Below are 56,672 nucleotides of genomic sequence, written 5' to 3'. Positions count from 1 at the left end.
CGTCGATCGTGCGGATGAAGAACGACGTGACAGCGGTCATCGTGACGCCGACGAGGGCGATCGCGACCAGCACCTCGATCAGCGTCACCCCGTCGTCGTGGGAACGGCGGCCGGGCATGGTCAGTTCGCGCTGGGCGCGGTCGTGGCCGGCGCGGTGGATCCGGACGCCGTGTGCAGCGCGACGAAGATCTGGGCGCTGACCGTCAGCTGGGAGGTGGCTCCGGTCAGCGACCCGCCGGAGTCGTTCGGCGCGAACGTGACGGTGTACACGAGCATCGCCCGGGGCTGGATCCGCTGGATCTGGTCGAGGAAGCGTTGCAGCTTCTGCATCTGGCCGACGGCGGCGATCGTGATCGTCACGGAGGCCACGCCGGCGTTTTCCTTGAGCTCGACGGGGCTGCCGGCCGACAGGCTGGGCACCGTGACCCCGGCCGCCTCACCGGCGTTCTGGAGCTCGCGGAGCAGGTCACCGGTCGCGGCCACGAGCGGCAGCGCCTGCCGGTTGGCCGCCAGCTCGGCGGCGAACCGCTGGCTGTCGGCGAACTCGGTGTTGAGGCGGGCCAGCTTGCGCTGCTCGACGACCACCTGCCCCTCCGCCGCGACGGTCTCGTCCTCGACGCCGACGGTAGCGTCGCGTTGCGGACCGATCAGCAGGAACCAGGCCAGCGCGGACAGCGCGACCGCGCCGGCCAACGCACCGAACATCCACAGACGATCGGGCCGCAGGAGCCACGTCACTGGCCACCACCCGCGCTGGGGCTCGCCGACGGCTTGTAGCGGTTGTCCAGCGCCGCGGAGGTGATGTCGACCCGCACCGTGAACTCGTAGCCCCGCTCGCTCTGCGTCGCGTTCGTGAGGAACGAGTTCGCCAGCCCCGGCACCGTGTCCAGCGCGTCGACGTAGAGCGCCACGACGTCCTTACGCGGTCCCACGCCGTTGATCGACAGGGTTCCGAGGACCTTCACGGTCGGCGGACCGATGAGGTTGCGTGTCGTCGCCGTGTCCGTGCCGACCGCGGGGACGTTCGCCGAGATGCCGCTGATGTCGACGTCGTCGGGGGCCACGGCGAGCAGCGCGGCGGTCAGCCGCGACCACAGCATGTCGTTGGACATGAGCGCGGCCAGCTGTGCGTTGATGGCCTTCGCCTGCGCCTGCGTCTTCACCAGCTGGTCGAACTTCGCCTGCTGGCGCTTGAGGCTCTGCACGCTGTCGAGCATCTGGTCGCGGTCGGTCTCGGCCGACGTGGTGCGGATGACCTCCAGTCCGTACCAGAGCGTCAACAGCACGGTGACCAGCACCAGCGCGAACGTGGCGTAGCGGCCGATGCGCTGGGTGCGCCGCGAGACGAAGACCTCCATCGGCAGGAGGTCGGCATGGATCCCGGGCGTGCGCAGCGGGTTCATGAGCGTCGTGGTGTGCTGGTCGGACGGGTCGTGCTTCTGGTCCGGATGCGACATCACCGTGGCCATCAGGCTGCTCCCATCGTGAGGCCGATACAGACGGCGGCGGCGACCCGGCTCGGAGTCAACGCCTCCGGGACGGTGCGCCGGCCGATGTTGAAGCGGATGAGCGGGTCCGCGAACGTGACGTCCAGGTTCAGGTGGGCGGCCAGCTTCGCGGGGAGACCGGCCAGCAGCGCACCGCCGCCGGCGAGCATCACCCGGGCCACCCGCATCTGCCGGTCGCCCGTGTTGAGGTAGGCGAACGAGCTGCGGACCTCGTTGATCAGCGGGCGGACCGCCTCGTCGATCAGCGCGGTCACCGCGGTGTCCGGTCCGATGAGTCCGTTCTGGCGTTTGCGGTTCTCCGCCTCGGCGAGGTCGATGCTCATGCGGGCCGCGATGGCCTCGGTGATCTCGGCACCGCCGCGGGGAACCGTGCGCACGATCAGCGGAACGGCGTCGACGTGCGCGATCACCGTGGTCATCTGGGCGCCGATCTCGACGATCGCCTCCACGTTGGAGTCGAGGAACGCCGCGGAGCGCAGCAGCGCGAACGAACCCAGGTCGACCTTCGCCACCTGGAGACCGGCCTTCTGGATCGCCCGGATCGCGGCGACCACCGGCTCCTTGGGAGAGGCGACCAGCAGGCCCTCGACGGTCTCGCCGTCGCTGTGGTCGAGCGGGTAGAAGTCCAGCAGCGAACGCTCGACCGGAAGCGGGAGCGAGTCGCGTACCTGGAACGGAAGCGACCGGCGCAGTTCCGCGCGGGGCAGGTTGGCCAGGTCCATCTTGCGCACCACGACCTGCGGGTTGCTCACTCCCAGCGCCACCTTGCGGCCGCGCAGCCGGGCCGTCGACCACAGGTGCTTCAGCGCGGCGGTCACCGCCGCCTCGTCCTGGATGACGCCCGCCTGCACCGCACCGGGCGGCAGGGGCACCGCGCCGAACGCGTTGACGGCCAGCCCGTCGCGCCGCTTACCGGTCTCGGCGGCACGGATCGACGCCGAACCGATGTCGAGACCGACGAGCGAGCTGGCCATGGATGCTCCTTTGTGTACGGTCAGGCCGGGGTGAGGAACGTGGTCGTGTACCAGGACGCGATCGGGTCGGCGAGGAACACCGCGAGCAGCGCGCCGGCGAGCATGAACGGGCCGAACGGGATCGGCGTCTTCCGGGACGCCCTACGGGCCGCCATGAGCGCCGCGCCGACGATCCCGCCGAGCAGGAACCCGCTGAACGCGCCGACGACGACCGAGCTCCAGCCGAGCCACCCGAGGTAGAGCCCGAGCACGCCGGCGAGCTTCACGTCGCCGAGACCCATGCCGCCGCGGTACAGCGACGCGATCCCGAGGAACAGGGCGAACAGCACGGCCATCGCGAGCAGCGCGCGACCGGCGGCGTGCCAGTCCGGGCCGAGCACGGCCGGCAGCGCGAGGAGCGCGGCACCGACCACATAGGACGGTAGGACGATCGCGTTGGGCAGCCGTCGCACGTCGAGGTCGATGAGGGCCAGCGCGAGAGACACCGCGCCGAGGTACAGGTACGCCGGAAGCTCCGGGCTCACACCGAACCGGAGCGTGATGGCGACGAACAGCGCGGCGGTGGCCGCCTCGACCAGGGGGTAACGGACGCTGATGCGCACCTTGCAGCCGGCGCACCGCCCGCGCAGGGCGAGCCAGCTGAGCACCGGCACGTTCTCCCAGGGCCGCACCGGCCGGTCGCAGGCCGGGCAGTGCGACGCCGGTCGCAGCAAGGACTCCCCCCGCGGAACGCGGTGGACCACCACGTTCAGGAACGAACCGACCGCGAGCCCGAGCACGCCGGCCAGTACGAGTAGGGGAGTCATCGCGTCCTCTCGGGTCTTCGCGGAACGGCTCGGGGCCGGCGGCAGCGGCGCCATTCGGCAGCCGCCACCGCCGGCGATCACTGAACTACGCGCTGGCGGTCGTGGCGCACGTCGCCGCGTTGCTGCCGGTGAACTTGATGACCGATCCGCCGACACCGCTGTCGTAGCGGTACATCTGGCCGCCGTCGGTGTTGATCGCGCAGAGGCGGTACGACGCGGCCGTGCCGTCCTTCAGGTAGTTCTGGTACGCCAGCACGTTGCCGGGCGACACGGTGATCGTCTGCTCGGAACCGCCGGTGAGCTTGAGCACGCCGTCGGCCGACACCAGCGGCGCGGGGGCGGCCGGGTAGGCGTTGCCGTTGTCGGTGTAGTACTGCTCGACCGCCGTGATCGCGCTGCGGACGTCGGCGGCGGCCGACTTGTTGGCCGCGCCCTTTCGGTAGTTGAGGTACACCGGGACGGCGATCGCGACCAGCACACCGATGATGACGACCACCACGAGCAGCTCGATCATGGTGAAGCCGCGGTCTTCGTTGCCGCGATTGCGCATCCCGTTGAGGGTCTTACGCATGTGAGCCTCCTGCGACTCAAGTGGGGGTGGGACGGGTGGTGTTGTTCCGGCCCGGCTGGCTGCCGGTCGGGCGGGATGCGCGGAGACTCACTCCACGCCTTGGATGTTCTGGTAGACCGAGAACATCGGCAGGTACAGGCAGACGACCATTCCGCCGATCAGGGCGCCCATGAAAAGCACCATGATGGGTTCAAGTGCCGCGGTCAGTGACTCGGCCGCGTCGTCGACCTCCCGGTCGTAGAAGTCGGCAATCTTGCCGAGCATCTGACTTATTTGGCCGCTCTCTTCGCCAACTTCCATCATCTGGGTCACCATGCGCGGAAAGACCGGGTACTGACCGAGGGGCGCCGACATCGTGCGTCCCTCGCGTACCGAGTTCTGCATGGCCGTGGCCACCGCCGCGATCACCGAGTTGCCGGTGGTCGCACCCACCACACTCAACGCCTGCATCACGGGGATGCCGACGCTCAACAGGGTTCCGAGGTTCCGGGAGAACCGGCTGATCGCGATCTTCGTGAACAGCGGACCGAACACCGGCAGCTTCAGCTTCACCTTGTCGGTGAACATCCGTAGCCCGGGACTGCGGCGCAGCTGGGCGCGGAAGATGGCCGTGAGCACCACGACGACCACCACGGTGAGCGGACCCGACCACGCGATGGTGTTGCTCGCCGACACGATGATCTGCGTCGGCAGCGGAAGCTCGCCGCCGAGGTCGCGGAACATCTTCTCGAAGATGGGCACGATGAAGATGAGCACCGCGGCGATCATCACCACGCTGAACGCCAGCACCATCACCGGGTACGTCAGCGCACTCTTGATCTTCCCGCGCAGCGCGGAGTCCTTCTCGAAGCTGCCCGCGATGCGCTCCAACGCGTCGTCGAGGAAACCACCGGTCTCACCCGACTTCACCATCGCGACCATCAGCGACGGGAACACCCGGTCGTGGCGGGCCATCGCCGCCGACAACGGCATGCCGCCCTCGACGTCGAGCCGCACCTCGCCGATCGCCTTCTTCAGCGAGGCCTTCTCGGTCTGGTCCTCCATGACCGCGAGCGTGCGCAGCAGCGACATGCCGGCCGCGCTCATCGTCGCGAACTGACGGGAGAACACCGACAGGTCCTTGAGCGTGGTGCGCCCGGACAGGCCGGGAATCTTCAGGTCCTTCTGCAGCACCGAGTTGTTCTCGGAGATCGACAGGGGCACCAGCCCCTGCGCGCGCAGCTGGACCGCGGCGGCCGTCTCGTTGGAGGCCTCGATCTTGCCCTTCTCGCGCTTGCCGCCGGCGCCGACGGTCTCGTAGGTGAACTCCTTGGTGATCGGCACCGGCTCACATCCTTCCGGACAGCCGCTGGAAGTCCTCGGCGGAGTGGCACAGGCTGAGCCCCTGCTCGAACGTGATCAGCCGCTGCTGCACGCGTTCGGCGAGGTGCTGGTCGAACGAGAGCATCCCCTCGCGCCCACCGGCCTGCATGAACGAGGGGATCTGGTGGTTCTTGCCCTCGCGGATGAGGTTCCGGATCGCCGCCGTGGCGAACATGATCTCGGTGATGATCGTGCGACCCTGCCCGTCGGCGCGCGGCGCGAGCGCCTGCGTCACCACGCCCTGCAGCGCCGCGGAGAGCTGGGCGCGCACCTGGTGCTGCTGGTGCGGCGGGAAGATGTCGATGACGCGGTCGACGGTCTGCGCCGCGCTCTGCGTGTGCAGCGTCGCCAGCACGAGGTGACCGGTCTCGGCCGCCGTCAACGCCGTCGACGTGGTCTCCAGGTCGCGGAGCTCACCGACGAGGATGATGTCGGGGTCCTGCCGCAGCGCGTGCTTGAGCGCGGTGGCGAACGAGTCGGTGTCGGCGCCGACCTCGCGCTGGTTCACCAGACACTGCTTGTGGTGATGGAGGAACTCGATGGGGTCCTCGATGGTGATGATGTGCGAGGACCGCGTGCGGTTGGCGAGGTCGAGCAGCGCGGCGAGCGTCGTGGTCTTTCCCGAACCGGTGGGACCGGTCACGAGCACCAGCCCGCGGTGCAGTTCGGCGAACCGCGCCACGCTGGCGGGAACGCCCAGCTCCTCGAGCGGCTTGATGGTGTGCGGGATGCCCCGGAACGCCGCGCCGCACGAGCCGCGCTGGATGTAGAGGTTCACCCGGAACCGCGACAGGCCGTCGACGCTGTACGCGAAGTCGAGCTCGTGCTTCTCCTCGAAGAACGCCCACTGCTCGTCGGAGGTGGCCGCCCGCACGAGCATCGCCGTGTCGTGCGGCTCCAGCGGCGGGTACTCCGGCAGGTACCGCATCTGGCCGTTGACCCGCACGGTCGGCGGCGCACCGACGGTGAGGTGCAGGTCGGACCCGCCCGCGTTGACCATCGCGAAGAGCATCGTGTCCAGCGCGGCGCGCTCGTCACCGCGAGGCGGCAACAGCGTCTGAAGTCCCTCCATGCCCTTCATGTCGGCCGGAGTGCTCCCCGGTTTAGCTTGTCCCGCTCCTAGATGGCTACCCGCAGGACCTCGGTGATGGAGGTCTGCCCCTCCATCGCCTTGAACAGGCCGTCGACGCGGAGGTCGTGCATGCCCTCCTCGATCGCCACGGTGTGGATCTCGCCGGCCGAGGAGCGCTTGATCGCCAGCCGCTCGATCTCCTCCGTCACCGGCATCACCTCGTGCAACGCCATGCGTCCCCGGTAACCGGTGTTGGAGCACGTCTTGCAGCCGACCGGCTTCCACAGCGAGTGCGGCACACCGAGCTCCTGCTCCGGCCAGCGGGCGGCGACCAGCTCCTCCTCGGTGGGCAGGTACTGCTCCTTGCACCAGTCGCACAGGCGCCGGGCGAGCCGCTGCGCCAGCACCGCGTCGAGCGAGGAGCCGACGAGGAACGGCTCGATGCCCATCTCGATGAGCCGGGTGACGGCGCTGGGCGCGTCGTTGGTGTGCAATGTGGACAGTACGAGGTGACCGGTGAGCGAGGCCTCGACGGCGAGCTGGGCGGTGACCCGGTCCCGGATCTCACCGATGAGCACGACGTCGGGGTCCGATCGCAGGATGGCCGGGAGCACGGCCGCGAACGTCATGCCGGCCTTCGCGTCCACCTGCACCTGGTTGATGCCCGCGAGCCGGTACTCGACCGGGTCCTCGACGGTGATGATGTTGATGGTGGGCTTGCTGATCTCGGCGAGCGTCGCGTAGAGCGTGGTGCTCTTTCCCGATCCGGTGGGACCGGTGACCAGCACCATCCCGTGCGGCTTGTTGAACGACTTCGAGAACCGCACGTGGTTGCGCTCGGTGAAGCCGAGCTTGCGCAGCTGCAGGTCGATGCCGCCGGTGTCGAGCACCCGCAGCACGACCTTCTCGCCCCACACCGTGGGCAGCGTCGCCAACCGCAGGTCGACCTTGCGCTGGCGCAGCTCCACCGTGATGCGGCCGTTCTGCGGCACGCGGCGCTCGGTGATGTCCACATTGGACATGATCTTGAGGCGCGAGACGAGCGCGCCCTGCACGTCGCGGGGCACGCGGTCGATCTCGTGGAGCACGCCGTCGATCCGGTACCGCATGCGCAGGTCGTGCTCGGTGGGTTCCAGGTGCAGGTCCGACGCGCGGTTCTGGATCGCCTGCTCCAGCAGGGAGTTGATGTACCGCACGATCGGCGCGTCGTCGTCGCTGGCCAGCAGGTTAGAGACGGTGGTGGTCTCCTCGGTGCGCAGGCTCGACGCGAGGTCGGCGAGGTCGTTCTCCTCGCGGCGCAGCCGCTCGATGACCTTCCGCATCTCGGTGCGGGCGACCACGACCGGGCGCACCATGAGACCGGTGGCCGCGCGGACGTCGTCGAGCGCGACGATGTCGTCGGGGTCGGTGATGCCGACGACGATCTCGTGGTCGCTGATCGTCAGGCCGACCACGCGGTGGCGGAGCACCATCGGCAGCGGGATCGCGTTCGTCGCGGCCGCGTCGATACGGAACGTCGACAGGTCGACGAACGTGAACCCGTTGGCCTCCGCCGACGCGGCGGTCAGCTCGTCCTCGGTGACGATGTTGTCGTTGATGAGGACGGCCCGGATCGACCGTCCGGTCGCCTCGGCCTCAGCGGCGGCGCGTTCGAGCGCGGCCGGATCGGCACCGCGCTGCTTGAGCGCTTCGAGCAACGGATGGACGGTCTGGTACATGGGTCTCCCGGCTGGGCCTCCCGAAGGGAGGACGGACGTTCCGTCGTTCCCATCGGCAGACCCGCTGGCTACCTGAGCGACAAGACCGGGGTGGTGACGCGGATGTGACGGGAGACACCGGCCGGCTCGGGACGAGCGGACACGTTCCGGGCGGCGACCGCCGCCTCCCGGTCGAGGCTCCGCTGGGCCGCCCGTGCGAGGTCGGCCTCCCGCCACGCGGCGCGCTCGGCCTCCGCCGCTTCCTGGTAGACGCGCAGCAGCCGGTCGCGGGTGCGCCGGCGCAGCAGGGCGTCCTGCTCGAACGGGTGCAGCCGCGGGTCGAAGCCGTTGCGGTGCGACAGCGCGTCGATGAGCTGGTCGGTGTCGAGCTCGCCGCGGGCGTGCGCGGCCTGCGCGGCGCGGTGCAGGTACTTCTCGCGGTCGGCGTACTCGGCCGGCGTCAGCGGCGTCTCCGGCGAGGGGAACGCGGCCGCCCGGATCGCGCGCTTGGCCGCGTTCTCCGCGGCCTCGTAGGCGTCCCACGCCGCGTCGACGGCCCGTTGGGCGTTCTCCCACTCGGCCTGGCGCCTGTCGGCGGTGACCCCGGCCCGCGCGGCCGCGATGGCCAACTCGTCGGCGAACCGCTGCTCGTCGGACCGCGGCGCGTCCGGAACCTCGGACGTCTGCAGGGTTTCGGCGGCCTCGGGCGCCTGCAGGGTTTCGGCGGCCTCGGGCGTTCCGCGGGTCTCGACGGCCTCGGGAACCTCGACCGCCCGGATCACCTCGGTGACCGCGTCGGCCGCGGCGGTAGCAGGGGGCGCGGTGTTCTCGGGCGTGGCGGCGACCTCGGGGGCCGTCGCCGCGGCTTCCGGCTCACGGGGTGCCGGCACGCGGACCTCCGGGCGGGTGGTCTCCGACCGGGCGGTCCGGGGCCGCGCGAACGTCGGGCGGCTCAGCCTCGGCCGGGCGAGCCGCTGCTTCGACCGCGGCGCTGCGCTGCGCGTGGGCTCGTCGGCGGTGGCCGCCTTGGCGGCCGCCAGCGCGCGCAGCACCGCCTCGTTGCGGCGGACCGGCGCGGCGGCCGGCTCCGCGGCAGCCACGTCGCCGGTGTGCGGCGACAATGCGAAGGCCGGCCCGGACACGTAGGCCGGCGCGGTGTCGCCGCGGCGGCGGGCGCGGCCGGCGATCGCGGCGAGGATGGCGAACGCCGCCGCGCTCACACCGATCAGCGTCAGCCAGATCACCAACGCGGCGGGGATTCCGGACATCATGCTCGTGTAGGTCTGGTCCATGAGGGAAAGCGCCTTCCGAAGGAAGCGTGAATCGCAGTCTGGGTCCGCGGGTGGTGCGTCGAGAGCGCGCTGCTGACGGGTCAGCTGTGCGGCGGGGCCCGCGGACCGGCGACCGCCGGCGCGATGGCGACCTGAACGGCGGCGAGCGGCCCGGTGACGGGCGCGGCGGCCTCGACCGCTCCGGCGGCAGGGACGGCCGGTGGCGGCTCCTCGGCCGGCGCCGGCTCGTCGGCGTGTGCGGCCTCCGCCGCGGCGACGCGGGCCTCGGCCGCGTGGAGCCTGGGCGCGGGCACCGGTGCGGAGGCGGCTCCGGCGAACCAGAGGCCGGCGGCCATCACCAGCAGCGCGAGCGCGGTGAGCAGCGGCACCCGGCGACGCGCAGACCGGCGTACCGGCCGGGGACGCGAATCGAATGCCACGGGTTCAACCTACCCGAACCGGACTCACACCTCTTCCGCTGGTGACCGATCGCACTAACCCGGTGGTGGCGCGTTGTTGTCGGTCCAAAAGCCTTGATCCGGCGACCGACCGGCCGATTCGACAGTCGGACGTTCGCTGGCCGGGCACATCGGGAGGAGCAGCGGTGACCAGTATCGGCGTGGACCGGGACCGTAGCGAGGCGTCCGTCGCCGAGGCGACCCGCTATCTCACCTTCACGTTGCAGGGCGACGCATACGCCCTGGACATCTTCCACGTCACCGAGATCCTCGAACAGCGCCCGCTGACGGCCGTGCCGATGACGCCCGATTTCATCCGCGGTGTCATCAACCTGCGCGGACGCGCGGTTCCGGTCATCGACCTGTCGCTGCGGTTCGGGCACGCGGAGACCGTGATCGGCCGGCGCACCAGCATCATCATCGTCACCATCAGCGAGGCCGTCGGCGCCGAGGAACTGGTGAGCCAGCAGATCGGCGTCCTGGTCGACGCCGTCAACAAGGTCGTGACGTTCACCCCGGACGACATCGAGCCGGCGCCCGCGTTCGGCGCGGGCATCCGGGCCGACTACATCAGCGGCATGGCCAAACGGGACAACGACTTCATCGTCGTGCTCGACATCGGACGCGTGCTGTCGCTGCGCGACATCGCCGCGCTGAACAACGCCATGGCCGAGGCGGCCGGCGCGGGTGAGCCGTGACGGTCGCGACCGGAGCCCCCCGCCAGATCACCCGCGACGAGTTCCGCGGCATCGCCGAACTGCTCCACCAACGCACCGGCATCCTCCTCGCCCCCGGCAAGGAGACGCTGGTCATGGGGCGCCTCGACAAGCGCCTGCGCCAGCTCGGGCTCGCCTCGTACGGGGAGTACCTGCGGCTGCTGCACACGGCCGGCGACGAGGTGCGGGTCGCGATCGACGCGTTGACCACCAACGAGACCTACTTCTTCCGCGAGCCGCAGCACTTCGACTTCCTGCGCACCGTCGTCGTACCGGCACCCCGCGGCAGCCGTCCGCTGCGGCTGTGGAGCGCAGCCGGCTCGACCGGCGAGGAGGCGTACACCGCGGCGATGGTGCTCGCCGACGCGATGCCGGGCCGGCAGTGGGAGATCGTGGCCACCGACATCTCGACCGCGGTGCTGCGCAAGGCGCAGCGCGGCGTCTACCCGATCGCGGCGGCCGAACGCATCCCGGACGCGCTGCTGCGCCGGTACTGCCGCCGCGGCCGCGACGAGTACGAGGGCCTCATGGCCGTCTCGCGCGAACTGCGCGACCGGGTGCGTTTCATGCGCGCGAACCTGCTCGACAACCTGCAGGACCTGGGCCGGTTCGACGTCATCATGCTGCGCAACGTGATGATCTACTTCGACTCCGACACGAAGGTGGCGCTCGTCAGGCGGCTCACCGACATGCTGCACCCGCGCGGGTACGTCATCGTCAGCCACTCCGAGAGCCTGCACGGCATCGCGCCGGCGGACCTGAAGATGACGCAGCCGTCCATCTACCAGCGCCAGCCCGGAGCCGGCGATGGGTGAGGTCACGTTGCACCCGGGCGACTTCTACTTCTCGCGACCGGGCGAGCAGGTCACGGTGGTCCGTACGCTGCTCGGCTCGTGCGTGGCGATCACGGTGTGGCACCCCACGAGGCAGGTCGGTGGGATGTGCCACTACGTGGTCCCGAAACGCGGCCGCGCCGACCGCTCGCGTGCCCTCGACGGCCGCTATGCCGAAGAGGCGGTGCGCATGTTCCTCGACGCGGTCCACCGGCACGGCACCCGCCCGGACGAGTACGAGGTGGGACTGTTCGGTGGCGGGTCGCAGTTCCCGTCGCAGCGCAGCCGGGCCTTCGACGTACCCGGACAGAACGTGGAGGCCGGGCGGATCCTGTTGCGGGTGGCCGGGTTCCGGGTCGGAGCGGAGCACGTCGGCGGCACCGGCCCGCGGGTGGTCGACCTCGACCTGACCAGCGGCGCGATCCGCCTGCGGCACAACGAGGACTGCGTGGGGAGGGGCATGCAGTGAGCCGGCGCCCGATCAGTGTCCTCATCGTCGACGACTCCGCGGTCGTCCGACAGGTGCTGTCGACCCGGCTCAGCGGCTGCCCGGACATCGACCAGGTGCGCGTGGCGGCCGATCCCATCTTCGCGATGAGCGCGATGAACCAGTCGTGGCCCGACGTGGTGGTGCTGGACATCGAGATGCCGCGGATGGACGGGCTCACGTTCCTGCGCCGCATCATGGAGGTCCGCCCCACTCCGGTGATCATCTGTTCGACGCTGACCCAGCACGGCATGCGCACCACGATGGATGCGCTCGCCGCGGGCGCGGTGAGCGTCGTGCCGAAGCCGTCGTCCGGTCTGAAGAAGTTCATGGAGGACGACTCCGGCGACATCGTCGCTGCGGTCCGGGCCGCGGCCGCCGGCAACGTCCGCAGGTTGGTTCCGGCGGCGCGCGTCGCGGCGGTGCCGGCGGTTCCGGCCGTCGCGGTGTCGGCGCCGACACGCGCCGCGGTACCGGTGAGAGCGCCGTCGTACGGCGTCGGCACCGACCGCGTGGTGGCGATCGGGACCTCGACCGGCGGCACCAACGCGCTGGAGAAGGTGCTGCCCGCACTCCCGAAGAACTGCACGGGAATCGTCGTCGTGCAGCACATGCCGGAGCAGTTCACCGCCGCGTTCGCCGGCCGGCTCGACACGATGTGCGCGATCGACGTGATGGAGGCCGCCGACGGTGACCGCGTACTTCCCGGCCGGGCGCTCATCGCTCCGGGCGGGAAGCACACCGAGGTCGTCCGCGACGGTGCCCAGTACCGGGTGCGGGTGCTCGACGGGCCGCCGGTCAACCGGCACCGCCCGTCGGTCGACGTGCTGTTCCGGTCGGTGGCGCGGGCGGCCGGCGCGAACGCGCTGGGCGTCATCATGACCGGAATGGGCGACGACGGCGCCCGCGGACTGCTGGAGATGCGCCGCGCCGGCGCCGCGACGGTGGCGCAGGACGAGGCGACCTGCGTGGTGTACGGGATGCCCAAGGAAGCGGTGCAGCTCGGCGCGGTCGAGCAGCAGGCACCCCTGGACTCGATCGCCGAGGTGATCCGTCGGCATGGCTGAGACCCTGATGATCCTGCTCGCGCTCGCCGCCGGCGGCGCCGGTGGTTACGCGTTGGGCCGCCGCGGCCGGCGCGGTGGCCCGTCATCGTCCACAGTGGAGGCGGCGACGCCGGTGGCGGCCTACGCGCAGAGCGTGGCCGAGTTCGCCGGCGCGGTCGCCCCCGTATGGACGGCGCAGATCGACTCGTGCCGGAGCCAGATGGAGACCGCGATCAGCGACGTCTCCAACCAGTTCGGCGGGATCGTGGACGACCTCGACTCGGTGCTGGCGTCGTCGACCGCCGCCGTGGGTGGCGACCAGGGTCATGCGTTCGACCGCGGCCGCGACCGGCTCAACGGCGTGGTGACCACGTTGGACTCCACGCTCGCGCTCAAGCACGAGGCGCTCAACGAGCTGCGGTCGCTGATGCGGCTCAACGAGGAGCTCAAGCAGATGGCCACGGAGGTTGGCGAGATCGCGGGGCAGACGAACCTGCTGGCGCTCAACGCGTCGATCGAGGCGGCCCGGGTCGGCGTCGCCGGTGCGGCGTTCGGCGTGGTCGCGATGGAGGTGCGGCAGCTGGCCGACCGGTCGCGCGAGGCCAGTGAGCGCATTGCCACCAAGGTGGCGAACGTCGGCGGCGCCATCACGTCGGTGCTCACCAACGCCGAGGCGAACGCCGAGAACGAGCGGTCGGCGGTCGCCATGGCGAACACCGACGTGCAGACGGTGCTCGACGACCTGCAGGCGGTCATGGAGGAGTCGCGCGAGTCGTCGAGCCGGCTGGAGACCGCCGCGATCGGCATCCGGTCGGAGATCGCGAACTCGTTGGTGAGCCTGCAGTTCCAGGACCGCGTGACGCAGGTGCTCGAGCACCTGCGCGACAACATCCACCGGTTCCCGGAGCTCGTCGCCGACTCGGCGGGGGAGCCCGAACCGAAGCCGCTCGACTCGAACGCGCTCCTCGACGAGCTCGCCCGTGACTACACCATGGCGGAGGAGCACCAGGTGCACGGATCGGGTGCCACGGCGGGCCGGGGCGCCTCTTCCGGCGACAAACCAGCTGTTTCGGTCGCCGACTCGGAGATCACGTTCTTCTAAGCACAACCGGGGGATCCATGTCCAAGACCATCCTCGTCGTCGACGACTCGGCGTCGGTGCGACAGGTCGTGAGCATCGCACTGAAGGGCGCCGGATACGACGTGATCACCGGGGTCGACGGCAAGGACGCGCTGCAGAAGCTCAACGGCCAGCGGGTGCACCTCATCATCTCCGACGTCAACATGCCCAACATGGACGGCATCACGTTCGTCTCGGAGGTGAAGAAGCTGCCGGCGTACAAGTTCACGCCGATCATCATGCTCACCACCGAGTCGCAGGAGGACAAGAAGAAGCAGGCGCAGGCGGCCGGTGCGAAGGCGTGGGTGACCAAACCGTTCCAGCCACCGCAGATGCTCGCCGCCGTCGCGAAGCTCATAGCGCCGTGAAGGCGCTGCAGTCCACAGTGGACGGTGAGCTGACCATCGTCACGGTGGCCGCGCAGAACCAGCGCCTGCAGGCGCTGCTGACCGGCGACGCCGCGGTGTCGGTCGACCTGTCCGGTGTCACCGAGGTCGACACCGCGGGGCTGCAGGTGCTCCTGCTGGCCGTGCGCGAGGCCGAGCGCGTCGGCGTCCCGCTGCAGTTCCACTCCCCGAGCGCGCCGGTGCGGGCGGTACTCGACCTGACCGGCCTGACGGACGAGGTGTGTTCCCCTGAGATGAGCCAGGCCTGATGTTCACCGACGACGACGTGCAGGGCGCCTTCGACATCTTCATCACCGAGGCGCGCGAACTGCTCCAGCAGATCGAGGACGGCCTGCTGGAGCTGGAGGGCGACCCCGGCAACGCCGAGACGGTCAACGCGATCTTCCGGGGCGCGCACACGCTGAAGGGGTCCTCCGGCCTGTTCGGGCTCGACCACCTGGTGCGCTTCACGCACGTCGTGGAGACCGTGCTCGACATGGTGCGCGCCGGCCAGCTCGACGTGACACCGGGTCTGGTGAGCGCGCTGCTGCCGTGCGCCGACCACCTCTCCGGTCAGGTCGAGGCGATCGCGGGCGGCCGCCTCCTGCCCGACCCCGCCGAGGAGGAGCAGGCCGCCGGGCTGCTCGCGGCGCTGGAGCCGTTCCTCGGCGGCGCCCACGTGGGTCCCGAGGAAGTGGCCGCCCCCGACGTGGCCGCACCCACCGAGGAGGTCGCGAACTGGCGCCTCTGCCTGCGGTTCGGGCCGGACTGCCTGCGCAACGGCATGGACCCGCTGTCGTTCGTGCGGTACCTCGGCAGCCTCGGAACGGTCGAGCGCGTCGTCACGATGACCGACGCGCTGCCCGAGGCCGCCGAGATGGACCCGGAGACGTGCTACCTCACGTTCGAGGTCGACCTGTCGTCCACTGTGGACAAGGGCGAGATCGAGGGGGTCTTCGAGTTCGTCCGCGACGACAGCGAGATCACCATCGTTCCGGCCGAGACCGACGTCGACCGGTTCATCAACCGCATCCGGGCCATGCCGCAGTCCGACCGGCTCGGCGACATCCTGCTGCGCAGCGGCGCCGTGACCCAGCAGGAGCTCGACCGCGCGCTGCAGGTCCAGCGCGGCCGGCCGGGCGGCGCCGACGCGTCGCTGAGCCTCGTCGGCGACATCCTCGTCGACCAGGGCATCGTGCCGCGGCAGGTGGTCGACGCGGCGCTGCGCAAGCAGCGCAAGGGCGGCGAGACGCGCTCGCCCGACGCGCAGACCATCCGGGTCGACGCCGGCCGGCTCGACAAGCTGATCGACCTCGTCGGCGAGCTCGTGATCGCGCAGGCCGCCGCCTCGGCGTCGGCGGCCGCCGCGGCCAGCGCGGGGTTCGTGGGCATGTCGGAGACCAGCGGCGAGGTGATGCGCCTCGTCGAGCAGGTTCGGCACAGCGCGCTGTCGTTGCGGATGGTCCCGATCGGGTCGACGCTGCGACGGTTCGAGCGCGTGGTGCGTGACATCGGCGCGTCCCTCGGCAAAGAGGTCAACCTCGTCATCACCGGCGGCGACGCCGAGATGGACAAGGCGCTCGTCGAACGCATCAGCGACCCGCTGATGCACCTGGTGCGCAACAGCCTCGACCACGGTGTCGAACTGCCCGCGGAGCGGCAGCGACGCGGCAAGCCCGCACACGGCACCCTGCAGCTCAACGCCTACCACGACGCGGGTTCCATCGTGCTCGAGGTGTCCGACGACGGCGGCGGCCTCGACCGCGAGCGGATCCTGGCGAAGGCCGTCGAGCGCGGGCTGATCGAGCCCGAAACGGTGCTGACCGACCAGGAGGTCTTCGACCTCATCTTCGAGCCGGGCTTCTCCACCGCGGCCGCCGTGTCGGACCTGTCCGGCCGCGGCGTCGGCATGGACGTGGTCAAGCGCAACGTCCAGGCGCTGCGGGGGTCGGTCGAGATCGAGTCGACGTTCGGCGCCGGCACCACGCTGCGGATCCGGCTCCCGTTGACCCTGGCCATCATCGACGGTTTCCTCGTGGGCGTCGGCGGATCGTCGTTCGTCGTGCCGCTCGACCGGGTGACCGAGTGCGTCGAACTCGCCGTCGAGGCGTCCCACCGGGACTGCATCAACCTGCGGGGCGAGGTGCTGCCCCTGATCCGCCTGCGTCCCCTGTTCGGCATCGACGACGAGCCGCCGCGCCGTCAGAGCGTGGTGGTGGTCGAGGAGTCCGGCCAGCGTGCCGGTCTCGTCGTCGACGCGTTGCTGGGCCAGTTCCAGACCGTCATCAAACCGCTGGGACCGCTGTTCACCGGCCTCACCTGGATCAGCGGCGCGACGATGCTCGGCGACGGCGGCATCGCGCTGATCGTCGACGTCGGTCCACTGGTGGCCGGGCACGTGGAGCGCACCCCGGTTGCCGCCCGGTAGCCGAATTTCCTTCATCTGCTGTGTCCACGAGCCGATGGGTTGGTGGAGACCGGTTGCGTTTAAGGAGTTCCTCGATGGCAGACACCATGGAAGCGCCGCGGCGCTCGATCGGGTCGGCGTTCCGCGACCTGCCGATCGCCTGGAAGCTCCGGAGCCTGGCCGGTGTGGTCACCGTTCTGCTGCTCGCGGTGGGGCTGTACGGCATCTACCTCGTCGGTGAGACCCAGGACCGGCTCAAGCTGCTGTACAACGAGAACCTGCACAGCATCGAGGTCCTCGACTCGGTGGCCCTCGGGTTCAAGAACGTGCGGTTCGAGATGCGCGGTGTGGCGATCGCGACCGGTGCGGAGGCGAACGCCGCCGCCACGCGCAAGGTGCAGGACGCGATGACCCACCTCGACGCCCAATGGGCCGAATTCCTGGAGACGGGGGCCGACGACGTCGCCGCCGACCGCGACGCGTTCAACGAGGCCTGGCGGGGCTACAAGGCTCTCGCGCAGGAGCAGCTGATCCCCCTCGCCGCGGCGAACAACCTGGCGGAGTTCAGCCGGGTCAGCAGCGAGCGGGTGACGCCGATCTCCGAGACCATCGACAGGTCGATCGCCAACCTCGTCACCAACGAGCAGAGTGACGCGAAGTCCTCCCTCGACGCCTCCGCGGCGGCCTACAACACCAGCCGCGTCGTGCTGTTCAGCGCGATCGCCCTGGCGCTGCTGCTGATGCTCGTGGTGGTCCAGATGATCACGAAGTCGGTGAGCACGCCGTTGCGGCACACCGTCACCGTCCTCGAGGGCCTCGCCGAGGGCCGTCTCAACCAGCGCCTGCACGTGGCCGGCCGCGACGAGGTCGGCCAGATGGCCACGGCGTTGAACAGCGCGCTCGACCGCCTCTCCGACACCGTCAGCACGGTGATCGAGTCGGCCACCCAGCTGTCGAACGCCTCCGACCAGATCAGCGGCGCGTCGCAGGGCCTGTCGCAGGCCGCCACCGAGCAGGCCGCGAGCGTCGAGGAGACCTCGGCCAGCATCGAGGAGATGACCGCCGGGATCGCGCAGAACAGCGAGAACGCGACGGCCACCGAGGGCATCGCCACCAACGCGGCCACCGAGGCGACCGAGGGCGGCACCGCCGTTCAGGAGACGGTCGAGGCGATGAAGGAGATCACCAGCAAGATCGGCATCATCGACGACATCGCCTTCCAGACCAACATGCTCGCGCTGAACGCCACCATCGAGGCGGCCCGGGCCGGCGAGCACGGCAAGGGGTTCGCCGTCGTGGCGACCGAGGTCGGAAAGCTCGCCGAGCGCAGCCAGGTCGCCGCCCAGGAGATCAGCGAGCTCGCCGCCGGCAGCGTGCGCACCGCGGAACGCGCCGGCGACCTGTTGAAGCGGATCATCCCCGGCATCACCCGCACCTCCGACCTGGTGCAGGAGATCGCCGCGGCCAGCACCGAGCAGTCGTCGGGCGTGCGGCAGATCAACACGGCGATGAACCAGATCGCCAAGGTGACCCAGCAGACCGCCTCGTCGAGCGAGGAGCTCGCGGCCACGGCCGAGGAGATGTCGGCGCAGACCGGTCAGCTGCGGTCGGTGATGAGCTTCTTCACGATCAAGGACGAGGGCCGCACGGCGCGCCCGTCCGCCTCCGCCGGACGGGCCGCCAAGCCCGCCGCCGCCCCGAGCCGGCCGGCGAACCGGGGCCGGGCCGCCACCGGCGGTGGTCGACCGGGCGGCAGCGGCCAGGTCGCCGTGATGAACCGCCCCTTCGTCGAGGTCGACGACGGGAGCGACTTCGACGAGTCCAAGTTCGACAGGTTCTAGAGTTCGACCGGTTCTGACAAGCGCCACCCACCCCTCAGCCGGGCCCGGACACGTCACGTGTCCGGGCCCGGCGCCTTTGCCGGTCACGGCTCACGGCTTTGATCACGGCCGCTAGGGTCGGTCGGGTGGATGCTGTTGTGGACGCCGCGATCGTCTCGGTGACGGTGTATCCGGACCAGGCGCGCATCACCCGGCGCGGATCGGTCGACCTGCCGCCGGGGCGGCGGAAGGTGTACTTCGAGAGGCTGCCGCTGCAGGTCTCGGCCGACTCGGTGCGGGTCGGCGGGCAGGGGCCGGCCACCGTCCTCGGCGTCGACGTGGTGCGGCGCAGCCACAGCCGTCCCACCGACCCCGCCGCGGCGGAACTGGCCGAACGACGCCGCGAGCTCACCGCCGACCTCGCCGAGCTCGCCGACAGCGACGCGGTGCTCCAGCAGCGCCTGGACTTCCTCGCCGGGCTGGGCGAGCGGTCGAGCCCGGCTTTCGCGCGGGCGCTGGCCGCCGGCGACGCCGACCCGGCCCGGGTCGCGGAGACCGCGGCCGCGCTGGCCGAGCAGGCGACCGCGGTCCGCGCCGAGCGGCGCGCCAACGCCCGGCGCCGTCAGGACGTCGAGGCCGAGCTGGCCGCGATCGACCGGCGCACCGCGCAGCCGGTCGCCGCGCTGCCCGACCTCATGGCGGCCGCCGTCGACATCGACGTGACCGGCGACGCCACGGTCACCCTCGAACTCTCCTACCTGGTCACCGGGGCCGGCTGGACGTCGGTGTACGACGTGCGGGTCGACGGGCAGCAGCTGTCGATGACCTGGTTCGGCCTGGTGACCCAGCGCACCGGGGAGGACTGGCCGGAGGGCGAGCTGCTGCTGTCGACCGCGCGGCCGTCGGGTACGGCGCGGGTCCCCGAGCTGTCGCCCTGGTACCTCGACCGGTACCAGCCGCCACCGCCGCAGATCGCCTACCCGGCGATGGCGTACGGCGCCGCGCCGATGGCGGCACCCGGCGGTCCACCGCCGCCCGCTCCCATCTCGCCCCCTCCGGTCCTGGAGCAGGCCGTCGCGACCGTGGAGCACGGCGTGTCGGCGTCGACGTACCGGGCCGCCCGTCCGGTGGCCGTCCCCGGCGACGGCACCGCCCACCGCGCGACGGTGGCCGTCATCGACCTCGACGCCGCGCTCGACTACGTGACCGCGCCGGTGCGGGCCGCCGAGGCGCACCTGCGCGCCACCGTCGTCAACCGGTCGCAGCACACGCTGCTCCCGGGGCCGGCGTCGGTGTTCTCCAGCGGCGTGTTCGTCGGCAGGGCGGCGCTGGCCATGTGGGCGCCGGGCGAGGAGATCGAGTTGGCGCTCGGCGTCGACGACCGGATCCGGGTCGACCGCACGATGGTCGGCCGGCGGGCCACCAAACCGACGCTGAGTACGTCGCGCCGTCGCGAGGTCGAGTACCGGGTGCTGGTCACCAACCACACGCCGGGGCCGGCCCGGGTGACCGTGCTGGACCAGCTCCCGGTCTCGCGCGACGAGAACATCGCGGTGCGCGAGCTGCACCTGCACCCCGCTCCGTCGGAGCGCACCGAGCTGGGTCTGCTGACGTGGCGGTTCGAGCTGCCGCCCGGAGGTGTCGCCGAGGTGCTGCTCGGTGTGCGGGTCGACGTGGGCCGCGGCGTCGAGATGGTCGGTTGGCGCGAGTAACCGTCCGATCGCCCGACAGCATGGTTGCCGCCCGGGTTACAGAGTGTTTCTCAGCAACGGGAGTGCGTTGATCCGCCGGGTGGTAGCTGGTCGCCCTTTGGCCCGGCGGGGAGCCAATGGCGAAACCGAGCCCGGCCCGCCGACGCTTGGAGACGCCCGTGTCCGCTCGACCGCCCCTTGGCCGGATCAGGACCACCCACCTGCGCGCGAACGGCGGCGGAGCCGCCGAACCGGCACAGCCCGGCCGCCACCGCCGCCCGGCGACCCCCGAGAACGACGCGCCGACCCCGCGCATCCCCGCTCCCCGCCAGCCCCACGAGTCCGAAGCCACGACCTGACCCCCACCCCCGCGCCGCGCCGCGCCCCCGCTTCCCGCGCCGCGATCTTGCAGTTATGGCCGCCTTTATCGCCCCGTTTGTGCGGGTTTGGGGGAGGCCACAACTGCAAGATCAGCGCGGCGGGGAGGGCGGGGACGGGTCGTCGGGGTTCAGGCGCACCGTCGGAGGGTCGGTCGCACCCAGACGGACGGTCGGTGGTTCGGCGGCACCAGCGCGGATGGTCGGGGTGTCGGTCGGCGGGGTGAACACGGGCGCGGGTGGGCGGGTGCGTGCCGTCGGGGGCGGTTGGGCGCGAAGGACGACCGTGGTGGGTTCGCGGTCGCCGAACAGGGGGCGCTCGAACTGCCCCGGCGCGTCGGGACCGCGTGGCGCGCGCTGGGGAACCAGCCGGTGTACCAGCGCCAACAGCGCGCCCACCAGCAGGAACGCGGTGCCTCCGATGCCCGCCGCCCCGCCGGCGTAGGCGGCGAACAGCCGACGGCGGCCCAACTCGTCGGGATCGAAGTCGCGGACCTGCTCGGTCAGCTCCATCGCCACCGCCGCCACGAGGAGCAGCGCCACCCCGGCCGCCACCAGGAGCACGGCGCTCGCCGGGTGGGCCTCGCGGCCGCTGGCGTGGTCGGTGCGGCGCTGCAGCAGCAGGAGCAGAAGGCCGACCGCGGCCGTCCAGCCACCGACGACCAGCAGCGCGGCCATCGCGTCGCTCGGACGGTGCCAGCCGGCCGACATCGTCGCCACCCCGGCCAGGGCGGTGTAGCCGGCCGCGAGGAACGCGCCGAGCGCCCGGATCCGCGGCGGAAGGACCAGCACCAGCGCGATCGCCACCGAGGCCGCGACCGCGGTGTGCCCGCTGGGCAGGCTGTTGCCGGCCGCGGCCCGCTCGACGTCGACACCGAGGTTCGGACGGGTGATGGCGGCCTTGGCCAGCTGCGTGGTGACGTTCGCGCCGGCGATCAGCAGCAGCACCATCAGTGCCAGCCCACGCCGTCCCCGGATCAGCGCGATGAACGCGAGCGTCGCCGCGGCGATCGCCAGCGACACCACCGACATCGCGTTGAGGAGCGTGTCGACCAGGTCGTCGATGCGGGCCTGGCCGATGGAGTTGCCGGTGAGCGCGATCGTGTCGATCTTCTGGCCGTGCTCGGTGCGGACGAAGAACCGCACCAGGGCCAGGAACCCGGCGACGCAGGCGGCGCCGAGCAGGAGCAGCCAGCCGGCGGTCACCACCTTGTCGCGGTCACGCATGAACAGACGGTAGTAGACCCGCGCTCGTCAGGGCAGCGTCTCCACCCGCGGAGCCCGCCGTACGTGTGAAGTGGCCGTCCCCGCGACGGCGACCGCGACCGCGACCACCGCCAGCCCGGCGAACGTCGGTACCGCGCCGAACCGTTCGACCGCCAGCCCGCCCACGAGGGCCCCCAGCGGAAGGGTGCCCCAGGCGACCAGCCGCCCCACGCTCGAGACCCGGCCCTGCAGCCGGTCCGGGGTCAGCGCGTACCGGTAGGCCGCCACCACCACGTTGAACACCGGCCCGACCAGCGTGCCCAGCGCGCACACCGCCGCGAGCAGGAACAGGTTCGGCGCGACCGCGAGCAGCACGAGCTGCACCGCCCACACCCACAGCGACCCGACCAGGACCACGTTCGGCGCCACCCGGCGCTGCACCACCGGTGCCGCCAGCGCGCCGACGAGGGCGCCCACCCCGAACGTGCCGAGCAGGAGACCGATCGCGAGCGGCGACGCGCCCAGGTCGCGGGCCCGAACGATGATCACCAGGAACAGCGCGTTGAACGTGAAGTTCGACAGCGCGATGAGACCCACGAGCGTGCGGATCATGCGCTGCCGCCAGAGCCAGCGCACCCCCTCGGCGATCTCGGCCACCAGGTGGCGGCGGGCCGCGGCGGGCCTGTCCTCCAGCACCGGCCGGATGGGCAGCAGGGCCACGAACGCCACCAGGTACGACACCGCGTCGACGACGAACGGCACCGCGTGCCCGAGGCCGAACAGGAACCCGCCCAGCGGCTGTCCGACGAGGTCGGCGCCCTGGTCGCGGGCCTGGTTCTGGGCGATGGCCGTCGACAGTTGGGGCCGGGGCACCACGTGGGGGAGCGCGGCGCCCTCGGCCAGCAGGAAGAAGACGTACAGCGTCCCCTCGACGAACGCGACCAGCAGCAGGTGCGCGACGGTGATCCGGTCGACGAGCACCGCCGCCGCCACCGTGCCCAGGGCCAGCCCGCGGCCGAGGTCGGCGACCAGCATGACCCGCTTGCGCGGCCACCGGTCGACCAGCGCTCCCGCCGGCAGGAACCACACGAGGAACGGCAGCCCCTGCGCGAACCCGACCAGGCCGGCCTGCGCGGGCGACCCGGTGAGCGCGAGCACGAGCAGCGGGTACGCGATCCCGCTGATCCGGGTACCCAGCGTGGAGACGACCTGGCCGCTCCACAGCAGCATGAAGTCGCGGTTGCGCCAGAGACTCATTCGGTGCGCAGGTGACCGGTGACCGCCCGGGCCAGCGACTCGACGGTCTCGCCCGCCTCCGGACGAACGTTGCCCTCCAGCAGGAGGCTGGCCAGCCCGTGCACGAGCGCCCACGCCGCGACCGGTGCGGCCGGGTCGACCCGGGTCATCCGGGCGTTCGCGCCGGCACGCAGCTGCTCGGCCGCCGCTGTCTCGGCGGCGACGAGGTCGGCGTCGTCGGTGCGCAGCAGGTCCGGCGCGCGCATGACCGCGAAGTGGGCCGGGTGCTCGGTGGCGAACACGACGTACGCGACGCCCTTCTCCTGGAAGTCGTCGGCGCCGGCCAGCGCGTCGGCCAGCCGCCGGTAGCCCTCCGCGGCGATCGCGGTGAGCAGCCCGGCCTTGTTGGCGAAGTGGTGCGCCGGCGCCGCGTGCGACACACCGGCACGCCGGGCCACCTCGCGCAGGCTCAGCGCGGCCGGCCCGCGCTCGGCGACCAGGGCGAGCGCCGCGTCGAGGAGGGCGCGGCGCAGGTCGCCGTGGTGGTACGGACGCGGCGCGTCGGTCACGCCACGCAGCATACCTGAATCTAGACATTGACAAGATGGCCGGTCCGGAGCAATCTTGTCGGTGTCAAGATTGGAGACTGACATGCCGACACTGCCCTGGGCCACGGTCGGGAGGCCCGCGGGAACGGAAGCGGTGATCATGGCGTCCCGGTTCACGTTGCGGACCTGGCGCCACGTGCTCCCGTTCTTCCTCGACTCGATGCGGATCCACCGCCAGGTACGCCGCACCGCCGGCGCGTACGGCGTCTCGCTGGAGGCCCACCCGCTGCGGCGGGAGTTCCTCACGCTCAGCTCGTGGCGCGACGACGCGGCCATCAAGGCGCTGGTGACGGCCGAACCGCACCGGTCGGTGATGCGGAAGTACCGGTCGGCGACCGCGGAGGCGACGTTCCGCTTCTGGTCGGCACCGGCCGCCGAGCCGCCGACCTGGGCCGAGGCCAGGCGCCGCCTGGCCGAACCCGAGAGCGGACCGTGAGTCGGATTCCTGACCGGCATCCGGGCCCATCGACACCAGTACCGTCTATTTGTGACCGGGACCGTGCGATTCCGGCTGCTCGGTCCGATGCGGATCCGCGACGGCACCACCTGGTCGCCGGTCTCCGCCGGGCAGCAGCGGGTGGTGCTCGCGGTGCTGCTCGCCGACGCCGGCGCGGTGGTCAGCACCGAGCGCCTGATCACCGAGCTCTGGGGTGACGCGGCGCCGAAGGAGGCACAGAGCACCCTGCGCGGCTACATCATGCGGCTGCGCAGGGCCCTCGGCGACGCGAGCCGCCTCGTCACGCGGGGCCACGGCTACGAGCTGGCGGCCACCGCCGACGAGATCGACGCCGTCGTGTTCGAGCGCCGCGTCGTGGCCGGGCGCCGCGCGGTGGCGGACGGGACGCCGGCGGTCGCGCTCGAACATCTGGACGCGGGGCTGGCGCTCTGGCACGGCGCGGCGCTCGCGGACGTTCCGGCGAGCCCCACGGTGACCGTGTGGGCGGCCCGCCTCGGGCAGAGCCGGATCTCGGCCCTCGAAGAGCGCGCCGCCGCCCTGCTGGCGCTCGGCCGGGCCGGCGAGGTGGCCGACGACGTCGGCCGGCTGGTGACCGAGCACCCGCTGCGCGAACGGCTGTGGGAGCTGTACCTGCGGGCGCTGCGGGCCGGTGGCCGGCGGGCCGAGGCGCTGGCCGCCTACCAGCAGGCCCGCCGCGCCCTCGTCGACGAGCTGGGCCTGGAGCCCGGCGCCGCCCTGCGTGACCTGCAACAGCAGCTCCTGGTGGAGCAGTCCGGGGCCGCGCCGCCTGACCCGCCGGCTGACCCGCCGGCTGGGCCGCCGGTCGGGCCGCCGGTTCAGCCGCCGGTCCCGCTGCCCTCGGTCCCCGCCCAGCTGCCCGCGGCCGTGGCCGGGTTCACCGGCCGCGACCTGCCACTGAAGCAGCTCAACGCGCTGCTGCCCGACGGCTCCGGAGCCACGCCGGTGCTGGTCCTCTCGACGATCACCGGCACCGCCGGCATCGGCAAGACGGCGCTCGCCGTGCACTGGGCGCACCAGGTCAGAGACCGGTTCCCCGACGGCCAGCTGTACGTGAACCTGCACGGGTACGAGTCGGGCGCTCCCGTGCGTCCCATCGAGGTCCTGTCCGCTTTTCTGCCCGCTCTCGGCGTGGTGCCCGACGCCGTGCCCGCGACCCTGGAGGCGGCCGCCGCGCTCTACCGGACCCTGCTCGCCGACCGCCGCGTGCTGGTGGTGCTCGACAACGCGCGGCACCCCGACCAGGTGCGGCCACTGCTGCCCGGCGGCGCGGGCTGCCTGGTGCTGATCACCAGCCGCGACTCGCTCGGCAGCCTGGTCGCCCGCGACGGCGCCACCCGGCTCACCCTCGACGTGCTCACCCCCGGCGAGTCGCGCGACCTGCTCGAGACGCTGCTCGGCCGCGACCGCGTGAGCGCCGAACCGGAGGCCGCGGCGGCCCTGGCCGACCTGTGCGGCCACCTGCCGCTCGCGCTGCGCATCGCGGCGGCGAACCTCGACTCGATCTCCTCCTACGTGGCGCACCTGTCGGCCGGCGACCCGCTGTCGGCGCTGGAACCCGACGGCGACCCGGAGGCCGGCGTGCGGGCGGCCTTCGAGCACTCGTACGCGCTGCTGCCGCCCGACACCCGGGCCGTCTTCCGGCTGTTCGGGCTCGTGCCGGGCCCCGACGTCAGCGCGCCGGCGATGGCCGCGATGGCGTCGGTGCCGGTCGCGGCCGCCGCGCGCGCACTGTCGCGGCTCGCGGCGGCGGGTCTGCTCGACGTGGTGGCGCCCGGCCGGTACGGCGCCCACGACCTGATGCGGTGCTTCGCCGCCAGGCTCGCCGAAGCCGAAGCCGAAGCCGTCGACGCCTCGGATGCCCGCGACCGCCTCCTGGAGTGGTACCTGCGCGGCGCCGACGCGGCCGCCGACCTGCTCTACCCGATGATCCTGCGGCTGCCCGGCGGCCACGCCGACCCGGAGCTGTTCGCCACCGACCTGGAGGCGTCGGCCTGGCTCGACGCCGAACGCGGCAACCTCGTCGCGGCGGTGCGGTACGCCGCCGCACACGGGCCCCGCCGGTGCGCCTGGCGCCTGGCCGACTCCCTGCGCGGCTTCCTGTACCTGCGCATGAACGTGGCCGACTGGGAGGTCGTCGGCTCCGCCGCCCTGCGTGCCGCCGAGGCCGAGGGCGACCTCGCCGGCCAGGCCGCCGCCCGGCTGAGCCTCGGCATGCTCTACCTGATGACCGGCCGCTACGACGACGCGATCGCCGGCTACACCGCCGCCCGGGCCGCCTGCCGCGACGCCGGCTGGAAACCCGGCGAAGCGGCGGCCCTGGGCAACCTCGGCAACGTCTACCTGGAGCTCGACCGGCTCGACGAGGCCGCCGACACCTACTCCGGGGCGCTGGAGATGCACCGCCGCACCGGGGTGGTCGCCGGCGAAGCCGGCCAACTGGCGAACCTCGCACTTGTGCAGGGCGTGCGCGGGGAGCTGCGCCTGGCGGCGTCGAACCTCGCCGCCGCGCTGGAGCTGCACCGCACCCTCGGCTCGCGGGTGAGCGAGGGGCGCAACCTGGCCAACCTGGCCGACGCGTACCTGCGGCTGGGCCGCCTGTCCGAGGCGACCGCGGCGGTGACCGAGGCGCTGGCGGTGCACCGGGAGCTGGGCGACCGCAGGACCGAGAGCAGCACGATGTGCGTCCTGGCCGGGGTGCACCGCGACGCGGGTCGGCTGAGCGAGGCCCTCGACGTGGCCCGTGGCGCGGTGGCCCGCGCCGAGGCGTCCGGCGGCCGTCCGTACGACCGGGCGGAGGCCGTGCTCGCGCTGGCCAGCGTGCACAAGGCGCTCGGCGACGCCGACGCCGCGTACGCCGGCTACCGGGAGGGCGTGACGCTGGCCGGCGGGATCGGCAACCGGTACCTGGAGACGGTCGCGCTGGTCGGCCTGTCGGAGGTGGCGTCGGGCGCGGAGAGCCTGCGCCGCGCGCGCGAGGCCCTGGCGATCGCCCGCGAACGCGGCTACCGCATGCTGGCCGGCAACGCGTTGAACGCCCTGACCGCGGCGGAGATCACGATGGGACGCCGGGAGCGGGCGTTCGCGTGCGCCACCGAGGCGCTGGCGGTCCACGCCGCGACCGGTCACCGGTTGGGTGCGGCCCGCGCCCACGAACTGGCGGCCGAGACCGCGCCGACGCCGCGGGAACGGGCCACGCACCGGCGCCGCGCCGCCGCCCTCCTGACGGCCATCCTCGCGACCTGAAGCGGACCTGACGCCGGACCTGACGTAGCCGACGCGGCGACGCGGGCGTGGCCTGCGGGGCTCACGCCGGACTCACGGGCGGCTCACCGGGCGCGGATAGCGTCGGCGCATCGGCCGGCGTACAGAAAGCGATCCAGCCTATGCGGAGCCACGACATGCGAGGGGCGGCGGTCCGTCGGCCGCACCCGGTCGACCTCCTCGGCGCGTTCGCGCTCGACGCGTGTCCGCCGGCCGAGACGGCCACGGTGCGGGCGCACGCGATCGCATGCCCGTCGTGTGCGGCGGAGGTCGATGCCCTGGTGGGTGTGGCGTACGGCATCGGAAGCACGAACACGGCACCGCCGCCCGCCCCGCTCCGGGCGCGGGTGCTCGCCGCCGCCGGTGCGGCCCGGCCGGCGGCACCGGCGGCCACGGGAACGCTGCTCGACGCGTACACGATCCAGGTCGCGGCGTTCGGCGGGCTGCTGACGGCGCTCACCGACGACCAGTGGTTCCTGCCCAGCGGTCCCTACCGCACGGTGCACGACCTCGTGGTGCACCTGGCCGAGAGCGACCACCTGGTAGCCGCCGGCATCGGGGTGGCGCCGGCCGCGGCCGCCGGGCGGCGGGCACGGCCCACCCAGGTCGCCAGCCGGCGGTGGCGGCACCAGACCGACGGAATGATTCGGACGATCGCCGGAGCCGACGGTGGACTGCTCGCGCGGCCGGTGCCGCTGGCCGGGGCGCCCGGGGTGCGCAAGCCGCTGGTCGAGGCGATCACGCAACGGGCGTTCGAGACGTGGATCCACGCCGAGGACCTCCGGGGCACGCTGCGGCTGCCACCCGAGTCCCCGCCACCCGACCACGTCGACCGCATCGTGCGGTTCGGGTTGGCGCTGCTGCCCGGAGCCATCGACGCCGCAGGGAAAGGGCGCACCGGCTGGGTGCGGCTGCGGCTCACCGGTCCCGGCGGCGGCGCTCACGCGGTCCCGCTGAGCTCTGCGCGGACCGCGACCGACGACGGCCCGGTGGCCGAGCTCGAGCTCTCCGCGGAAGGGTTCTGCCGGCTCATGGCCGGCCGCGTGACGCCGGCCGAAACGGGCGTGCGGATCCGCGGCGACGAGCGGGCCGGCGCCGACCTCATCACTGTTGCCGCGACCTTGGGGTGTGACTGACGTGGGTTCGGCTCGCGACGACGCCACGATGCGGGAAGCGCTGACGGCCGGGCGCGCGGACGCGCTGGCCGAGGCGTACGACCTGTACTCCGCTGCCGTGTACGGGATCGCGCTGCGGATCACGCACGACCACGGCGCGGCGGAGGACGTCACGCAGGAGGTGTTCGTCGAACTCTGGCAGCGGCCCGAGCGGTACGACCCCGGGCAGGCGCCGCTGCGCGGCTGGCTGTGCATGATCGCGCGCCGGCGGGCCATCGACTGGCGGCGCCGGCAGGTGACCCGCGACCGCTACACGTTGCTGCTGGCCGGGCAGGCGGTGCCGGCCCCGAACGTGGAGGAGGACGTCGAGGCCAGCACGATGGCGAAGCTGGTACGGGCGGCCGTGCACGAACTGCCGCCGCTGTACCGCGAGGCGATCGCGTTGGCGTACTACTACGGCCTGACCTACCGGGAAGTGGCGATCGAGCTGGGCATCCCCGAGGGGACCGCGAAGTACCGGCTGCGCACGGGCCTGCGACGCATCGGCGACTCGATGGGCGCCCTCCGCACCGAGTAGCCATATTGACGCGCGGCTAATTTCGGCACACACTCAGGTCTTCGGAGAGCGCTCTCCTGACCCCGCCGGCTCCTCCGACAGGCAGGACCATGACAGCTGAATACCGTGTCCGGCGCGGCCAGCTCGCCGCGCTGCTGCTGCTCGTACCGTTCCTCTCCGCGGTTCTCGCCGCCCCCGCCCGGGCCGCCGATCCGCTGATCTCACAGGGCCGTCCGGCCACCGCGTCGTCGGCCGAGAGCACCGCCATGGGTGCCGGTGCCGCCGTCGACGGCAACGCCGCCACGCGCTGGTCCAGCGCGTTCAGCGATCCACAGTGGATCCAGGTGGACCTCGGCGCCACCGCGACCGTCACCCAGGTGGTCCTCCAGTGGGAGGCCGCGTACGCGCGGTCCTTCCAGGTGCAGACCTCGCCCAACGGATCGACCTGGACCACCGTCCACTCGACGACCACCGGCACCGGCGGCACCCAGACGCTCGCCGTCACCGGCTCCGGCCGGTACGTGCGCGTCAACGGCACCGCCCGCGCCACCGCGTACGGCTACTCGCTCTGGGAGTTCCAGGTCTTCGGCACGTTCGGCTCCAGCACGTCGTGCGGCACCACGAACGCCGCGCTCAACCGACCGGCGACCGCGTCGAGCGCCGAGAGCGCCGCGACCGGTGCCGCCGCGGCCGTCGACGGGAACACCGGGACGCGGTGGTCGAGCGCGTTCTCCGATCCACAGTGGATCCAGGTCGACCTGGGATCGTCGCAGTCCGTCTGCCGCGTGACGGTGCAGTGGGAGGCCGCGTACGCGACAGCGTTCCAGATCCAGGTCTCGGCGAACGGAACCAGCTGGACCACGGTCCACTCGACGACCACCGGAACCGGTGGCACGCAGGCGATCACGGTCACGGGCACCGGCCGGTACGTCCGGGTGAACGGCACCGCGCGGGCGACCGCGTACGGCTACTCGCTCTGGGAGTTCGCCGTCAACGTGACCGGGAGCGGGCCCACGGATCCCGTCGAGCCGACCGACCCGTTCAACCCGAACTTCGGACCGAACGTCAATGTGTTCGACCCCTCGACGCCGACAAGCACCATCCAGAACCGGCTCAACACGTTGTTCACGCAGCAGGAGACCAACCAGTTCGGGCCGCAGCGGTACGCCGTCCTGTTCAAGCCCGGCACGTACACGGCCGACGTGAACCTCGGGTTCTTCACCCAGGTGGCCGGCCTCGGCATGTCGCCCGACGACGTGAACCTCAACGGGCACGTGCGGGCCGAGGCGTTCTGGATGGGCGGCAACGCCACCCAGAACTTCTGGCGGTCGGCCGAGAACCTGTCGGTGACGCTGCCGGCGGGCGTGCAGGTCGAGCGGTGGGCGGTGTCGCAGGCGGCGCCGTACCGGCGGATGCACCTGCGCGGTGCCGGCAACCAGATCCAGTTGTGGAACGGCGGCGACGGCTGGTCGAGCGGGGGCTTCATGGCCGACACGAAGATCGACGGACTGGTCGTGAGCGGCTCGCAGCAGCAGTGGTACTCGCGCAACAGCGAGTTCGGCGGCTGGACCGGATCGGTGTGGAACATGGTGTTCCAGGGCGTCGCCGGCGCACCGCCACCGCACTTCCCGAACCCCTCGCACACGGTCATCGCCAACACCCCGACGGTGCGGGAGAAGCCGTTCCTGTACGTCACCGGCAGCGGTGAGTACCGGGTGTTCGTGCCGGCGCTGCGGGCGAACTCCAGCGGCACCACGTGGTTCGGGAAGACACCGGCGGGGTCGTCGATCTCACTGAGCGACTTCTTCATCGTGCGCCAGGGCACCACGGCGGCGCAGATCAACGCCGCGCTGGCGGCGAACAAGAACCTGTTGGTGACCCCCGGAACCCACCACATCAGCGACACCATCCGGGTCGCCCGGCCCGACACCGTGGTGCTCGGCCTCGGTCTCGCCACGTTCGTTCCCGACAACGGGATCGTGGCCATGACCGTCGCCGACGTGGCCGGTGTGAAGGTGGCCGGCATCATGTTCGACGCCGGACCGGTGAACTCGCCGGTGCTCATGGAGGTCGGGCCGGCCGGGTCGGGCGCGAACAACGCGGCCAACCCGATCTCGCTGCACGACGTGTTCTTCCGCATCGGCGGGCCGGGCGTCGCGAAGGCCACCACCACGCTGGTCGTGAACAGCGACCACGTGATCGGCGACCACATGTGGCTCTGGCGGGCCGACCACGGCGACGGCGTCGGGTGGACGGTGAACACCGCCGATACCGGCCTGATCGTCAACGGCGACAACGTGACGATGTACGGCCTGTTCGTCGAGCACTACCAGAAGTACCAGACCATCTGGAACGGCAACGGCGGCCGGACGTACTTCTACCAGAACGAGATGCCGTACGACCCGCCCAACCAGGGCGCCTGGATGAACGGGTCGACCCGCGGCTACGCCGCCTACAAGGTGGCCGACTCGGTGACGACCCACGAGGCGTACGGGCTCGGCAGCTACTGCGTGTTCTTCGGCGACCCGTCGGTGGTGGGAGAGCGCGCGTTCGAGGTGCCCAACCGGCCCGGCGTGCGGTTCACCAACATGGTGATCGTGTCGCTCGGCGGGGTGGGGACCATCAACCGCGTCATCAACGACGTCGGTGGACCCGCGAACGCGACCACGCAGATCCAGTACTGGAACTCCTACCCGTAGATTGGCGGGATGAGGATCGAGGAACGGGACGAGCAGCCGTACCGCAGTGTCTCCCGGTTCGGCCCGGACGCCGCGTCGAAGCTCGGCGAGCTGCTTCCGCCGGTCTTCGAGTGGCTGGAGGTCCGGGGCGTCGACCCCGCGGGTACGCCGTTCTTCCGGTACCACGTCCGCGACGAACTCGAGGTGGAGGCCGGGGTTCCGGTGCCGCGAGGCTCCGCGATCCCGGCCTCCGACGAGGACGTGACGGCCGGCATGCTGCCTGCCGGCCGTTACGCCGTCACCACCGTCGACGGCGACCCGCGGGCGACGGACGGCCTGCTCGCCTGGGCCAGGGAGCAGAACCTGGAGGTCGAGGGCGACACCTGGATCAGCCGGCCGGTCGGCGAGAACGGCTTCGAACTGTCGGTCAGGGTGACGGGCTGATCGAGATCACGGCCACCACCAGGTCGGTCACCGGGTCGATGAGGTCGGTGAACGGACGCGACTCGGCCGCGTGCAGCGTCAGCTCGTTGATGCCACCGACGATCGCGAGCGAGAGCACCGGCGACAACGTGTGACCGCTGGCGGCCACCAGCTCGCAGAGCAGATCGGCGAACCGGCGCTGGGTGCGTGCCCGCAGGCGGTACGCCTCGGCGCCGGCCGCCTGCACCTCCAGCAGCAGCGCGCGGTTGACCGCCGGTAGGTCCTCCAGGGCGCCCAGGTACGCGGCCGTGACCACGCGCACCTGGTCCTGCCACGGCAGGTCCGTCGGTACCGTCGTCTCGCGCAGCACGTCCATGAGGCGTGAGGAGATCTGCTCGTAGCCGGCCAGGAGGCAGGCTTCCTTGTCGGTGAAGTGCTCGTAGAACGTCCGCTTCGACACGCGGGCGTGGCGGACGATGTCGGCGATCGTCGTCGCGGCGTACCCCTTCTCCGCGGCCGCCGCGGCGAGCGCGGCGGTCAGCCGCAGTCGCGGTGGTTGGAGCACCTGCGTCATGTCCGCCCTCCCCATCTGGTGGTACCCGATGGTACCGTCGTCGCGTGGCCGAGCATCTTCGGGTAGCGATTATCGGTGCCGGGTTCGGTGGCCTCGGCGCGGCCATCCGTCTCCGGCGAGACGGCGTGCGCGACGTGGCCGTGCTGGAACGCGCCGACGACCTGGGCGGAACCTGGCGCGACAACTCGTATCCGGGCTGCGCGTGCGACGTCCCCTCGCACCTGTACTCGTACTCGTTCGCGCTCAACCCCAACTGGTCGCGCGCGTACTCGCCGCAGGAGGAGATCTGGGCGTACCTGCGCCGGGTCGCCGACGACGCGGGGATCGAGCCGCGGTACGGCGTCGACGTCACCGCCGCCGCGTGGAACGAGGACGACCGCCGGTGGGACCTGACCACCAGCAAGGGCCCGTTGACCGCCGACGTGCTCGTGAGCGCGACCGGACCGCTGTGCGAGCCGGCCGTTCCGAAGCTGCCCGGCCTGGAGTCGTTCGCCGGCACCGTTTTCCACTCCGCCCGCTGGCGGCACGACCACCCGCTGGAGGGCCGGCGGGTCGCGGTGATCGGCACCGGAGCGTCGGCGGCGCAGTTCGTGCCGGAGATCGTTGCGCGGGTGGAGCACCTCGACCTGTACCAGCGAACCGCGCCGTGGGTGCTGCCGCGCCGCGACCACCCGCTGGGTGAGCGCGCGCGGTCGCTGTACCGCGCCGTCCCCGGCCTGCAACGCGCCACCCGCACCGGCATCTACGCGATGCGCGAGACGTTCTACTACAACTTCCGCGTCGCCAAGCGCGGCCGGTTCGCCGAGAAGGTGGCCCGGCGCTTCCTCGCGAGCCAGGTACGCGATCCGGAACTGCGCGCGAAGCTCACCCCGGACTACGCGGTGGGCTGCAAGCGCATCATCCTCAGCGACGACTACCTCCGCTCGCTCGGCCGCGCCAACGTTTCCGTGGTGACGGAAGGGATCCAGGAGATCCGGCCGGAGTCGGTGGTCGCGGCCGACGGTTCGGTCCGTGCCGTCGACACGATCATTCTCGGGACCGGCTTCCACGTGACCGACATGCCGATCGCGGAGAAGATCGTGGGACGCGACGGGCGCAGCCTCGCCGAGGTGTGGCAGGGCAGTCCGCGGGCCCATCTCGGCACCACGGTGAGCGGATTCCCCAACCTGTTCCTCGTCCTCGGGCCGAACACGGGGCTGGGCCACAACTCGGTCGTCATCATGATCGAAGCGCAGCTCGGGTACCTGTCGAAGGCGCTCGCGCACATGACGCGCACCGGCGCGCACGCGATCGAGCCGCTCCCGTCGGCGCAGCAGGCGTGGCTCGACGAGGTCGACCGCATGATGGCCGGTACGGTCTGGACGGCAGGCGGCTGCAACAGCTGGTACCTCGACGCGACGGGTCGCAACTCCACGCTGTGGCCCGGTACCACGCTGGGCTTCCGGCGCCGGCTGTCCCGGTTCCGCCCGAGCGAATACGAGGCCTTGATATGAGTCCCCTGAAGAACCGCACGGTGGTCATCACCGGTGCGGCGCGCGGCATCGGCGCGGCGACGGCCCGGCGCCTCGCGGACACCGGTGCCCGCCTGTCGCTCGTGGGACTGGAGCCGACGCTGCTCGCCGCGCTCACCAAGGAACTGTGCGACAAGGGTCTGGGCGCGGACCGGCACGCGTGGTTCGAGTGCGACGTCACCGACCAGGCCGCCGTCGACGCCGCGATCGACGGCACGGTCGAGCGGTTCGGGCGCATCGACGCGGTGGTGGCCAACGCCGGGATCGCCGACCGCGGCACGGTCGCGATCAACCCGCCCGCCGACGTGGCCCGCACGATCGAGGTGAACCTCGTCGGTACCGTCCGCACCGTCGGCGCGGCGCTGCCGCACCTGATCGAGACCCGCGGCTACTGCCTGCTGGTGTCGTCGGCGGCCGCGTTCTCGGCCATGCCGGGGATGGCCGCGTACAACGCCTCGAAGGCGGGGGTCGAGCGGTTCGGCGACACGCTGCGGCTCGAAGTGGCCCACAGGCGGGTGGGCGTCGGCGTGGCGTACATGACCTGGATCGACACCGACCTGGTCCGCGACGTCCGGGACGACCTGACGTCGTTCGACGACAACCTGAAGCGGATGCGGGGACGCGGGCCGCTGGGCACGGTCGTCCCGGTCGAGGAGTGCGCCCGGGCGTTCGTCCACGCGATCGAGCACCGGAGCCGGCAGGTGTACGTGCCGGGCTCGGTGCGCGCGTTGCAGGCCGTCCGCGGTCTCATCTCGGGGCCGGCGAGCTTCCGTCTGATGCGGCGTGACGCGGCCCGTAACGTGCCGAAGCTGGAGGAGACTGTCCGCCGGTTGGGTCGAAGCTTCGGCCGGAACAGCGTCTAAGGTCGCCGGCCGGGCGGCCGAATGTCCCACCGTGAACCTGCCGGCCATCAACACGCGGGTCGACGTCCTGCTGCCCAACGGCGTGACGTACCCGTCCCGGATCGAGGACGTCGCCGACGGCGTCCTGCAGATCGCGGCCCCGATGGGACCGCGTGGAACGCTCTCGGCGCGCGAGGGTGACGCGTTGGAGCTCGCGTGGCTGCAGCACAACGAGCGGGTCGCCGCACCAGCCCGCCTCACCGAGAAGGCCAGCGACCGGCCGCGGTACTGGGGCGTGCAGCTGATCGGTGGCGTCCAGCGCAACACCCGGCGGGGTTTCGTGCGCGGTGGGGGCGGGGAGAAGATCCGCGTCCAGCGCACCGACGAGCCGGCGGCACCCGTGAACGGCTACGTGATGGACATCGGTGAGGTGAGCCTGCGGGCCCGGTTCCTGGAGTGCGACTACCGTCGCAGTCATCAGGTCGAGATGGCGATCACCCTCTCCGACGGCGTGGTGAGGATGGCCGGCCAGGTCCTCGACGTGCGGTACGTGTTCGAGACGGAGCATTTCGACGTGATCGTCACGTATGAGCCGACCGAGGTCGACCGTCGTGCGATCCGCAGCTACGTCTACCGGCGCATGGTCGAGCAGCGTCGTCGTCTGCGGTAGCGCCGCCTAAGGTGAACCGCATGCGCGAAATCGACACCGGAACCGCCGACTTCACCGCCCGCGTCGAAGACCGGGTCGCGGTCCTCACGATGTCCCGGCCCGAGCGCCGCAACGCGCTCAGCGTGGCGATGCTCACCGCGATGAGCGAGGTGATCCCGGCGGTCGCCGCCGATCCCGAGGTGCGGTGCGTGGTGCTCACCGGTGCCGGTGGTGCGTTCTGCGGCGGCGGTGACGTGAAGGCGTTCGCCGACGGCGAAGGGCTCGGCGGGACGTTCGAGGACCGCGTCCGCGAGCAGCAGTACGCCCATCGCCGGGTCACGCTGGCGCTCTACGAGATGGCCAAGCCGACCGTGGCGCTGCTGCCCGGCCCGGCCGCCGGTGCCGGCCTGTCGTTCGCGTTGGCCTGCGACCTGCGGTACGCCGTCGACACCGCGGTGCTCACCACGGCGTTCGCCCGGGTGGGCCTGCCCGGCGACTTCGGCGGTTCGTGGCTGCTCACCCAGATCGTCGGCACGGCCCGGGCGCGCGAGCTGTTCTACCTCTCGCCGCGGCTCGACGCGGCCGAGGCGCTGAGGCTGGGCCTGCTCACGGGCGTGTTCCCGGCGTCCGACCTGGAGGCCGGTGCGATGAAGGTGGCGCGGGAACTGGCCGCCGGTCCGAGCGCCGCGTACGGCTACATGAAGGCCAACCTGAACCGGGCGGTCACCCAGGGTCTGCCCGACTACCTGGACGCGGAGGCGATCGCGCAGATCCGCTGCCGCGACACGGCCGACCACCTGGAGGCCGCGACGGCGTTCGCGGAGAAGCGGGCGCCCCGGTTCAGCTGAGGCGGGCCGGTGCCGGCCCGATCTCGGACGACGCCGGCCTCAGCCCGGCCGAGGCCGGCCTGATCTCGGATGACGCCGGCCGCAGCCCCGCGAGCAGCGCGTCGAACGCGATCGTCCACCGCCGGTCGCGCGACTCCTCGGTGCTGCCGAGCCATCCCGCCGTCTCCTGGGCCAGCAGCCCCTGCGCGAACGCCAGCAGGATGTGGGCGATGTCGAGCGGGTCGCCCGCGATCACCCCGGCGTCGACGCACCGGGCCACACACCGGACGAACTGGGAGTTCAGTGACGCCTGTGCCGCCGCGTCCTGCTCGCCGGGGTCGAAGTCGGCGAACGGGCGCCCGAACATCACGTGGGCGAGCACCGGGTTGGCCCGTACGTACGCCCGGAACCCGTCGATCAGCCGGTCGAGGTCGGCCCGCGGGTCGTCGGTCGCCTCGATCCGGCTGAGCTGGGCGTGCAGCCGCCGGAACCCCTCGAAGAGGATCTCCCGGACGAGCCCGGCCTTGTCGCCGAACAGCTCGTAGACGGCCGGAATCGAGGTGGACGCCCCGTGCGCCACCTTGCGGGTGGTGAAGCCGGCGAGCCCTTCGTCGGCCAGCATGGCGACGGCGGCGTGCAGTACCCGGTCGCGCAGCTCAGGTGTCCGTTGTTTCTCCCGGGGCATGGTGGCCGATCGTAATCCAGGTCGCACCGTCCGTCCTGTCGCGTCTTATGAGGACGCGCCAGGGCTAACCCGACGGGCTGGGGGACCGGCCCGACGGGCGCAGCGCCGCGCAGGCCGCCATGGCCGCCGCCACTTTCGGGTCGTTCGCGTCGAGGTTGTCGAGACCGCCGTTCACGGTGATGCCGCGGTCGCTCAGACAGGTGCGGTACGCGGTCAGCGCTCCGTTGTCGGAGCGGGCCGGTGCGCCCGACGGGCGCAGGCCCTGGCAGGCCTTCTGCGCCTTCTCCCACGTTGCCTGATCGACGCCATCCGGGGCCTCGCTGCCGAAGGAGCCGGGGCCGCCGAAGCCGTTGCCGCCGCCCGGCCGGCCAGATGGGCCGCCACCTGGCCGACCGGACGGGGGTGTGCCGTCGAAACCGCCGGTGGGGCGTCCGCTCGGGCGGCCGCTCGGGAGGGCACCGCTCGGGAGGCCGCCGGGCCGGCCGGACGGCAGGGTGACCCCGTTCGCCCGCAGGCACGAGGCGTAGTCGGTGGAACCTGGGGAGGCGCCGCCGCCACCGTCGTCGCCTCCGCAGGCGGCCAGGACGGTGGCGGCCGCGACACCGGCCACGATCGCGCTCCAACGTATCGACAGTCGCACCGGCTCATCCAAGCGGCGCGACCTCGACGCCAGATCGTACGAAGCTCGACGTTCACTCGGAACCGGCGCTTTGAGGTGGCTCCCAGGTTGGCCTGACCCAATGGTGAGGCCGGGCCGCGAGACTCGGCGTCCATGCGGAGGAGGCTGTGGTGGGCGTGCGGTGCCGTGGTCGTCGTGGTCGCGTCGGTCGCGGTCGTCGCGCTGACGCGTCCGGACGGACGCACGGCGGCCGGAACCGGCACCGCGACGGTGCGCCGGGGGACCGTGACCGCCACGGTCTCGGCCGCCGGCACGGTCGTGGCCCTGGAGTCGCGCACGCTCGGCTTCGCCGCGGCGGGGACGCTCACCGAGGTGACCGTGCGCGCGGGTGACACCGTGCCGGCGGGCGCGGTGCTGGCGAGGATCGACGCCACGGCGGCGCAGAGCGCCGTCGACACCGCCCGCGCGGCCGTCGACTCGGCCGAGGAGGACCTCGACGACGCCGAGGCGCAGTCGTCGGGCGCCACGCCCGGTCGCAGCGCCAGCGCCGGCACCGGTCGTTCGCAGAGCACCGATGCGGTGTACTCGGCACAGCTTCGCCTGAACAACGCGAAGCTCGCGCTGAAACAGGCGCAGGCCAGGCTCGCCGGAACGGTCATCACGGCGCCGGTCGCGGGGCGGGTGCTGTCGGTCGACGGCGCCGTCGGCAGCCAGGCCCGGTCGGGGGTCGTGGTGCTCGCGGGGACGGCCGACGTGGCGGTCCAGGCGCAGTTCACCGAGGCGGAGGTGGCCTCCCTCGCGACCGGCCAGACCGCGACGATCACCCTGCCCGACCGCGACTCCGATGCCGATGGGGCCGGGCTCACCGGCACGGTGACCCGGATCGACCCGGCCGGAACCGTCTCGAACCGGCTGGTGCGGTACGCGGCGGTAATCGCGTTCGACGCGGCTCCGGGGTCGCTGCTGTACGGGCAGAGCGCGAACGTCGTGGTGACCACGGAGGCGGTCGACGGGGTGCTGTTCGTGCCGACGACGGCGGTGGTCAACGGCGCGGTGACCGTCATGGTCGGCGGGCGGGCCGAGCGGCGGGCGGTCGAGGTGGGACTGCGGGGTGACGTCTCGACGGAGGTCCGCTCGGGCGTGAACGAGGGTGACGAGGTACTGGTCAGCGGCGGGTGATCTCATGGACGGTATGCAGGCGAACGACAAGCCGGCACGGGTGCTCGTCGTCGACGACGAGGCGAGCATCCGCGCGTTGCTGTCGGCGACCCTGCGCCTGACGGGGTTCGAGGTACGGGTGGCGAGCGGGGGACGGGAGGCGCTGTCCGCGGCCGTCGAGTTCGCACCCGACCTGGTGGTGCTCGACGTGATGATGCCCGACCTCGACGGGTTCGCGGTGGCGCAGGGGTTGCGCGCGTCGGGCCAGCCGGTGCCGGTGCTGTTCCTCACCGCGCGCGACTCGGTCGAGGACCGCATCTCGGGGCTGACGGTCGGCGCCGACGACTACGTGGCCAAGCCGTTCAGCCTCGAGGAGGTGGTGCTGCGCATCCGGGCGATCCTGCGGCGCAGCCGCGGCGAGGCACAGCCGGCCGACAGCGCGGTATTGCGCTACGCCGACCTGGAACTCGACGAGGACGCGCACGAGGTGCGCCGCGGCGGCCGCCGGATCGACCTGTCGCCCACCGAGTTCAACCTGCTGCGGTACCTGCTCACCAACGCCGGCAAGGTGGTGAGCAAGGCGCAGATCCTCGACCGCGTGTGGAACTACGACTTCGGCGGCGACGGCCGCATCGTCGAGTCGTACGTCTACTACCTGCGGCGCAAGATAGACACCGTCGAGCCGCCGCTGATCCACACGATCCGGGGCGTCGGCTATGCGTTGCGGGCACCACGCGAGGCCGGCGGGTGAGGTTGCGGCCGTTGAGGTTGCGGCCGTGGCAGCGACCGTGGCTGCGCCCGTGGCGCGAGTGGACGGTCCGGTCGCGGATCGTCGTGTCGGTGGCGCTGCTGGCGGCGGTCGCGCTGATCGCCGTCGACGTGGCGGGCATCGTCCTGCTGCGGTCGTACTCGGTGCAGCGCATCGACGAACTGCTGGAGCGCCCGTCGCGGCCCGGCCCGCGCTCGGTGGCCGAGAACAACCGGCCGCCGAACTACGTGCCCGACTTCCGCGTCTACCGCTACGACAGCACCGGAACGCTGCTGGGCCCGGTACCGGAGACGCTCGAACCCGACCCGGGCGACCTGCCCGAACTGGCGCGGCGGGCCGCCAGCGGCCGTCCGTACTATGTGGACGGTGCCAGCGGCACGTGGCGGGTACGCGTCGACCGGACGTTCGACGGCGGGTACATCGTCAACGCGTTGTCGCTCACCGAACTGCAGAGGACCCAGGACAGGCTCGTCGTCATCAACCTCGTCGTGGCGATGCTGGCGCTGGTGTTCCTGGCGCTGGCGTCGGCGACGGTCGTCCGGGTCGGGCTGCGGCCGTTGACGCGCATGGAGGAGACCGCGGCCCGCATCGCCGGTGGCGACCTGTCGCAGCGCGTCGCCGACGCCGATCCGCACACCGAGTCGGGCCGGTTGGGGTTGGCGCTCAACACGATGCTGACGCGCATCGAGGAGGCCGCCGGTGCCCGGGCCGACTCGGAGCGGCGGCTGCGGCAGTTCCTCGCCGATGCGGCGCACGAGCTGCGCACGCCGCTCACGTCGATCCAGGGCTTCGCCGAGCTGTACCGGCGCGGGGGCGCGCCGCCCGGTCCGGCCCTCGACGAGGCGATGGGGACGATCGAGAACGAGGTCGGCCGGATGCGGTTGCTGGTCGACGATCTGTTCACGCTGGCCCGCCTCGACGAGGAACGGCCGATCGCCGACGGCCGCGTCGACCTGCTCGCCGTGGCCGCCGAGGCGGTGCGCGACGCGCACGTGCGGGTCCCGGACCGGTTCGTGCGCCTGGCCGCGCTCGACGACCGGCAGGACACGTTCGAACCGGTGACGGTTCCCGGCGACGAGGCGCGCATCCGCCAGGTGGTGGCGAACCTGGTGGGCAACGCGCTCCAGCACACCGGAGACGACGTCCGCGTCGTGGTGCGCGTCGGGCGTCCCATGGCCCCCGGCGGAGAGCGACCACCGACCACCGCGATCGGTGACGCGCTGCCCGACGGCACGCCGGTGGCGGCGGTCGAGGTGTGCGACGCCGGGCCGGGCATGGCCGCTGCCGACGCGGAGCGCGTGTTCGAACGGTTGTACCGGGCCGATCCCAGCCGTTCGCGGCAGCACGGCGGTGCCGGGCTGGGGCTCGCGATCGTGGCCGCGATCGTGCAGGCGCACCACGGGCGGATCGAGCTCTGGACGGCGCCCGGCGCGGGCGCGCGGTTCCGCGTCCTGTTCCGAGCTTTCTCTGAGGAGGCGTAAGCACTCTTCCGAGGCTCGACCGCGACGATCCTCGTCATGCGTGTGTGGCGGCGGCCGACCGTGCTCGTCAACGTGGCCCTGGCCGTGGTGGCGGTGGGTGGCGTCCTGTGGGCCGTGCGGACGGTGCGCGGGCCGGCGACCGCCGAGGCGGACACCGTGGGTTCGCAGCAGCGGGTGGTGGCGGTGACCCGGGGCGACGTGACCGCGTCGGTGTCGGCGAGCGGGAACGTGCGGAGCGCGTCGACCGCGGCGGCCACCTTCGTCACCGACGGCACGGTCACCGAGATCCTCGTGAAGGTCGGCGACGTGGTGTCGAAGGGTCAGAAGCTGGCGAAGGTCGACGCCACGTTGGCGCAGGCGCAACTCGACACCGCGAAGGCGAACCGCACCGCGGCGGGCGCGAACCTCACGCGGGTCCGCGCCGCCGGTGGCGACGCGGCGTCGGTGGCCGCGGCGTCGGCGACGGTCAGCAGCGCCGACGCCGAGGTGGCGGGCGCCGAGGCCGCCGTCGAGGGCACGGTGCTCACGGCGCCGATCGCGGGCACGGTGACCGCGGTGAACGGCGCGATCGGGTCCGCCTCGAACGCCACCACCGGCTCCGGCAGCGGCTCGGACAGCGGCTCGGACAGCGGTTCCGGCAGCGGTTCCGGCAGCGGTTCCGGCAGCGGTTCCGACAGTGCTGCCGGTACCGGGTTCGTGGCCATCGCCGACCTCGCGACCCTGCAGGTGTCGGCGAACTTCGCCGAGGCCGACGCGACGAAGCTGACGGTGGGGCAGGCGGCCACGATCACGTGGAGCGCGTTGAGCGGCACCCGCGCCACCGGCACCGTGGCGACCGTCGCGCCGACCGCCACGACGCAGAACAACGTGAACTCGTACGCGGTCGTGGTGTCGATCGCGTCGCCGCCCGCCGGGGTGCGGCTGGGGCAGAGCACGACGGTCCAGGTGACCGTCGCGGAGGCGGCCGGCGCGGTCCGGGTGCCGACGCTCGCCCTGCGCGGAACCGGAAACCAACGGACGGTCGACGTGATGGTCGACGGTGCCGTCGAGACCCGCACGGTGGAGATCGGTGTGGAGGGCAACCAGTTCGCCGAGGTGCGGTCGGGGCTCGCGGTGGGCGACCGGGTCGTGGTGACGATGCAGTCCGGTGGAACCGGCACCAACCAGGGTCCCGGCGGCCTCCTGCCGGGCGGCGGCTTGCAGGGCGGCGGGTTCCCGGGCGGCGGCGCCGGCCCGGGCGGCGGGCGGGGCGGCAACTGATGGGCCGCACCGTTCTCGACGTCGGCGACGTGCGGAAGACCTACGGCAGCGGCGAGACCGCCGTGCACGCGTTGCGTGGCCTCTCGTTGAGCGTGGGTCGCGGCGACTACGTCGCCATCATGGGCTCGTCGGGTTCCGGCAAGTCGACGCTCATGAACATCCTGGGCTGCCTCGACGTCCCGTCGTCGGGGACCTACCTCCTCGACGGCGTCGACGTGAGCCGGCTGACCGACCGGCAGCTGGCCCTGGTGCGCAACCGGCGCATCGGTTTCGTGTTCCAGTCGTTCAACCTGATCCCGCGCATGACCGCACTGTCCAATGTAGAGCTTCCGCTCGCGTACGCCGGGGTGCGGGCCGCCGAGCGCCGGCGACGGGCGCGGGCCGCGCTGGCGCTGGTCGGGCTGACCGAACGGGCCGGCCACGAGCCGAACCAGCTCTCCGGCGGCCAGCAGCAACGCGTCGCCGTGGCCCGGGCGCTGGTGACCGCGCCGGCGCTGGTGCTGGCCGACGAGCCCACCGGCAACCTCGACACCGGGTCCACAATGGACGTTCTGGGTGTGCTCGACCGGCTGAACCGGTCGGGCCGCACGATCGTGCTGATCACCCACGAACCCGAGGTCGCGCAGCACGCCCGCCGGCTCGTCCGGTTGGTCGACGGCCGGATCGTCGAGGACGTGAGGACCCGGTGACGCTCGTCGAGACGGTCCGGTTCGCGCTGCGCGGGATCACGGCCAACAAGCTGCGTTCGGGCCTGACCGTGCTCGGCATCCTCATCGGGGTCGCGGCGGTGATCCTGCTGGTGGCTGTTGGAAACGGTTCCGCCAGGCAGGTCCAGGAGTCCATCGAGCAACTGGGTACGAACACGCTGACGGTCACGGGTGGCTCGCAGCGGGGCGGCGGCGCCGCGACGACGAGCACCGCGCTGACGATGGACCTCGTGCCGGCACTGTCGGACCGGACGTTGGCGCCACACGTGAAGGCCGTCGCGCCAGTGGTGACCGGGTCGCAGACGGCCACATACGACGGCACCGACCACACCGTCCCGCAGTTCGTCGGCACCTACCCCGGATACGTGTCCGCGTCGAACTACACCGTGGCGCGCGGGGCGGTGTTCGCCGCCGACGATACCCGCAAGGTCGTGCTTCTCGGCAGCACCGTGGCCACCGAACTGTTCGGCCGGGTCGACCCGTTGGGCCGTCAGATCACGGTGACCGGCAAGCTGTTCACGGTGATCGGGGTGCTCGCCGAGAAGGGCGGCTCGGGGTTCAACGATCCCAACGACGTCGCGATCGCGCCGGTGGGCGCGGTGCAGGAGTCGCTCACCGGTTACGGGTCCATCAACCAGTTGCTGGTGCAGGCGACCGGTCCCGACGACGTCGGCGCGGCGCAGGCGGAGGTATCGACGATCCTCACCGCCCGGATCGGCTCGTCCTTCCGCATCCTCAACCAGTCCCAGTTGCTGGCGACCCGCACCGACACGGCAAACACGTTCACGGTGCTGCTCGGCGCGGTGGCCGGCATCAGCCTTCTCGTCGGCGGCATTGGAATCACGAACATCATGATGGTGACCGTCACCGAGCGGACCCGCGAGATCGGCATCCGTAAGGCGCTGGGTGCGCCGAAGCGCGCGGTGCTGACCCAGTTCCTCGTGGAGGCAACGGTTCTGAGCCTCATCGGCGGGTTGTCGGGTGTGCTCGTCGCGGTCGTCGGTGCGCAGTTCACGATCGCCGGCATCGAGCCGGTGGTCGTGCCGAGCTCGGTGGCGCTGGCGCTCGGCGTGTCCGTCGCCATCGGGTTGTTCTTCGGCAGCTACCCGGCCAGCCGGGCGGCGTCCCTTCGACCGATCGAGGCATTGCGATATGAGTGATCCCTTCGAGGAGCCCGTCGAGGACGACCTCGACGAGCGTCTGGCCGCCGCCGCGCCGAAGCGTCTCGCGAACCGCGCGACCTACGCGTTGCTCGCGCTCGTCATCGCGGTCGCCGGGTTCATCGGGGGCACGCAGGTGCAGAAGCGTTACGGGACCCCGGAAGCGGCGTCCGCCGCCGCGCCGACCGGTGCCGCGCAGTTCCCCGGCGGCGGCGCCGGCCGGGCGAGCGGCGCGCCGGGCGGGGGTGGTCGTGGGGGCATCACGGGGACGGTGAAGCTGGTCGACGGCACCACGGTCTACATCGAGACACCCGACGGGCAGACCATCACCGTGCGGACCACCGGCGACACGGTCGTCCTGGTGCCCGGCAGGCTGGCCGACCTCGCGGTCGGATCGACGGTGACCGTGCAGGGCCAGAACGCCGACGGCACCGTGACCGCGACGTCGGTGACCAGGGCCAGGTGACACCGGTCTTGTTGTCATATTGACGTAAACGGCTGCCGGGGGCTACCGTTGTTTTCGTCAGGATGACACATATTCGCCGCCCGCCCGGGCTCTTTGCCCTGGCGCTTCGCCCTGGCGGCCGGTGGGGCGGCCACTCCGGAGGGGACACCCAGCGATGGCACCTGAGCCGGACATCAGCGCCGGAGTCGTCGCCTTCGAGGGCGGCGGGGCCGTTACCCGCTACGTCACCGACGTCGGAATCCTCACCGTGCTCCCCGAGGAGCTCACGGCCGTGGTCGACACGCTGCAGAACCACGTCGCGTTCCGGACCGAACGGCAGGCCGGCGGCTGGCAGACGTTCCACGCGACCGTCGCCGCCGAAGGCCGCGACGTGCGCGTCGTCGCGACGCAGGCACCCGGCCGGGGTCCGCGCGCGGCCGACGTCGCGTTCGACCGTCTACAGAGGACGTTCGAGGTGCCGCTGGTGCTCCTCGTCGGGACCGCCGGTGGGGTCCATCCCGACGTCGAGGTCGGTGACGTCGTGATCGCCGACGAGATCGTCTACTACGACGCCCGCCGCGGGACGGCCGACGGCCCGCGTTGGTGCGGCCGGACCCGGCCGATGGCGGCGCCGGTGCGGGTCCAGGTGGACGAGTTCTTCCGCCACTACCGGGGACTCGTGGCGGCCCCCGACGGCGAGGTGGTGCGCGTCTTCCGCGGCCCGGTCGCCTCCGGTCACCCCGCGGTCCTTGACGCGGACCCGGACCTTGTCGACCAGATCCGGCGGCTCGAAGAGGGGACCGTCGCGGTCGAGACCGGGGCGGGCGGTGTGGGTCCGGCGTTCTACGAACGGATCGACCACGACGCGGCCCTGCGTGGTTGGCTCGCCATCCGCGGCATCTCCGGCTGCTCCGACGCCGCCGGGAGCGCCGATCGGCACCAGTTCGCGGCCGACAACGCGGCGCTGGTGGCCAACCGGCTGCTGCCGCTGCTGAGCCTGGTGGAGCCGGCGTGACCGCCGGTGTCGCCGCCGCCGTTGGACGGCTGGGCTCCCGCTCCACGCGGCGAACGCGGGCGGGTCTCGCGGTCGACCTCGTCATCCTGACCGTTCGTGACGGCATCTTCACGGTGCTGCTGGTCGACCGCGGCAGCGGCCCGTTCCGGCACCGGCGGGCGCTGCCGGGTGGTTTCGTGCACCACGGCGAGGAGCTCGAGGACGCCGCCACCCGGGAACTGCGCGAGGAGACCGGCCTGCCCGCCGGAGGTCTGCACCTGGAGCAGGTCCGGACCTATGCGTCCTGTGGCCGTGACCCCCGGGGTCGGGTGGCGTCGGTCGCGTACCTGGCGATCGCGCCGGACCTGCCGGTGCCGACGGCCGGCAGCGACGCGTCGAGCGCCCGCTGGGTGGCGGTCGACCGCGTCGGCCGGCTGGCCTTCGACCACAACACGATCCTCGCCGACGCGGTGGAGCGGGCCCGGTCGAAGCTGGAGTACTCACCGCTGGCCGCCGCGTTCTGCCCGGAGCCGTTCACGATCGGCGAGCTCCGGGCGATCTACGAGGCGGTGTGGGGGGGTGCGGCTCGACCGCCGCAACTTCCACCGGAAGGTCTCCGGTGTCGACGGTTTCCTCGTGCCGACCGGTGACCGGCGCACCCCACCGACGGGACGGCCGGCGCTGCTGTACCGGCGCGGTCGCACCGGAACCCTCCACCCGGCGATCCTGCGCCCGTCCCCGCAGCCGGCGACCTGACCGCGATCTGTCTACGGTGGACGGTGTGGAAGCTCCGCCGCCGGGCGGAGCGGGAGGGCGGGGCGGGACCATGAGATATGTGATCGGACCGGACGTGGCGCTGCGCCTGGCCGGCGAGGACGCCCGGATCGCCGAGGGCCACAAGCTGGTCGCGCCCACCCTGCTCCGCTCACAGGTGCTGTCGCTGCTGTACCGGTCGGCGCAACGGGGCGACCTGACCCGCAAGGACGCCGACCGTCAGCTCAACTACCTGCGGGCGCTCCGCATCCGGCTGCTCGGCGACCGCGTGAGCCAGAGCGTCGCCTGGCGCATCGCCGCCGAGCGCGGCTGGGCGGACACCTACGACGCGGAGTACGTCGCGGTCACGCAGTTGCAGGCGGACAGCTTCGTGACGCTCGACAAGCGGCTCGCCGACTCCGTCGGGGACCTGGTGAACCTCGCGCCGGTCGAGGACCTGTACCCGTAGCCGCCGGGTCACGTCGCCAACGACCGCAGCGCCCGGTCGAGGGTGCCGAACACGGTGTCGGAGCCGTCGTCGTCCCAGTTCGGGGTGGGGTCGGGCTGGCCGGGCGCCGGTGCCCACAGCCACCAGAGGTTCTGCCACCGGTCGAGCATCCGGCCGAGGGTGGTCTCGCCGTAGAACGGGGTGGGTTCGGTCACCGTGGCGGCGCCACGCGCGTTCGCGCGCTCCAGGACCGTGGCCACGTCGTGGACCCACACCTGCAGCAGGCCGGGGCGCGCCGGCCATCCGTCGAGGCGGTCGGCCAGCATCAGGTCGACGGTGCCCAGCCGGACCTGCGCGTGAACGAGCTTGCCGTCGGGCGTGGGTGTGCGCGCCTCAACGCTCTCGGCGACGCCGAACACCTCCGTCACGAACGAGACGAGCCCGTCCGCGTCATCGACGATCACGAACGGGTTGAGCACGGCGCCGGCCCCGGGCACGGACTCCGGTGGAAGCAGGATCATGCGTCGAGCCTCGCACCGATACAGGTCAGTTCCTGTCCGGACGTGCGGTTACCTGCTGTATCGACGCAAATGCTCTGCGTTCCCTGTCCGTCATACTGAAACCATGGACTTGCGGAACCCGCAGGGCACCCAGATCGGGAACAGCAACATCCAGCACAACTACTTCACCGCCCCGCAGCCGTCCGCCCGACCGACCCGGGCCTCCAACATCCCGGCACACGGCCGGTTCTTCGTCGGTCGGCACGACCAGCTTGCCCATCTGGAGCGCCTGGTGGCCCGCGGCGGTGGTCGCGCCGTTCTGTGCGGCACCCATGGGGTCGGCAAGACCCAGCTCGCGATAGAGCTTCTGAACCGTTGCGGGACGACGCCCGTCCGGTGGTGGATTCCGGCCGCGCAACCGGAGACGATCGCCGCCGAGCTGGCCGCCCTCGGCCGGGCGATCGGCCTGCCTGAGCTACCCGACCGCAACCACTACCTGGCGGGCGTCCTCGCCGACCTCGGAGAGCGGGACGACTGGCTCGTCGTCTTCGACAACGCCACCCGACCCGCGTCGTTGGTTCCCTACCTGCCGGCCGGTGGCGGCACCGTTCTGATCACCTCCGTGTACCCGGCCTGGGGGACGCTCGCCGAACGGGTTCCGGTGGGTGTCTTCTCCGACGCCGAGGCGGTCGAGCTGCTGTCCGCCCGCACCCCCATGGGCGCAGAGCAGGCGCTGGCCCTGGCACAGGATCTGGGTGCGCTGCCGCTCGCGTTGGACCAGGCGGTGTCGTACCTCGAACAGACCGGCCTCACGGCCGACGAGTACCTCGGCCTGCTCCGGCGCAACGGCGAGTTGATGCTGAACCGGGGTGCGCCATCGCTGTACGGAGCAACCGTGGACGCTACGTTCCGGGTGGCCGTCGAGCAGGTCGAGCAGCGCTCCACGGCGGCGCTCGAGTTGCTGGAGATCTGCGCGGTGTTCGCGCCGGCGGACATCCCGCACGATCTCCTGCGGGTCGCCCCGGAGGCGCTCCCGCCCGCACTCGCGGCGGCGGTCGGCGACGACCTGACCTACGCGGACACCGTGGGCGTCCTCACCAGCTACTCCCTTGTCCGGCGCGACGTCACAGGCCTCCAGGTGCACTCGCTCGTGCAGGCGGTCACCCGCCGGCGGATGGACGCCGATCGCCGCGGCGCACAAACGCGGGCCGCTGGTCGGCTGCTGATCGCGGCGTTCCCGTCCGACAGCTACTTCGACGCCGCGATCTGGCCCACCTGCGAGCGGCTGCTGGCGCACCTGCTCGCGGTCGTGACGGAGCTTCTGACGGTCCTTCCGACGGCTCCCGACAGCGTCGACGACGCGGCGGAACTCCTGCACCGGGCGGGCGTGTACCGGTGGGGACGTCAGGACTTCGACGGTGCCCGTGAGCACTTCGCCCGTGCGGCAGCACTGCGCGAGGAGCGGCACGGCGGCTCCCACCCCGACGTCGCGGTCAGCCTGAACCACCTCGGGTTGGCCCTGCGGTCTCTGGGCCGGCTCGACGAGGCCGCGACGGTTCAGCGGCGCGCCCTGGCGATTCGTGAGGAGGCCTTCGGCCCCCACCATCCGGCCGTGGCCATCACGCTCAACGATCTCGGCACCGTCCACCACGAACGTGGCCGGTACGCGGAGGCGTTGGAGCTGCATCGGCGGGCGATCGCGATCCGTCGGAGCGTGCTCGGCTCCGACGATCCGTTCCTCGCGACCAGCCTGGCGAACCTCGGCGCCACCCTCACCGCTGTCGGTCGGCTCGACGATGCGGCCGCCGCACTCGACGAAGCCCTGGTCATCCGCACGTCGGTGTTCGGACCCACCCATCCCCGGGTGGCGTTCAGCCTCGAACGCATCGCGCTCAACGAACAGGCACGAGGCTCGCTGGCCGAGGCGCGTGCCGCCATGGAGCGGGCCATCGAGATCCGCACCGGCGCCTACGGCCCGGACCACGAGCTGGTCCGCCGGAACGTCAGCCAGCTCGCGTCGATGCGTCGAGCCGGCGATGCGGGTGGGTGACGGCCATGGCACGGCAGCAACGGCTGACTCCCCGGGAGCGCGCCTGGCTGACCTCCCGGCTGCACGAGCTGGACGCGGACGAACGGCGTTCACCGTTCCGCGAGTCGCCGGTGACGGTGGCGTCCCGGATCCGGCGGGCCCTCGCCGACCTTCCGGAGGAGTGGCGCGAACCGGCCCGGTGGCTGTTCGCCCTCACCCGCTACCTGTCCCGGCCGGAACTGCACCGGGCCTGGCGGTCGTTGTGGGCAACCTTCCAGGAGCAGCAGGCCGTGCGGTCACCCACCGAGGTGCTCGTCCTGGAACTCGATCGCGACACCCTCCGCGACGACTTCTACCGGGCCAACTGCCTGCCCGGACGCCTCGACGACAACCTGCCCTTCCGGTCCAGCCACGACCTTGCCTCCGCGCTCTGGATGGTGGAGGCGGGGCGGCCACCACCGGAGTACGCCGGGGCGATCCGGGCGCTGCGGACCCGGTCGCACTGGGTTCTGCTCGCCGATCTCGGGCTCAGCGGTGCGAGCATCGCGGCGGAGGTCGACCGCCTGACCACCGTCCAGAGGATCATCCATCCGCTCCGGCCGGTACGCGTCACGTGTCTGATCCAGGCCGCGACCGATCGGGCGCGCGAACGCCTTGCCGCTGACAGCATTGGCCACATCGCCGCGATCAGGCTCGTGAACTCGATCTCCACACTTCCGGTCGGCTATGCGGACCTGCCGGGTGAGGTACCGGATGCGGTCACGCGGTTCTGCCGCTGGTTCGCCGACCACCACGTCGCCGGGTCCGGCCATCGTCTCGGCGGTGCCGGTCCCGACACCGCCGCTTTCGGCCGCAGCGCTGCGGGTCTCCTCGTGGTGACCCACAAGAACACACCGGACAGCACGGTGCCTCCGCTGTGGTTGTCGACGCACAGTCCGCCATACCGGGCGCCGTTCGAACGCCTCGAGTCCCGGGTCGGGCTGGGCTGGACCGGCCGGAAGGAGTGGTACGCCCGGCTGCGCCGCGACGACGCGTTGCGCACACGGCTGTCCCATCTGGTCTCCCGGATGTGATCGACGGCCGTCTCGCCGAACGGCTGCCGGGCCGGATCGACGTCGTTACAGTGACGGATACATGCAGATCGGAGTACGTCGCATGAGCACGACGGTGACCTGATGGAAGCCGGGAATGCGTGGCGGCCGGCGACGCTGCTCGGCCGACTTCCACCACCTGTCCGTAGCGCGTTTCTGGAGCTCGGCGTCCCAAAGCGGTTCGCGCGCAACGTCGAGTTGATCAGCGAAGGAACCAACGGCCGGCAGGCGTTTCTGATCCTGCGCGGACATGTCAAGGTGACGACCGGAACCGACACCGGCACCGCGCTGCTCAGTGTGCGTGGCGAGGGCGACCTGATCGGCGACATGGCCGCCATCAGCGGCCTGCCCCGGTCGGCGACGGTCACGACCTGCACCGCGGTCGAAGCTCGACTGATCCTTCACGTGACCCTGCATGACTTCATCGCGCGTCATCGCGTCGCCGGAGAACTGATCAACGCCCGCGTGGTGGAACAACTGCACTTCGCCAACCGGCGCCGGGTGGAGTATGCGACCCGCACGGTCGTCCAACGCCTCGCGGCGGTGATCGACGAGCTCGCCCAGGTGTGCGGCGAGCCGACCCCGGGCGGCGGGATCCGGCTGCCCGCCTGGTTTCCGCAGGCGGACATCGCCGATCTGGTGGGTGCCTCGGAGGGCAGCGTCCAGCGCGAACTCGGCAAGCTCCGCGAGCAGAAACTGATCGACACCCGCTACCGTTCGGTGGTCATTCTCGACCGGGCCGGCCTGGCCGCAGTCGCGGATCCGCGCGACCCGTCCTAGTCCTCGGCCTCGGAGTACCGCGCCGCGCGACGGTCGATCTCCTGCTCGAGCAGCTCCTCGCGCCGTTCGTCGTCGGTGCGCCGCCGATCCTTGATCTGGTCGATGGCCTCGTCCCGGTCGCGGTCGATCTCGTTGATGGCCTTGTCGGTCGCCGCCTGCTCGCGGCGCTCGGCCACCTCCAGCTTGCGCTCGCGGGCCAGTCGGCGCGCCTGCAGCTGGCGGTGGACCTGAATGTCGTAGCTGGTCGTTCCGCCGAGCATCTTGGCGAGCACGGGCAGGCTGTCGACGACGATCAGCAGGATGCGCACCAACCAGTTGGCAGCGAGGACGAAGCCGCTCTGGTCGGAGAGCCGCTCCAGGCCGCGCGCCTCGTCGATGATGTCGATCTGCCCGTACGAGCTCTCCCGGTCGTTCCGCTTCGCGGCGATCGCCTCTTCGAGCTGCCGGTTATAGGCACCCCGAGCGGTCGCCAGCTCGCCGGTCAACGTGTTGATCTGGGTGTCGAGGGCGGCCAGCGCGGCGCGCTTGCCCGGTAGGTCGATCTGGGCTTCGAAGTCGTTCGCCACCTTCCAGGCACTGTCGCAGCGGAAACCCTTTCCCGGGTTGCCGGAGGTGTTGTCGCGCTTGACGCCGGCGCACTCGTCCTGTGCGAGCTTCTGCTTCTCGACCAGCTGGGTGTTCAACGTTTCGATCGTGGCGCTCTGGGTCTTCCGTTCCTCTGTCAGCTGGTCCAGCTTGTCGGAGATCTCCTGCGGAGACTTGAGGGGAAGGTGGTACCCCTCGCACTCCGGCCGGCCCTGCGTGGATCCCGTCTCGGGATTGCACGTGCGCCAGCGGCTGGCCTCGCCGTTGACGTCGTCGTTGCGGAACTGCTCGACGTTCGTCCGGATCGCCGGATTGAAGATCCACAGGACGAGCGGCTCGGCGATGACCGTGCCCAGGAGCACGGCCATCACCAGACGGGGAACGAAGATCAACATTCGGTTGCCGCCGATGGCACCGTGTGTGCTGGACACCATCCAGCTGTCGACGACCAGAACGAGGAAGCCCCAGAAGACCGCTATCGGGACGACGGCGATCCACGGCACGTCGACCACCCGCTGCAGCGCCGTGAACAGCGAGACCGCCGCCATCAGACCGGTGTTCACCAGGATGAGGCCGAGCCGTGTGTACCGCGGCCGTTCCTCCGGAACGGTGTCGAGAAGCTCTTCGCGGACACCGATCAGCCGACGCGGCCAGCGGGCGAAGCTGTCGTCGGGATCCGCGGGTCGCAGCGGGTCGCTGCCTGCGCCGCCCGCGATCGGACGGTCGACGGTGGTCTCAGTCATCCTCTTCGTTCACCTCGACGTCGATGTCGATGGGTTCGTCGGATTCGAGCCCGCCGTCGCCGGATGCCTTGGCGTCATTCGGCCGGCCCTCCAACGCCGCCTGCTCCTCCTCGGCGGGCAGCTGCCGGTGCCGCCCACCACCCAGGCTGTTGGGTTCGAGCCCGGAGATCTTCTCGACCAGCCGCTCGGGCTGCATGTCGACCATGTCGAGGTGCCCACGCTTGGCCAACTCGCCAACGAGTTCGACGTTGACCTCCATCTGCTTGTGACGGTCCTCGCGCTCCTCCTGCCGCAGACGCTCCAGTTCCGCTCGGACGGCCTCGCGTTCGACCTGGGCGTCCTGCCTGCGCAGCCGACGGTCCTCGCGCTCCGCCTCACGCTTCAGCCGCTTGTCCTCGCGGGCCGCCTCACGCGCACGGTTGCGGTCCTCCCGGTCCTCCCGCTCGCGTTCGCGCGACCACTCGACCTCCTGACGCTCGTCGGCCCGGTCGAGCGCCAACTGCTCACGCCGGTACTCGTCCTGCCGCTCCAGGTCAGCGGACATCTTGCCGGCGAGCTCCTTGATGTTGATCTCGCCCTGCCGCTGGGCGTAGATCAACGCCTTGAGGGGGTCGTCGCCGAACGCCGCCATGGCCTGCTCGACCTCGCGCTGGGCGAACTCCATCTCCTCGGCCCGCAGCATGCGCTTGTGACGACTGTCGCGGAGCGTCGCCGCCTGCTCGGCTTCCTGGTCCTCGCCGGCGGCCTCGTGACGATCGCGGCGCTTCCGTGCCTCCATGCGCCGCTGATGCTCTTCCTGGACGCTCTCCTGCTCGTGGGAGTAGCCCCGCTTCTCCGTCTCCAGCACGTGATCGCGCCGGGCCTCCCAGCGGGCCTTCTGGAAGCTGGCCAGCTCGTCCGGGGTCAGCACCTCCACGCCGTCGAGCACGACCTGCATGCCCTGCACGTCCGGCGGCTTGACTTCCGCGTACGCGCGGATGCGGGCGTGCACCTCGCGACGCACCGCGTTCAGCTCGGTCATCCGGTACGGCAGCCCGAGATGCACCAGCTTCTGGTCGCGTCGCAGGTAGGCCAGAATCGCCGCGTCCGCCCGGATGTTCTCCCGGACCACCCGCGCGGGATCGATGACCGTGCACGCGAACGTCACCTGCACGGTGAAGTTGCTGGCCTCGGCCGACGGCATCGTCAACGACACGGTGACCGGAACGCCGGCGCTGACGTCGACCACGCTGACGTGTGACGCCCCGACGACCACGTCGGAGTCGCGACCGAGCTGGCCTTTGTCGACCACGTGGCGACCCTGGACCCGGTAGACCAGCGCCTCGTGCGCTCCCGCCTTCGGCAGCTCCGACGCGTCGCGTGTCTTGCGACCGAGACGGAACAGACCCCGGCTGCCCGCCTCATTCAGGTACTTGCTTGAAACGATCGGATACGCGCTCATGTACGAAGTCCCCTGTTAGCGTCGTTTGCGGTAATGGCGTTCGATGACATCCAGCACGATCAGGGCCAGCGACTCCTTGGACTTGCCGCGGATGCGCCGGTAGGCGTCGACGGCTTTGAAGTCCCGGTAGAACCGGTCGATCTGCTCGGACTGCATCGCGGTCATGATCGACTCGCCGAGCTGCCGGGCAAGTTCCCGCGGTTCGTCGGAGATCTTCGCCAGCCTGCTCAGCCCGTCCCAGAGCGACTCGAGAACCATCTTGCGGAACGGTTGATGCGAGATGGCGCTGGCCCAGAGGCGCGCGATCAGGTGGATCCGGACGGGTTCGTCGGGCAGGTACTTCTCCAGGTACACGAACGTCACCGGGATCTTCCGCTCGTCCCGAAGGAGCAGAAGATCGCGCAGGACGACGCGGGCCCGCTGGACGACCTGCACGTCCTGCGGCCTGGTGATCGGCCGGTCCAGTTGGCGCTCGAGCGTCGTGAGCACCTTGCCGGCTTCCTCCGTGGAGCGCGTGAGGGTCGCGAACAGCAGCGCCATCGCGTAACAGGCCTCTTCGTAACCCTGTGCCGACTGGATGATCAGGTTCCAGAGCTGCTTGATGGAGTGGGCCGGATCGCAGGCGCCGAGTTCGCCGCTGTACACCATGGCCGCCGCCCATCGCTGCTTGGGCGTGCCATGGTTCGCCCACTGCTTGGCGATCTTCAGGGCGACCGGCATGGTGTCTTCCGCGTAGCACATCCACCACAACGTGTACACCGCGGTCACCTGGCCGGGAGCGAGGATCTGCCCCTTGGACCACGGGTGCAGGTACGCCCCCTCGACCTCGTCGAAGTCGACCGCCGCCAGCAGCGCCAGCCCTTCGGCGACCCGCAGTTCCTGATCCTGCTGGAGGACGATGCCGCACAGCCATTGGGCGATCGCGTCCCAGAACGGGTTCGGGTAGCGGCGCGACAGTTCGATCAGCACGTGCCGCCGGTACGCGCGGCTGCGGAACTCCAGCACCCGGCGGTCGGCGGTGTACCCGGCGACGTGGCGTTCGACCATCAGGCTGTTCTCGAGCACCCGGTGCCGCCGACCGGTCACCAGCGCGGGCGGGTCGGTGCCCTTGCGCGCAGGCTTCGCCCGCGTCTCCATGGCGCCGTGCTTCTCCAGCAGCTCCGCCAGTTCCCGGTGCATCCAGTCCAGCTCCCGGTTGGACACACCCTCGATGAACGCGAGCACCGCGACCTCGACGATCTCCCTGGCCTCGCGTGGCTCGTCGAACCAGTCCTGTACCCGGCGCGCGCAGGTCTCGCCGAAGGTCTCCAGGATCTTCTCGTGCGGCTCGCGTTCCGCGAGTCTCCTGGCGACGTCGGCGAACTCCGCCATCGAACACTCGATGGTGGTTTCGGCGACGACCCTGGCGATCACCTCGTCGTCCAGTTCCACGTCGTGGTCGGCCAGGAAGCCCACCAGGGTCGCGTGCAGGTCCGGCCGCTGCCAGTCGAAGTGACGGACGGAGTCCACCTTCGTATCGGCGGCCAGGACGGTGGTGACCACGAGGTAGGCGTTCGCGTTGCGGACCTGTTCGCGGATGTCGCGCCACGCGAAGTCATGGTCTTCGCTGGTGGCCGTGTCGACCTGGTTGATGACGAGATAGCCGAAGTCCTTCTGGTACTTCCGAGCGGCCAGGTGCTTGAGGTCGCTGGTGGCCGACATCACCACCAACTGGCCATGCGTCACCTCACGGAGCAGGTTCACCGCACCGGCGCGCTTGCCGAGACCGGTGCGTCCGCAGAGAACCACTACGTGGTCGTTCTGCAGACGCTCCACCGCGTCGCCCCAGCGGTCCGGACGGCAGTAGTAGCGCAGGTCGGCCGTCACCTCGGACTCGTTCATCTTCCGCGCGGTGTTGCGACGGCGCTGGTCGCCCGGAGACGCACCGCTCTGGCCGATCGTGCCGGCCCGGACCTGGTCCTGGAAGATGTTGATCAGGTTGCCGAACTGGCTGGGCATCAGGTCGTCGCGGTCGCCGTGCCCGCGGGTCCGGGTCGGCCCCGAACGCCGCGCACCGTCGGAGCGGGACCCACTGTCGGAGCGGGACCCACCGCGGGGAGCCGTCGATGGCTCTTCGCCGGACCCGTCGGGTTCCTCCTCGGACCCGGAGCCCTCGTCGGCGGTGTCGGGATCGGTGTTCCCGCCCGGTAGCTCGGCCGTGTCCTCGGTACCGGTGTCTTCGCCGTCGGGTTGCCCCGGCTGCGTCCGGTCCTCGTCGTCGGCCGGTTCAGCCACTGAAGTACTCCTGCTTGATACCGATCACGTCTGCGGTGACCTGGTCCTCGAAGACGTTCGTCTGCTGGAAGCGGGCCGGAGGAGGGCCGGGACGGTTCGCCGGCTCCCGCGCCGGCGCCTGCTCCCGCGCCGGTGGCGGCTTCGGCGTCGGCGCCGGCTTCGGTGCCGACGGGGTCGACCCGGT

54 protein-coding genes and 1 pseudogene (2 of these 55 cut by a window edge) are annotated in these 56,672 nt (G+C 71.6%); 33 read left to right on the top strand and 22 right to left on the bottom strand.

Annotated features, from left to right (window positions below; all coding sequences use genetic code 11):
* The 11 genes from Voc01_RS25200 to Voc01_RS25150 form a co-directional block, all read right to left on the bottom strand.
* Positions 1-118, bottom strand: partial view of a putative Ig domain-containing protein gene (locus Voc01_RS25200; protein ID WP_203930001.1) — the 5' portion only. The gene continues 1,265 nt to the left of window position 1, outside the view; only the first 118 of its 1,383 coding nucleotides appear in the window; the start codon lies at positions 116-118; its stop codon lies off the left edge, out of view.
* 2 nt (positions 119-120) lie between these two features.
* Positions 121-705, bottom strand: a complete 585-nt coding sequence (locus Voc01_RS25195; protein ID WP_203930000.1) for a type 4a pilus biogenesis protein PilO — start codon at positions 703-705, stop codon at positions 121-123.
* A 29-nt stretch (positions 706-734) separates the two neighbouring features.
* Positions 735-1,469: a PilN family protein gene (locus Voc01_RS25190; RefSeq protein ID WP_203929999.1), complete on the bottom strand. Its 735-nt coding sequence runs from the start codon at positions 1,467-1,469 to the stop codon at positions 735-737.
* Positions 1,469-2,482 (bottom strand): type IV pilus assembly protein PilM, encoded by a 1,014-nt coding sequence (gene pilM, locus Voc01_RS25185; RefSeq protein WP_203929998.1) that lies wholly within the window; start codon positions 2,480-2,482, stop codon positions 1,469-1,471. Before pilM ends, Voc01_RS25190 begins: the two co-directional genes overlap by 1 nt.
* Positions 2,483-2,502: 20 nt before the next feature.
* On the bottom strand, positions 2,503-3,288 hold the full coding sequence (locus tag Voc01_RS25180; RefSeq protein WP_203929997.1) for a prepilin peptidase: 786 nt from the start codon (positions 3,286-3,288) through the stop codon (positions 2,503-2,505).
* An 85-nt stretch (positions 3,289-3,373) separates the two neighbouring features.
* The gene (locus Voc01_RS25175) at positions 3,374-3,859 is read right to left on the bottom strand and encodes a type II secretion system protein (protein ID WP_203929996.1); all 486 of its coding nucleotides are present in this window, start codon (positions 3,857-3,859) and stop codon (positions 3,374-3,376) included.
* Positions 3,860-3,946: 87 nt separating this feature from the next.
* Positions 3,947-5,182 (bottom strand): type II secretion system F family protein, encoded by a 1,236-nt coding sequence (locus tag Voc01_RS25170; protein WP_203929995.1) that lies wholly within the window; start codon positions 5,180-5,182, stop codon positions 3,947-3,949.
* Between the two features lie 4 nt (positions 5,183-5,186).
* Entirely contained in the window at positions 5,187-6,293 is a 1,107-nt protein-coding gene (locus Voc01_RS25165) for a type IV pilus twitching motility protein PilT (protein WP_203929994.1), read from the bottom strand.
* Between the two features lie 47 nt (positions 6,294-6,340).
* Positions 6,341-8,011, bottom strand: coding sequence for a GspE/PulE family protein (locus Voc01_RS25160; RefSeq protein ID WP_203929993.1), 1,671 nt, complete (start codon positions 8,009-8,011; stop codon positions 6,341-6,343).
* Positions 8,012-8,079: 68 nt separating this feature from the next.
* Positions 8,080-9,282 (bottom strand): hypothetical protein, encoded by a 1,203-nt coding sequence (locus Voc01_RS25155; RefSeq protein WP_203929992.1) that lies wholly within the window; start codon positions 9,280-9,282, stop codon positions 8,080-8,082.
* A gap of 80 nt (positions 9,283-9,362) precedes the next feature.
* A complete protein-coding gene (locus Voc01_RS25150) occupies positions 9,363-9,701 on the bottom strand; it encodes a hypothetical protein (protein WP_203929991.1) in 339 nt (112 codons plus the stop codon).
* 164 nt (positions 9,702-9,865) lie between these two features.
* Between Voc01_RS25150 and Voc01_RS25145 the strand changes: the two genes are divergently transcribed.
* From Voc01_RS25145 to Voc01_RS25100, 10 genes are all read left to right on the top strand, one after another.
* Positions 9,866-10,417, top strand: a complete 552-nt coding sequence (locus Voc01_RS25145; protein ID WP_239160473.1) for a chemotaxis protein CheW — start codon at positions 9,866-9,868, stop codon at positions 10,415-10,417.
* Complete coding sequence (locus Voc01_RS25140) at positions 10,414-11,250, top strand: CheR family methyltransferase (protein WP_203929989.1); 837 nt, start codon at positions 10,414-10,416, stop codon at positions 11,248-11,250. Before Voc01_RS25145 ends, Voc01_RS25140 begins: the two co-directional genes overlap by 4 nt.
* On the top strand, positions 11,243-11,737 hold the full coding sequence (locus Voc01_RS25135) for a hypothetical protein (RefSeq protein ID WP_203929988.1): 495 nt from the start codon (positions 11,243-11,245) through the stop codon (positions 11,735-11,737). Before Voc01_RS25140 ends, Voc01_RS25135 begins: the two co-directional genes overlap by 8 nt.
* Positions 11,734-12,822, top strand: coding sequence for a protein-glutamate methylesterase/protein-glutamine glutaminase (locus Voc01_RS25130; protein ID WP_203929987.1), 1,089 nt, complete (start codon positions 11,734-11,736; stop codon positions 12,820-12,822). Before Voc01_RS25135 ends, Voc01_RS25130 begins: the two co-directional genes overlap by 4 nt.
* Positions 12,815-13,903 carry a methyl-accepting chemotaxis protein gene (locus Voc01_RS25125; protein WP_203929986.1) on the top strand — a complete coding sequence of 363 codons (1,089 nt, stop codon included), beginning with the start codon at positions 12,815-12,817 and terminating at the stop codon, positions 13,901-13,903. Before Voc01_RS25130 ends, Voc01_RS25125 begins: the two co-directional genes overlap by 8 nt.
* Before the next feature lie 17 nt (positions 13,904-13,920).
* Positions 13,921-14,289 (top strand): response regulator, encoded by a 369-nt coding sequence (locus Voc01_RS25120; protein WP_203929985.1) that lies wholly within the window; start codon positions 13,921-13,923, stop codon positions 14,287-14,289.
* Positions 14,286-14,576, top strand: coding sequence for an STAS domain-containing protein (locus Voc01_RS25115; protein WP_203929984.1), 291 nt, complete (start codon positions 14,286-14,288; stop codon positions 14,574-14,576). The genes Voc01_RS25120 and Voc01_RS25115 overlap by 4 nt, the downstream gene beginning before the upstream one ends.
* Entirely contained in the window at positions 14,576-16,735 is a 2,160-nt protein-coding gene (locus Voc01_RS25110; RefSeq protein ID WP_203929983.1) for a chemotaxis protein CheA, read from the top strand. Before Voc01_RS25115 ends, Voc01_RS25110 begins: the two co-directional genes overlap by 1 nt.
* A 74-nt stretch (positions 16,736-16,809) precedes the next feature.
* Positions 16,810-18,555 carry a methyl-accepting chemotaxis protein gene (locus Voc01_RS25105; protein WP_203929982.1) on the top strand — a complete coding sequence of 582 codons (1,746 nt, stop codon included), beginning with the start codon at positions 16,810-16,812 and terminating at the stop codon, positions 18,553-18,555.
* 125 nt (positions 18,556-18,680) lie between these two features.
* Positions 18,681-20,246, top strand: coding sequence for a mucoidy inhibitor MuiA family protein (locus tag Voc01_RS25100; protein ID WP_203929981.1), 1,566 nt, complete (start codon positions 18,681-18,683; stop codon positions 20,244-20,246).
* A gap of 449 nt (positions 20,247-20,695) precedes the next feature.
* Here Voc01_RS25100 and Voc01_RS25095 read toward each other — a convergent pair whose 3' ends face one another.
* Genes Voc01_RS25095 through Voc01_RS25085 form a run of 3 tightly spaced genes read right to left on the bottom strand, consistent with a single transcriptional unit; the run spans position 20,696 to position 23,613 of the window.
* A complete protein-coding gene (locus Voc01_RS25095; RefSeq protein ID WP_203929980.1) occupies positions 20,696-21,829 on the bottom strand; it encodes a phosphatase PAP2 family protein in 1,134 nt (377 codons plus the stop codon).
* 27 nt (positions 21,830-21,856) lie between these two features.
* Complete coding sequence (locus Voc01_RS25090; protein ID WP_203929979.1) at positions 21,857-23,065, bottom strand: MFS transporter; 1,209 nt, start codon at positions 23,063-23,065, stop codon at positions 21,857-21,859.
* Complete coding sequence (locus Voc01_RS25085) at positions 23,062-23,613, bottom strand: TetR/AcrR family transcriptional regulator (RefSeq protein WP_239160472.1); 552 nt, start codon at positions 23,611-23,613, stop codon at positions 23,062-23,064. The genes Voc01_RS25090 and Voc01_RS25085 overlap by 4 nt, the downstream gene beginning before the upstream one ends.
* Positions 23,614-23,695: 82 nt before the next feature.
* On the opposite strand from Voc01_RS25085, the gene Voc01_RS25080 reads away from it, so the two are divergent.
* From Voc01_RS25080 to Voc01_RS25055, 6 genes are all read left to right on the top strand, one after another.
* Positions 23,696-24,088 (top strand): DUF3291 domain-containing protein, encoded by a 393-nt coding sequence (locus tag Voc01_RS25080; RefSeq protein WP_203929977.1) that lies wholly within the window; start codon positions 23,696-23,698, stop codon positions 24,086-24,088.
* 51 nt (positions 24,089-24,139) lie between these two features.
* Positions 24,140-27,373, top strand: a complete 3,234-nt coding sequence (locus tag Voc01_RS25075; RefSeq protein ID WP_203929976.1) for an AfsR/SARP family transcriptional regulator — start codon at positions 24,140-24,142, stop codon at positions 27,371-27,373.
* A 155-nt stretch (positions 27,374-27,528) separates the two neighbouring features.
* The gene (locus tag Voc01_RS25070; RefSeq protein WP_203929975.1) at positions 27,529-28,527 is read left to right on the top strand and encodes a maleylpyruvate isomerase family mycothiol-dependent enzyme; all 999 of its coding nucleotides are present in this window, start codon (positions 27,529-27,531) and stop codon (positions 28,525-28,527) included.
* Position 28,528: 1 nt separating this feature from the next.
* Positions 28,529-29,083, top strand: a complete 555-nt coding sequence (locus Voc01_RS25065; protein ID WP_203929974.1) for an RNA polymerase sigma factor — start codon at positions 28,529-28,531, stop codon at positions 29,081-29,083.
* An 89-nt stretch (positions 29,084-29,172) separates the two neighbouring features.
* A complete protein-coding gene (locus Voc01_RS25060) occupies positions 29,173-31,761 on the top strand; it encodes a discoidin domain-containing protein (RefSeq protein ID WP_203929973.1) in 2,589 nt (862 codons plus the stop codon).
* A gap of 9 nt (positions 31,762-31,770) precedes the next feature.
* Complete coding sequence (locus Voc01_RS25055) at positions 31,771-32,184, top strand: GyrI-like domain-containing protein (protein WP_203929972.1); 414 nt, start codon at positions 31,771-31,773, stop codon at positions 32,182-32,184.
* On the opposite strand, the gene Voc01_RS25050 is transcribed toward Voc01_RS25055, so the two are convergent.
* Positions 32,168-32,737 (bottom strand): TetR/AcrR family transcriptional regulator, encoded by a 570-nt coding sequence (locus Voc01_RS25050; RefSeq protein WP_203929971.1) that lies wholly within the window; start codon positions 32,735-32,737, stop codon positions 32,168-32,170. The genes Voc01_RS25055 and Voc01_RS25050 overlap by 17 nt on opposite strands.
* A 44-nt stretch (positions 32,738-32,781) precedes the next feature.
* Between Voc01_RS25050 and Voc01_RS25045 the strand changes: the two genes are divergently transcribed.
* The 4 genes from Voc01_RS25045 to Voc01_RS25030 are packed head-to-tail and all read left to right on the top strand — an operon-like array spanning position 32,782 to position 36,587.
* Positions 32,782-34,230, top strand: coding sequence for a flavin-containing monooxygenase (locus tag Voc01_RS25045; protein ID WP_203929970.1), 1,449 nt, complete (start codon positions 32,782-32,784; stop codon positions 34,228-34,230).
* Entirely contained in the window at positions 34,227-35,111 is an 885-nt protein-coding gene (locus tag Voc01_RS25040; RefSeq protein WP_203929969.1) for an SDR family oxidoreductase, read from the top strand. The genes Voc01_RS25045 and Voc01_RS25040 overlap by 4 nt, the downstream gene beginning before the upstream one ends.
* 31 nt (positions 35,112-35,142) lie before the next feature.
* The gene (locus tag Voc01_RS25035) at positions 35,143-35,760 is read left to right on the top strand and encodes a PilZ domain-containing protein (RefSeq protein WP_203929968.1); all 618 of its coding nucleotides are present in this window, start codon (positions 35,143-35,145) and stop codon (positions 35,758-35,760) included.
* A 20-nt stretch (positions 35,761-35,780) separates the two neighbouring features.
* Complete coding sequence (locus Voc01_RS25030) at positions 35,781-36,587, top strand: enoyl-CoA hydratase-related protein (protein WP_203929967.1); 807 nt, start codon at positions 35,781-35,783, stop codon at positions 36,585-36,587.
* Here Voc01_RS25030 and Voc01_RS25025 read toward each other — a convergent pair.
* Both Voc01_RS25025 and Voc01_RS25020 read right to left on the bottom strand, forming a co-directional pair.
* Entirely contained in the window at positions 36,580-37,251 is a 672-nt protein-coding gene (locus tag Voc01_RS25025) for a TetR/AcrR family transcriptional regulator (RefSeq protein WP_203929966.1), read from the bottom strand. The two genes, Voc01_RS25030 and Voc01_RS25025, sit on opposite strands and share 8 nt — an antisense overlap.
* Positions 37,252-37,315: 64 nt before the next feature.
* Positions 37,316-37,891, bottom strand: a complete 576-nt coding sequence (locus Voc01_RS25020) for a hypothetical protein (protein ID WP_239160471.1) — start codon at positions 37,889-37,891, stop codon at positions 37,316-37,318.
* A 132-nt stretch (positions 37,892-38,023) separates the two neighbouring features.
* Between Voc01_RS25020 and Voc01_RS25015 the strand changes: the two genes are divergently transcribed.
* The 10 genes and pseudogenes from Voc01_RS25015 (at position 38,024) to Voc01_RS24970 (ending at position 47,066) form a co-directional block, all read left to right on the top strand.
* Positions 38,024-39,049 carry an efflux RND transporter periplasmic adaptor subunit gene (locus Voc01_RS25015; RefSeq protein ID WP_203929965.1) on the top strand — a complete coding sequence of 342 codons (1,026 nt, stop codon included), beginning with the start codon at positions 38,024-38,026 and terminating at the stop codon, positions 39,047-39,049.
* A gap of 13 nt (positions 39,050-39,062) precedes the next feature.
* Positions 39,063-39,779 carry a response regulator transcription factor gene (locus tag Voc01_RS25010; protein WP_203930024.1) on the top strand — a complete coding sequence of 239 codons (717 nt, stop codon included), beginning with the start codon at positions 39,063-39,065 and terminating at the stop codon, positions 39,777-39,779.
* Positions 39,780-39,790: 11 nt separating this feature from the next.
* Positions 39,791-41,278 (top strand): sensor histidine kinase, encoded by a 1,488-nt coding sequence (locus tag Voc01_RS25005; RefSeq protein WP_239160470.1) that lies wholly within the window; start codon positions 39,791-39,793, stop codon positions 41,276-41,278.
* Positions 41,279-41,314: 36 nt separating this feature from the next.
* The gene (locus Voc01_RS25000; RefSeq protein ID WP_239160469.1) at positions 41,315-42,538 is read left to right on the top strand and encodes an efflux RND transporter periplasmic adaptor subunit; all 1,224 of its coding nucleotides are present in this window, start codon (positions 41,315-41,317) and stop codon (positions 42,536-42,538) included.
* Positions 42,538-43,227 (top strand): ABC transporter ATP-binding protein, encoded by a 690-nt coding sequence (locus tag Voc01_RS24995; RefSeq protein WP_203929964.1) that lies wholly within the window; start codon positions 42,538-42,540, stop codon positions 43,225-43,227. Before Voc01_RS25000 ends, Voc01_RS24995 begins: the two co-directional genes overlap by 1 nt.
* The gene (locus Voc01_RS24990; RefSeq protein ID WP_203929963.1) at positions 43,224-44,405 is read left to right on the top strand and encodes an ABC transporter permease; all 1,182 of its coding nucleotides are present in this window, start codon (positions 43,224-43,226) and stop codon (positions 44,403-44,405) included. Before Voc01_RS24995 ends, Voc01_RS24990 begins: the two co-directional genes overlap by 4 nt.
* On the top strand, positions 44,398-44,871 hold the full coding sequence (locus Voc01_RS24985; protein ID WP_203929962.1) for a DUF5666 domain-containing protein: 474 nt from the start codon (positions 44,398-44,400) through the stop codon (positions 44,869-44,871). Before Voc01_RS24990 ends, Voc01_RS24985 begins: the two co-directional genes overlap by 8 nt.
* A 154-nt stretch (positions 44,872-45,025) precedes the next feature.
* Entirely contained in the window at positions 45,026-45,865 is an 840-nt protein-coding gene (locus tag Voc01_RS24980) for a 5'-methylthioadenosine/S-adenosylhomocysteine nucleosidase family protein (protein ID WP_203929961.1), read from the top strand.
* A gap of 29 nt (positions 45,866-45,894) precedes the next feature.
* Positions 45,895-46,600 (top strand): annotated as a pseudogene (locus Voc01_RS24975) (NUDIX hydrolase).
* Between the two features lie 79 nt (positions 46,601-46,679).
* Positions 46,680-47,066, top strand: a complete 387-nt coding sequence (locus tag Voc01_RS24970) for a type II toxin-antitoxin system VapC family toxin (RefSeq protein ID WP_203929960.1) — start codon at positions 46,680-46,682, stop codon at positions 47,064-47,066.
* A gap of 8 nt (positions 47,067-47,074) precedes the next feature.
* Here the strand turns inward: Voc01_RS24970 and Voc01_RS24965 are convergent, their stop codons facing one another.
* The gene (locus Voc01_RS24965; protein ID WP_203929959.1) at positions 47,075-47,566 is read right to left on the bottom strand and encodes a VOC family protein; all 492 of its coding nucleotides are present in this window, start codon (positions 47,564-47,566) and stop codon (positions 47,075-47,077) included.
* 103 nt (positions 47,567-47,669) lie between these two features.
* On the opposite strand from Voc01_RS24965, the gene fxsT reads away from it, so the two are divergent.
* From fxsT to Voc01_RS24950, 3 genes are all read left to right on the top strand, one after another.
* A complete protein-coding gene (fxsT, locus tag Voc01_RS24960; protein ID WP_203929958.1) occupies positions 47,670-49,595 on the top strand; it encodes an FxSxx-COOH system tetratricopeptide repeat protein in 1,926 nt (641 codons plus the stop codon).
* Between the two features lie 5 nt (positions 49,596-49,600).
* Entirely contained in the window at positions 49,601-50,647 is a 1,047-nt protein-coding gene (locus Voc01_RS24955) for a phosphoribosyltransferase-like protein (protein ID WP_203929957.1), read from the top strand.
* A 102-nt stretch (positions 50,648-50,749) separates the two neighbouring features.
* Positions 50,750-51,445 (top strand): Crp/Fnr family transcriptional regulator, encoded by a 696-nt coding sequence (locus tag Voc01_RS24950; RefSeq protein WP_203929956.1) that lies wholly within the window; start codon positions 50,750-50,752, stop codon positions 51,443-51,445.
* On the opposite strand, the gene Voc01_RS24945 is transcribed toward Voc01_RS24950, so the two are convergent.
* The 4 genes in view from Voc01_RS24945 to Voc01_RS24930 are tightly spaced (at most 15 nt apart) and all read right to left on the bottom strand, a layout consistent with a single transcriptional unit that may run on beyond the window.
* Positions 51,442-52,773 carry a DUF4407 domain-containing protein gene (locus Voc01_RS24945; RefSeq protein ID WP_203929955.1) on the bottom strand — a complete coding sequence of 444 codons (1,332 nt, stop codon included), beginning with the start codon at positions 52,771-52,773 and terminating at the stop codon, positions 51,442-51,444. The two genes, Voc01_RS24950 and Voc01_RS24945, sit on opposite strands and share 4 nt — an antisense overlap.
* Positions 52,766-54,214, bottom strand: coding sequence for a hypothetical protein (locus Voc01_RS24940; protein WP_203929954.1), 1,449 nt, complete (start codon positions 54,212-54,214; stop codon positions 52,766-52,768). The genes Voc01_RS24945 and Voc01_RS24940 overlap by 8 nt, the downstream gene beginning before the upstream one ends.
* A gap of 15 nt (positions 54,215-54,229) precedes the next feature.
* Positions 54,230-56,488 carry a DEAD/DEAH box helicase family protein gene (locus Voc01_RS24935; protein ID WP_203929953.1) on the bottom strand — a complete coding sequence of 753 codons (2,259 nt, stop codon included), beginning with the start codon at positions 56,486-56,488 and terminating at the stop codon, positions 54,230-54,232.
* Positions 56,481-56,672, bottom strand: partial view of a hypothetical protein gene (locus Voc01_RS24930; RefSeq protein ID WP_203929952.1) — the end only. Its footprint extends 624 nt past the window's final position; only the last 192 of its 816 coding nucleotides appear in the window; its start codon lies off the right edge, out of view — the gene reads right to left on this strand; the stop codon is at positions 56,481-56,483. Before Voc01_RS24930 ends, Voc01_RS24935 begins: the two co-directional genes overlap by 8 nt.

This window comes from Virgisporangium ochraceum (genome assembly GCF_016863655.1).
In the GTDB taxonomy this organism is placed as follows: Bacteria; Actinomycetota; Actinomycetes; order Mycobacteriales; family Micromonosporaceae; genus Virgisporangium; species Virgisporangium ochraceum.
This window is presented reverse-complemented; position numbering and strand designations above follow the sequence as displayed.

Excerpts from the sequence above, each read along its gene's own strand:
- Voc01_RS25195 (WP_203930000.1), bottom strand. The coding sequence starts at position 705 with ATGTTCGGTGCGTTGGCCGGCGCGGTCGCGCTGTCCGCGCTGGCCTGG.
- Voc01_RS25190 (WP_203929999.1), bottom strand. The coding sequence starts at position 1,469 with ATGGCCACGGTGATGTCGCATCCGGACCAGAAGCACGACCCGTCCGAC.
- pilM (WP_203929998.1), bottom strand. The coding sequence starts at position 2,482 with ATGGCCAGCTCGCTCGTCGGTCTCGACATCGGTTCGGCGTCGATCCGT.
- Voc01_RS25180 (WP_203929997.1), bottom strand. The coding sequence starts at position 3,288 with ATGACTCCCCTACTCGTACTGGCCGGCGTGCTCGGGCTCGCGGTCGGT.
- Voc01_RS25175 (WP_203929996.1), bottom strand. The coding sequence starts at position 3,859 with ATGCGTAAGACCCTCAACGGGATGCGCAATCGCGGCAACGAAGACCGC.
- Voc01_RS25165 (WP_203929994.1), bottom strand. The coding sequence starts at position 6,293 with ATGGAGGGACTTCAGACGCTGTTGCCGCCTCGCGGTGACGAGCGCGCC.
- Voc01_RS25160 (WP_203929993.1), bottom strand. The coding sequence starts at position 8,011 with ATGTACCAGACCGTCCATCCGTTGCTCGAAGCGCTCAAGCAGCGCGGT.
- Voc01_RS25155 (WP_203929992.1), bottom strand. The coding sequence starts at position 9,282 with ATGGACCAGACCTACACGAGCATGATGTCCGGAATCCCCGCCGCGTTG.
- Voc01_RS25135 (WP_203929988.1), top strand. The coding sequence starts at position 11,243 with ATGGGTGAGGTCACGTTGCACCCGGGCGACTTCTACTTCTCGCGACCG.
- Voc01_RS25125 (WP_203929986.1), top strand. The coding sequence starts at position 12,815 with ATGGCTGAGACCCTGATGATCCTGCTCGCGCTCGCCGCCGGCGGCGCC.
- Voc01_RS25120 (WP_203929985.1), top strand. The coding sequence starts at position 13,921 with ATGTCCAAGACCATCCTCGTCGTCGACGACTCGGCGTCGGTGCGACAG.
- Voc01_RS25110 (WP_203929983.1), top strand. The coding sequence starts at position 14,576 with ATGTTCACCGACGACGACGTGCAGGGCGCCTTCGACATCTTCATCACC.
- Voc01_RS25105 (WP_203929982.1), top strand. The coding sequence starts at position 16,810 with ATGGCAGACACCATGGAAGCGCCGCGGCGCTCGATCGGGTCGGCGTTC.
- Voc01_RS25095 (WP_203929980.1), bottom strand. The coding sequence starts at position 21,829 with ATGCGTGACCGCGACAAGGTGGTGACCGCCGGCTGGCTGCTCCTGCTC.
- Voc01_RS25090 (WP_203929979.1), bottom strand. The coding sequence starts at position 23,065 with ATGAGTCTCTGGCGCAACCGCGACTTCATGCTGCTGTGGAGCGGCCAG.
- Voc01_RS25080 (WP_203929977.1), top strand. The coding sequence starts at position 23,696 with ATGCCGACACTGCCCTGGGCCACGGTCGGGAGGCCCGCGGGAACGGAA.
- Voc01_RS25070 (WP_203929975.1), top strand. The coding sequence starts at position 27,529 with ATGCGAGGGGCGGCGGTCCGTCGGCCGCACCCGGTCGACCTCCTCGGC.
- Voc01_RS25060 (WP_203929973.1), top strand. The coding sequence starts at position 29,173 with ATGACAGCTGAATACCGTGTCCGGCGCGGCCAGCTCGCCGCGCTGCTG.
- Voc01_RS25055 (WP_203929972.1), top strand. The coding sequence starts at position 31,771 with ATGAGGATCGAGGAACGGGACGAGCAGCCGTACCGCAGTGTCTCCCGG.
- Voc01_RS25050 (WP_203929971.1), bottom strand. The coding sequence starts at position 32,737 with ATGACGCAGGTGCTCCAACCACCGCGACTGCGGCTGACCGCCGCGCTC.
- Voc01_RS25040 (WP_203929969.1), top strand. The coding sequence starts at position 34,227 with ATGAGTCCCCTGAAGAACCGCACGGTGGTCATCACCGGTGCGGCGCGC.
- Voc01_RS25030 (WP_203929967.1), top strand. The coding sequence starts at position 35,781 with ATGCGCGAAATCGACACCGGAACCGCCGACTTCACCGCCCGCGTCGAA.
- Voc01_RS25025 (WP_203929966.1), bottom strand. The coding sequence starts at position 37,251 with ATGCCCCGGGAGAAACAACGGACACCTGAGCTGCGCGACCGGGTACTG.
- Voc01_RS25015 (WP_203929965.1), top strand. The coding sequence starts at position 38,024 with ATGCGGAGGAGGCTGTGGTGGGCGTGCGGTGCCGTGGTCGTCGTGGTC.
- Voc01_RS25010 (WP_203930024.1), top strand. The coding sequence starts at position 39,063 with ATGCAGGCGAACGACAAGCCGGCACGGGTGCTCGTCGTCGACGACGAG.
- Voc01_RS25000 (WP_239160469.1), top strand. The coding sequence starts at position 41,315 with ATGCGTGTGTGGCGGCGGCCGACCGTGCTCGTCAACGTGGCCCTGGCC.
- Voc01_RS24995 (WP_203929964.1), top strand. The coding sequence starts at position 42,538 with ATGGGCCGCACCGTTCTCGACGTCGGCGACGTGCGGAAGACCTACGGC.
- Voc01_RS24985 (WP_203929962.1), top strand. The coding sequence starts at position 44,398 with ATGAGTGATCCCTTCGAGGAGCCCGTCGAGGACGACCTCGACGAGCGT.
- Voc01_RS24980 (WP_203929961.1), top strand. The coding sequence starts at position 45,026 with ATGGCACCTGAGCCGGACATCAGCGCCGGAGTCGTCGCCTTCGAGGGC.
- Voc01_RS24965 (WP_203929959.1), bottom strand. The coding sequence starts at position 47,566 with ATGATCCTGCTTCCACCGGAGTCCGTGCCCGGGGCCGGCGCCGTGCTC.
- fxsT (WP_203929958.1), top strand. The coding sequence starts at position 47,670 with ATGGACTTGCGGAACCCGCAGGGCACCCAGATCGGGAACAGCAACATC.
- Voc01_RS24955 (WP_203929957.1), top strand. The coding sequence starts at position 49,601 with ATGGCACGGCAGCAACGGCTGACTCCCCGGGAGCGCGCCTGGCTGACC.
- Voc01_RS24950 (WP_203929956.1), top strand. The coding sequence starts at position 50,750 with ATGGAAGCCGGGAATGCGTGGCGGCCGGCGACGCTGCTCGGCCGACTT.
- Voc01_RS24945 (WP_203929955.1), bottom strand. The coding sequence starts at position 52,773 with ATGACTGAGACCACCGTCGACCGTCCGATCGCGGGCGGCGCAGGCAGC.
- Voc01_RS24940 (WP_203929954.1), bottom strand. The coding sequence starts at position 54,214 with ATGAGCGCGTATCCGATCGTTTCAAGCAAGTACCTGAATGAGGCGGGC.